The following is a 56,561-nucleotide window of genomic DNA, read 5'->3' as shown; positions in this document are numbered from 1 at the left end:
CCCGGTAGTGCAGCGCAGTTCTACCTTCGGTTCGGAGCAATCCAGCTTGCGAAAGGAAAAGGCGCTTTGTATCACCGTATGATGCAAAGAGGTCAAACCTACCACCAGATGGGCCTTACAGGGCTACAGACGATGGAAGGAATCCAACAGCGCAAGGATGTCAAAGTGCTTAGCGATGCTAAGTACAAAGATCTGGTGAAGCGAAAAATCAAGGGAAGACTGGCAACGGTACGCTGGTGGGTCAACTTGCACTTAACGTTCAAGTACCATCTGCACCACCGTACTCCGACGGGGTTGTTCATCGAGAAGCAACTTGACCAGGAAGCAATGGAAGAACAGAAACGGCATCAGGAGCGATGGTTTAACTACGTGACTGACGCGATGCTTTGTTACTCCAGCGCATTCTGTATGAGCGTCATGGAAGGGCGAGAGGGGAGCGGAAACGCCAACATTCGTCGTTACATGGCCGCGACCAGAAGGAAGGCTTATACGGCCCTCTGCGAGCTCTTGGACAATACTGACGCCCAGTGGGTGAATGATGTGGTCCAGAGTGCCGTAGGGCAGTATGAGGCGATACAGGCAGCCCTAACCGAAGGTTCCGCGCTTGCTATCTATCTCGACTGGATCAACCTACTGTCAAAACGCCATCCAGCCTCTTTGGAGCGACATGTCAGAACGATGATCAAGGCGGTTCAACGCTTACATCGCCGCGACGACACAGAGTTGCAAAGAGGACAGCAAGGCTTGTCCTTGGCCGCATAAAAAGCCCTCCTTCGGGAGGGCTTTTTCTTTTGCACCCCAAAAGGGCAATTACAGCGTTTTACCCTTTTAGGTGGCTGTCATACTCTTTGTTCATTGTCAGCGCTTGCTGGCTATAACGGTAGCTGGCCCAAAACAGCAATAACCTAACCCCTCGGGAGGAAACCCCTCCTGGGTTCTCTCCCACAAACAAAGGAGAGAAGCATGAGCCTAGACAAGTTAAGTCGGCTGGTGGACCAACAACGAAAGACCCAGGATGAAATCGACAATGAAATCATTCTGGCCGTCAAAGAGGTGTTGGCTACAAACTCAGTCGGTTTAGCCCGTGAGCTTGTTGGGGGTGTCCCGCAAGATCATCCATTCCATCCGTTTTTACTCGCTATAGCTAAGCAGCTTGACCCGAGATAACTAAGTAACCCAACCGGGTACACCAAGGCCCGGTCGGCTTTGGTGTACCTCCAACCAATTTTGGAGGCACTATGTCTAATTCAAATTTCGGCTTTCTAGCTCTGGCCTTGCGCCAACGCCTGATCAAACGCTGGTCACTGATGCACTCTGTTCAACCGGAGTCTGTGTTGGAACACAGCGCTGTTGTTACCCTGCTTTCCTACCTGGCTGGCAATATTGCCATTCAGCAAGGGAAGTCGGTGGATCTGGCAGTCATGCTTGCTCATGCTTCGTTGCATGATGCAGCCGAGGTTCTCTGTTCGGATGTTGTAACACCGGTCAAGAAAGCAAACGCTGTTTTGCAGCGTGAGTTTGAACGACTGGAAAAGGCCGCAGAGGACAAACTCATCCAGACTCTTCCCGAAGAACTCCAGGATGCAGTCGCCATAGCCTTCGCTCCCGGTGGCTATGAACAATCACTGGTTAAGGCCTGTGATACCTACTCCGCTTACATCAAGTGCAAACTTGAGGTGGCCGCAGGTAATGGCCTTGAGTTCCAGGATGCTCTCAGCAAAATGGAACGTGTTGTTGCTCAGGTGAAATCGGACTTCCCGGAAATCGACGCTCTGGACAAATGGTTTGGTAACGGACTCGGCCATTCAGTAGATAAACTGCTGGCAGGGGGTAACGATGACTAATCCAATCCCTGGCGACATCAAGATTAAGGACTTTGGCCGCGACCGGAAATTCCGTTCGGTTGATGAGCTTCAAAGCACTTTGTCAGAACAGTACAAAGGTCAGCATGTCAGCATCGTTTACCCTGCAAAGCCCAGCGGTTTACTCCGCACGGTTTTTGTCAGTGTCGATGATGCTGGTGGCGTGAATCGAACCTATGGGGACCAGTCTCCTGTCGATTTTTCTGCCATCAAAGATGACCTGTATGTACCAAGTGACCTGTAGGAGAGCACTAGCTATGGTGGTGATCATCGTAAACACAGGACACTATGAGTTTATCGGCCTTGGTGAGACCCACGGACAAGCCACAGAAGGGCTTTTGAAACGCTGGGACGAACACTGCGAACGTAATCCGGATGCTGAGTCTGGTTACATGCAGGAGCTGATAGAAGAAGGAAGCGCACAAGTTGTCGAGATGGAGCCCGGCTCCGCCGTAATTTACGGACTTGACGGCTAAGCCTTCTCAACTAACCCACTCGGGCGCATCATCCCGAGAGGGTGTGGTGCGTCCTAACCAAAAGGAATGCACTATGTCTAACTTTGAACAAGCTCTGGAGCGTACTGACGGTAAAACACTGATTCTCAGCAATGGGAGTAAGTGGGCAGGCCAAGACCCGGACAGCATTCAGACTTTACTGGATGTCCTGGGTGACAACGTTCTTGACCCGATGTTTGAGCAGTATCACTGTTATCGCCCATACCCGTTTGAACCAATGGTGAGGACGGGGCGAAATGGCGAAATGTTCCAGCCTTGGCTTGGGGCAGCCTGCTTCTTTGGGAACTTCCTGACCGTCTCTCATGTTTTCAACATCATCACGAAAGATGACGGTGTTGTTGAGGCCTTAACAGAGGCGATCCGGAAGAATATGGCGACTGAACAGTACCAGCAGAATGCCTATGAGCGTTATGCCGGTTGGTTCTACGCTGAAACCAGCGAAGGGTTAAGGCTAGTCTCTCCAAGTGAGGCTGCCGACATCCGAGCTGGCGCAGTTTCAAAGCTGCGTTACCCAAGAAACTTCGAGGTTATGAAAACTGCGGTTCTCAAAGGTCCTCGATTTGATACTGAATTAAGCCGCAAGGCTTCTTAACCCAAACATTAACCCCACGGGGGACATCGGTCCCTGAGGGGATGGTGTCTCCCTCTGAAATTAAGGAGATACCAATGATTAAACAGCATTTTCAAAACGAACTGGTTAAGTGTGGATACCCGGATGATCTGACGATTGAGTACAGTCTCGGATACTGCCAGGGGGATGGCGTAGCCTTCTACGGGGATTTGAGCGTTGATGACGTCAAAGCTCTCATGAATCGCCTATTCAGCACTGAGCCCGGCCAAGTGGATGCTGTCAGCCGCGTGAAGAACCTGATGGCACAGAAAGACATTGAGAATATGCTTTCTGTCCTCCGCGAATATGGTTCCTGTGACCTGTCCATTACTCGGAATAGTCACGGGCATCACTACAGCCATTGGAACTGCATGAACATCGACGACAACGTGGACTTCACAGGGATCTTCCCTGATGATGATTCCATGATTGGCACCGGCATTGAAGGGATTAACCAGGATATGGTCGAGCGCTGGCAAGACCTCTGGGAACGCTTTGTGCTGGAGCTGGCGGATGATGTAAAAAGTCTTTCCAAGAAGCTCGAAGCGGACGGGTACTCGCTGATCGAGGCCTCTCCATGCGAAGATGAAGTGGTTTGGGAACGGGCCACTGAAAACTACCTGGTGCGTGTTACTGAACTCCCTGAGCGGGATTTCGATATGGGCCACTGGGATGACGAAGTAAGAGACCAAACAATTTGTTCTATCCTGGAAGGGAAAGAGCGAGTGCTTGGCCTACGTGTTGAGGTACTCTCTCGTGAAAACGAGATTGTCCTGGGTGAAGAGAGTCTGCACGGCTTGACCGTTGCCAGTGATGACAAGAGCTACGCTGGCTACAGACGAGAACTTCTCCGGGGCGCTATCCAGCAAACCAGGGACTTTTTCTCTCGCCACCTCAAAGCGGCATAACAAGGCAGGGGGAAACCCCTGCTTTACTTCCCAAGTCTTCTTACTCATGGTTAAGCCATCAGTAAGCAGATTTTGTCCTCCCTGAGGGCGAAAGCGTGCGATAGCTGGTCGCCAAAAACAAACAGCAAATTAACGTTAATTTATTAATCCCTGCGGGAGTCTATCTCCTGCTGGAGATACCTCCCGTTATTTCTGGAGGTATCCATGAACAAATTCCAAGACTTTAAGTTGGTTTATCGTCAAGGTGGTCGTCGCTTAGAGCGTGTCTTTAAGGACACTCTTTACGCGAATGTGAAGCGTGTCGCTGACTCGTTTCCTCCGACCGTTCTTTGGCGCATTCAGCCAGCGTAAAACTCGGAACCTTAAAGCTCGGCTTTGGCCGTGACCTTTCAATAACCCATGCGGGTACACTTCCCCGCACGGGGTAGGTGTACCCATTAACTTTGGAGTACACCTTATGAACCAAGTAGCTAAATTGGACCTCGCCCAAATCCGTCAACAAGCCATCAATGATGGTCTGCTGGTGGACCAATCTTCCATCGGTAAACAAGCTGGTTTCCTGACCAATGTGGCAGTGACCCCGGCAATTGTCGATGGAGTATTTGGTGCAGATGGTAAGCACTCGGTAGAAGACTTCCTTTTCATGTTTTTGCAGCTTTGTGTTGCTCAAACAAAGGTCGCTTTTACCGACAACAAGAATTGGGGAAAGATTCGTCTTTATTACCCCATGCCCACTGTAGATGGCTTTTTCAAACCCACTGAGGTTGTGATTAAGTCAGATCCTGTAACCGCAGATGTCACAATCATGATGGCCTCGGAAGATGGCACTCATTTGTGCTTGTGATATTCACAAAATTCGCCTCCGTTTCGGGGGCGACCTTTTTAAACCCCTCGCCGGGGAGTTCTCCCCGGCTGGGGAGCCTCCTTGGCACATTCTCCCGGTGTCGGGGTTTCCTTAAAACCCTGGCGACGGGGGTTTAAGGAAGCCTCGATGCTGGGGTTCACGCTAAGGAGAAAACCTATGTCTTACTACAAAGCTGACACCGTTCGTGAAGCTGCAAACGGAAACTGGCTATTCATCCTGGCGGCCCTAGCGCCCCATCTTGAACCAGCTCTCCGTAAACCTGGTCGTCATGTTTCTTGTCCTATCCACGGCGGGAAAGATGGCTTCCGACTGTTCAAGGATGCCCACCTGACTGGTGGCGGCGTATGCAATACATGCGGTGCCAATCATGATGGTTTTGAGCTGCTGATGTGGCTCAATAACTGGGACTTTAAACAGTGCCTGAGCGAGGTTGGTGATTATCTGGGCGTTGAGAAAGAGCAACCCCAGTATCAACAAGCCGCTGCACCGACACGAGCTCCTGTCCAGGCCAAAGCGCCTGTTCAGCAAGAGCCTATGAAGGTGAATAACAAGGTTCTCGATTCCAAGAATCGTAAAAAATCCATTGCCGGTACTCTGATTGCCCACGGTAAAGCTCCTTATGAGCATAACGAAGACAACGAGCTCAGCTACTTTGCCTTCATCCGTGACAAGAGCGGTTTGGAACGCACCATCTGGGGCGTGGATCTTGAAAGAGCCATTGGTGAAAGTGAAGCCAAGTATGGGGATGAGATCGTCATGACAAACCTCGGGCGCGAGCCTGTAACTGTCGTCGTTGAAGTTAAGGACGAGCAGGGGAATGTTGTGAGAGAACAACCTATGCAAACGCATCGCAACACCTGGCTGGTGGAACGTCGCGGCGCTACGGTAACGCAGTTCCGCGCTCGCTCGAACGGTGGTGTTGAGCCGGTGAGTCACCATGTTGAGTCGGCCCCTGTGGTCAACCGCACGGTAGAAGCTCCGGCACCGCAAGTACAACATGCGGCCACACAACCGGAAGAGCAAAGCAGCGAAAACAAGCCGAAAGTTGTTCCGATGTTTCGTGAACAACCTAAGCCTTGGCTGCTTGAGCTCCAAGAAGAAATGGAGAAGAGAATGGAGCGCGAACGCGCTTACAGTGCTCGTCTCCGTGAGAAAATCGAGAAGGTATGGAACGAGTGTTTGCCGTTCTCCAGTCATGTGACTGAGCCAATGCGTCTGTACTTCAAAAACCGCGAGCTTCTGTTCAAGGTTGATGAAGTAGAAAAAACAGACTGTCTGCGGTTCAATCCGGCTATGGCCTACTACGACGAAGATGGCAATGAAGTTGGGAAATTCCCGGCTATCGTCTGCGCTATCCGAGATGTGGAAGGCAACCTGGTAACGCTCCACCGCACCTATCTCACCCAAAACGGTAAAAAAGCCAAGGTCGGCAACGCCAAGAAGATGATGCCCATTCCTGACGGTTTGGATGTCAATGGCGCGGCCATCCGCCTCGGTGAACCGACTGAGGGTATCCTGGGTGTTGCAGAAGGGCTGGAAACAGCCCTGTCAGCTTATCGAGTCACTCAAATCCCGGTTTGGTCAACGGTCAATGCGACCCTGATGGAGTCCTTCGAGGTTCCAGAAGGTGTTCACACCGTACTGATCTGGGCTGACAAAGATAAGTCTGTGACTGGTGAGAAGTCAGCGAACGTGCTGAAAGCCAAGCTGGAGAAGCGCGGCATTCGTGTGTACGTCCTGCTGCCTAAACTCCCGATCCCGCCCAGAGCGAAAGGGATTGACTGGAACGATGTCCTGATGAGTCAGGGAAGCCTCGGTTTCCCGAATGCTCGCTACCTGCGCGATTTCATTGCGAGAAGGAGAGCTGAGTATGGCCGTCATTGATGTCTCGAAGGTTGATACAACGCCTGGTAACGACGCGGTGTGCCCCTTTTCTCCCCCTGAGGGGTGGGAGGGGGACTCTGCGGCCTACGTTGAGCTTATGCGGTCTCGGTATCGTCATCTGATGCACGGCCAGAGAATGATGGTGACAGCCTCCTTCGCAAGAAGGGAGCCTATCCAAGTTACTGGCCCGTTTGCTGATGAAGCGACGAAGATCATTAACTCAATGAAGATGAACAAGGCGAAGCCAACAGCTTTGTCTGCCTAAAACTTTAACCCTGAGGGGGTGTTCATGCCCTCTCGGGCATGATTCGCCTCCTCTTCAACTATGGAGGTAATCATGAAAAAGTTTTTGCGTATTAAGACGTGGTTTGTGCGTCTTTTCTCTCCTGACAAGAAGACTCTGGGAGCTATCGGTGAAGACCTGCGTAAGGTCGCCGTAACAGCCATCGGTGTCGGTATTGTAGGATTGGCTGTATCTGGGGACACTATAACCGTCAAAGAAGCCGGTTTGGTGTTGGTCATTGGGGTTATCCTGTGGATCTATGGTATAATCTTAACCAAGGTCAGCAATTCCTAAGGGGGTCAAATGGACGCTTTCACATTAGGCATGTTGGGGTTGCTCATTTTTTTCACTGTCGTCACTGGCGGCAGTCTGTATCTCTACCATGAGAAACAGAAGGAAAAAAAGCATCACAACGCCTAAAGAGTAACTGCGATAATGAACGTAAAGGCCAGCAATAGCTGGCCTTTTTTTATACTTGCAGTTTGAAGTGTTACATGTCACGATGAAGTTGGTGTGACATGTAACGGTAAAGGTGTTTTTTTGAAAGTATCCAATGAAGATGCTCAGGCTACGGCGATCTATCTCCTCAGAGCTGCTTCGCGCCCAGCTTTCTGGCGTGACGTCCCATTCGATAAGAAACTTGAAGCCGTGGACAGCCTGAACAGCATGGGGCGATCACCATCAGAACTCACTGAATGGATTAATAAATATCTGACAGCAGAGCAAATCAATAAACTCGGGACATCAATTAGGCAACGTCGCAGAAGGGGATATGGTGTTGGTAAAAGCATAACTATAAGCGATAAAGCCCACAGGATTTTGAAGCGGTTGGCAGAAGTCGATGGTTGCAATTTGTCAGAAGTGATAGAGAAACGCCTAGCCCGAGCTTATAAAAATACTTGGGACCACAAATAGAGTGGCACTAGGGGTTGCATTTTTAAAACCCGTGGTAGCATCTAAATGAACCCTAACGAATAGGGGTGCTGGCGGCGATGCCGACCATTATCCCGATAATGGAGAAATAGACCATGATGACACTGACTACTGTCTCGAAGAAAACTTCTAATAATTCAGCCCTTGTATTCTGGCGCGTTGGTACAAAACGGAAAGGCATCCTTGATGTTCGTATTGATTTTGACAACGAGGAGGCAGATCTTTTGGCTGAGCTCGTAGCCATTCGCTATCTGGCGCTGGACAAACAGGTTTTTTGCAGAGAGCCAGGTGCTGGTGCTGGTTACAAGCTGGTGGTATCCAAAGGTGCGATTAAAAAGCTGGCGCTGGGCAAATCCACCAAGGAGTTTGCATTCAAGTTTGCGGCTTGCCTCACTGGACGTTTAAAGGGCGCTACTATTGAAGTTTCGCAGAGCATGGAGTTTATGGATGAGCCGGGTGAGGGCAACGTTGAGCTCCTCGATGTGGACAAGCAAGCCTATACTCAAACCCATGACGAAATCTCTACACCGGCCATTGGTCCCGTCCTTGTTACTCAACATGCCATCGATCAGTATCAGGCCCGGATAACCTCTGGAGACCCTAAAAAACCGTGGGCCTCACTCGTTGGTCGCCTCCAGCATCCAGAGTTACAGGTTCAACCCTTTGACGAGAAAGTGGCTCGCCATAAAGCCAGAAAGTATGGCCGCGTAGATAACGTGGAAGTCTGGGGCCATAGAGATTCCAAGTTCAAGTACCTGATGGTGATCAACGACGACAACCAAAAACGTGTTCTTGTCACAGTGTTTGAGCGAAATGAGTAACCTGCTTCTCATTTGTTCTGAATACACAACCTCTCCAAATCACGTATTCATACCCTAAAAGGGCAAAAACGCAGTCGTTGATAACGACTCTCCCACCTGAAAATAGCTCCAGCATAAAAACTGGAGCTGTAAATGAGATCGAGACCTTCCCTTTTACTGATGCGAAACCTGCGGTCATTGGCCGTTGTGGTGCTCGCAACTTTGCCATGCGTTGCTTTTGCACAATGGCGGGTTGTAGCCGTGAGCACCGAAGTAGACAAAATGCGCTTCAACACCATCATAGACGCGCATTCCTTCATGAAGAATTATCGCTCTGGTGAGGAGCAAGGGAAGGGAACGCCAGTTGGGGATGCGCTTTATCCGGTTGCCAGTTATGGTGATGGCCGTTATGTCTCCAGGATCTGTTTTAAGTATCTAGGTGCTACTGGCGATTATGACCCCACTACCTGCACTGGCGACCCAGCTACGGTCTACTGGCGCTCAACCTATGTTCTGCCGGGTGAGATGGATAAAACACCGTTCCTGGACAGGGATCTCGGCTTACCAACAACGACCATGTGTGTAGGGAACCCTATCCATCTTGGCACCGGCAACAAGTTCCAGGCTGAACTGGATTATCAAAGCGGAGGCTCCGACCCTTTCACATTCACCAGATACTACAATAGCCACCTTCCTGATGAAGAGCTCGGCGGCTGGCGGCATACCTACTCGCGGAGCGTCGAGGTCAACGCCTCGAAGTACGGTGAGAACATGGTTGTCCTGCACCGGCCAGAAGGGCAACAACTCGCGTTCTACAACTCGTCCTCTGTCTGGGTGCCAACATGGAAAACCGATGATACCTTGACGAAGGATGCTACCGGCTGGCGTTACACTCAATCTGACGGGGTAGTCGAGGCCTATGATGAAACCGGACGACTGACCGGCATCGAGAAGCCCAACGGCAATCACATCACCCTGAGCTATCTGAACGGAGAGCTATCCTCGATCACTGACGGCTTTGGCCGCAACATCCAGTTCCAGCATCAAGATGGCCGCATGGTCAGTGTCACCGATCCTGCTGGTGGCAGTATTCAGTACCAGTACAACAGCGCTGGCAAGCTGGCGGAAGTGATCTACCAGGACAATACGAGCCGCAGCTATCTCTACGATGACCCGAATGCACCGGGTTTGCTCTCTGGGCTGGTGGACGAGAACGGCAACCGTTTCGCCACATGGGGATATGATGCTCAGGGGATGGCAGTTCTAAGTGAACACGCCGGGGGCGCAGAGAAGACTCAGGTAAGCTACAACGCTGACGGAAGCGTCTCTGTCACCAACGCCCTCGGCCACGTTCAGCGATATACCTACAGCCGTCACAACGGGATGCTCAAGCCTGATGTTGTTGAGGGTGCGCCGTGTACCGGCTTTGTGGGAGGCAAGGAAACCTACGTCTACGACAGCAAAGGCCTCGTCTCCAGCATTACAGATCGTGCTGGACAGAAGCGCACGTTCACCCATAACGACCGGGGATTGGAAACCACCCAGATAGACCAGGATGGGGGCAAGGTTACGACCGACTGGCTTCCTTCCAAGTCGCTCCCTGCAAAAATCACGGAACCAACCAGGATCACTGAGCTTACCTACGACACTCATCTCCGGGTGATAAGCCGCAAGGTCACAGATCGCAGCTCGGGCGCTTCCCGGACATGGACCTACACCTATGCCCCTGTTGGTACAGGAAAGCCGAGCCTGTTGGCCTCGGTTGATGGTCCGCGCACCGACGTCAGCGATGTTACGACATTTGACTACGATGACCAGGGCAACCTGATCCGGACAACAAACGCGCTGGGGCAGGTGATGCAGTTTGGTGACTACGACGCGAACGGTCGCGCCGGGACCATTCAGGGCGTCAACGGTGTAACCCAAACCCTCACCTATGACGCCAGAGGAAGACTTGTCAGCTCCACTGGACCAGAAGGAACCACGGCCTACAACTATGATGCTGTGGGCCTCCTGAGCTCGCTGACTAAGCCAAATGGTGCAACCGTCAGCTATGAGTACGACGCTGCACATCGGCTGGTGGCGGAAACAGATGCACAGGGCAACCGGCGCGAGCTTGAGCTCAATGACCTCGGGAACCCAGTAGAAGAGCGACTGCTCGATGCGCTGGGCCAGACCCGTTGGATAGAGCGCCGGATCTTCAACGAAATCGGCTGGCTCTCCAGTGTCTCCGACGCCTATAGCAATCAGTCATCGTTTTCCTACGATGTGGTGGCAAACCTGATACAGGAGACCAGTCCCTCTGGTAACACACACTCCTACAAGTACGACGGCTTCCATCACCGGACACAAACGACCGATCCACTCGGGAAGGTCACGCAGGTGCTCTACAAGGATACCGGCGATGTTTACCGTGTCTCCGACCCTCGTTCGCGCCTGACCTACTACAGCTACAACGGCTTTGGCGAAGTGACTCAGGTCCGGAGCCCGGACACCGGCACCACCGACATTACCTATGACGAAGCCGGTAACGTGGCAACGCGCAAGACGGCCAAGGGACAAACCACAAGCTACAGCTACGACGCGCTGAACCGGATCATCGAGGCATCCAGCGGTGTCGCTGGCGAATCGCCAATTCTGTACGGGTACGACGAAGCAACCTCACCATACGGCATGGGCCGCTTGACCTCAGTCGATGATGGCAACGGTGTCCGGAGATATGGCTATACACCCGAAGGATGGTTGGCTTACGAGACCTGGGAAACCCACGGGCAGAGCCTTACTACCCAGTACCAATACGATGGTGCAGGCCTCATCACGAAGATCACGTATCCCAGTGGTCGTGAGGTTTCCTACACCCGTGATTTAGCCGGTGACGTCATCGAGGTGGCAACGACACAAGCAGGCACCACAACAAGCCTGGCAAGCCAGATCGAGCGAGCGCCCTTTGGCCCCGTCACCAGTATGGTCAGATGGAACGGCATTTCAGAAAGTCGCTCTTTGGATCTCAATTACCGAGTCACCGGCATCGACGCTACTAGAGTGCATTCGCTGGTCTATCGGTACACGCCAGACTCGTTGATTTCAGCCATAGACGACAATCTGGGGTCGTCTCAGAAAACGGAATCTATGGTCACTCCCGTTTTTGCAACACCGATTTTGACGATAAGTTGGCTTGCTTGAATCTATCCGGCGTCTGAATGGGATTTTATTCCCGCGCCTCGATGAGTTCCGCGCCTGATGAACCTCCAGAAAATATACGGCTTCAGCGAGCCTTTCCGTTTTACAGGTTCCTCAACAGGCCGGTGGGCCGTTTGTATCATCAATATCAGTATTCGCAAAACCAGATGAATGATTGTTTAAACTGGTGTATTTCTGCCTTTATGCTTCGTAAGTTTGCTGTCGCGCCGTCAGTGCCCAGGCTATTCTGGCCAGCTTGTTTGCCAGAGCACAGGTGACGACAAAGTTGCTTTTCCGACACAACAACTCCCTGACCCAGTCGGCCAACTTGCCAGACTGGTGTTCCAGTTTTTGTATGAATACCCTGGCACACTGAACCAACAAAGTTCGGATCTTTTTGTTGCCCCGCTTGCTAATCCCTAACAATGTCGTCCGACCTCCCGTGCTGTACTGTCGGGGTACCAGCCCTGTTGCCGCCGCAAAGTCACGGCTGCTGGCGTACTGCTTCCCGTCGCCAATCTCAGTTGAAATAGTACTGGCAGTCAGCGTTCCAACGCAGGGAATACTCAGCAAGCGCTGTCCAACCTCATCTTCGTCCAACTTTCGTTTCAACTGAGATTCCAGATCTTTAATCTGCTCAACAAGATAGTGATAATGCTGTTGTAATTTCAGCAGTAACTGGCTGAGATAAAGAGGCAAACTACTGTCCTCAAGAAGGGTACTCAGTCGACTAATAACGGCAGCACCTCGCGGAACGCTGATACCAAATTCCAGCAGAAAAGCATGCATCTGATTAGTTGTTTTCACCTTATCCTGAACCAGGGATTCACGGACACGATGCAGAGCTCGCATTGCCTGCTGAGATTCGGTTCTGGGCTGCACGAAACGCATAGATGGACGTGATGCTGCTTCACAGATAGCTTCAGCATCAACGAAGTCATTTTTGTTGCTTTTAACGAATGGGCGGACAAATTGCGGTGATATCAGCTTTGGAAAATGCCCTAACTCTGCCAGCTTGCGTGCCATAAAGTGAGAACCGCCACAGGCTTCCATCGCGATGGTTGTTGCCGGGCATGTCGCCAGAAATTCGATTAGCTTTAGTCGGGTGAATTTTTTACGGTAAACGGCCTTCCCACGATGATCCTGACAATGAATATGGAAAGAGTTCTTACCCAGATCGATACCAATAAGCGCAATGTTTTCCATGATGGTTCTCCGAATGAAAGCCTGTCCTCAGCATAATACCGGGAAGGAGGGAGTGACCATCTCATTAAATAAAGCACGCTAAGCCGGTGGCAGCGGTCGCAATGGCCTAAACTTCCCCGCACCGACCTTGGCGCTGCTGCGCCATAGGTAATCGCCGGTCAGGTTGATGTGCTCCCACCCCAGCGGCGACAGATATTGCAACAATGTGTCGTCCAGCGCCGTGCCGTTGCCACGCAAAGCACTGGTGGCACGCTCCAGATATACCGTGTTCCACAACACGATGGCCGCCGTCACCAGATTGAGGCCGCTGGCCCGGTAGCGCTGCTGCTCAAAACTGCGGTCGCGGATTTCACCCAATCGGTAGAAGAAGACCGCCCTGGCCAGCGCGTTGCGCGCCTCGCCCTTATTCAGCCCCGCATGGACGCGGCGGCGCAGCTCCACGCTTTGCAGCCAATCCAAAATGAACAGCGTGCGCTCGATGCGCCCCAGCTCGCGCAACGCCACGGCCAAGCCGTTCTGGCGCGGGTAGCTGCCGAGTTTGCGCAGCATCAGCGAAGCCGTTACCGTGCCTTGCTTGATGGAGGTGGCCAGCCGCAGAATTTCATCCCAATGGGCGCGTATTTGCTTGATGTTCAGCCTGTCGCTGCTAATCATCGGCTTGAGCGCGTCATAGGCGGCATCGCCCTTGGGGATGAATAGCTTGGTTTCGCCCAAGTCACGGATACGCGGCGCGAAGCGAAATCCCAGCAAATGCATCAAGCCAAACACGTGATCGGTGAAGCCTGCCGTGTCGGTGTAGTGTTCCTCGATGCGCAAGTCCGACTCGTGGTACAGCAGGCCATCAAGCACGTAAGTTGAATCACGAATGCCCACGTTGACCACCTTGGCACTGAAGGGCGCGTACTGGTCGGAGATATGGGTGTAGAAAGTCCGTCCTGGACTGCTTCCATACTTCGGGTTGATATGACCAGTGCTTTCTGCTTTGCTGCCGGTTCTGAAGTTCTGGCCGTCCGACGATGACGTGGTGCCGTCACCCCAGTTGCCGGCGAAGGGTTGCCGAAACTGCGCATTCACCAGCTCGGCCAGCGCCGTCGAATAGGTTTCATCGCGGATGTGCCAGGCTTGCAGCCAAGACAGCTTGGCGTAGGTGGTGCCAGGGCAGGACTCGGCCATTTTGGTCAGACCCAGGTTGATCGCGTCGGCCAGGATCGTCGTCAACAGCAAGGTTTTGTCCTTGGCCGTGTCGCTGGTCTTCAGGTGTGTGAAGTGGCGGGTGAAGCCCGTCCATTCATCGACCTCCATCAGCAACTCGGTGATTTTGAGGTGCGGCAGCAGCATAGCTGTCTGGTCGATCATGGCTTGCGCGGCGTCTGGTACTGCCGCGTCCAGCGGCGTGATCTTCAGGCCTGACGCGGTGGTGATGATGGCATCCGGTAAGTCGTTGGCCGCAGCCATGCGGTTGACTGTGGCGAGTTGCGCCTCCAACAATTCCAACCGGTCATGCAGGTATTGGTCGCAGTCGGTGGCCACTGCCAGCGGCAATTCGCTGGCCAGCTTCAAAGTGGCGAACTTCTCGACCGGCACCAGGTATTCGTCGAAGTCCTTGAACTGGCGAGAACCCTGCACCCAGACATCACCGGAGCGCAGCGCGTTCTTCAGCTCCGACAGGGCGCATAACTCGTAGTAACGCCGGTCGATGCCGTCGTCGGTCAGAACCAGCTTTGCCCAGCGCGGCTTGATGAATGCGGTTGGCGCATCGGCGGGCACCTTGCGCGCGCTGTCGCTGTTCATGCCGCGCAGCATGTCGATGGCATCGAGCACACCCTTGGCGGCGGGCGCAGCCCGCAATTTGAGCACGCCCAGGAACTGCGGCGCGTAGCGGCGTAGCGTGGCATAGCTTTCACCGATGTGGTGCAGGAAATCAAAGTCGGCAGGCCGCGCCAATGTTTGCGCTTCGGTGACGCTGGCGGCGAAGGTGTCCCAGGGCATAACGGCCTCGATGGCGGCGAACGGATCGCTGCCGCTTTGCTTGGCCTCAATCAACGCTTGACCGATGCGCCCATACATCCGCACCTTGTCGTTGATCGCCTTGCCGGAAGCCTGGAACTGCTGCTGATGCTTGTTCTTGGCCGCGTTGAACAGCTTGCCGATGATGCGATCGTGAAGGTCGATGATTTCATCGGTGACGGTGGCCATGCCTTCGATGGCCAGCGCTACCAGCGTGGCATAGCGTCGTTGCACCTCGAACTTTGCCAGATCAGCAGGCGTCATCTGGCCACCTTCACGAGCGATTTTGAGCAGGCGGTTCTGGTGAACCTGCCGCTCGATGCCTGCGGGCAGATCAAGTGCTTGCCAGGATTTCAGGCGCTCAATATGTTCGAGCATGTGGCGAGAGTTCGGTTTGGCAGGCGACTGGCGCAGCCATGCCAGCCACGTCACTTTACTGCCGTCCTTGCGCTTGAGAAGTTCGTCCAGGCGCTGACGGTGGGGTGATAACAAAGAATCGGTCAGCGCCGCGTAAATGCGTCGGTTGGCACGGGTGATGGCCTCGGCGCTTGCGCGCTCGATGGCATTCATGGCGGGCAGGATAATGCTCTGCCGCCGCAGATTCTCGACAAGTGCGCTCGCCAGCACGATGCCTTTGTCGGTCTGCAAGGCCAGCTCGGTCAATGTATGCACGGCTTGCCGATAGTGGCTCATGGTGAAGGGCTTGAACCCAAAAACCGTTTGCAGCTCGACCAAGTGCTCCCGCCGTGTCTGTTCGCGCTGGCCGTACTCGCTCCAACTTTCCACTGGCATCTTGAGTTGCGCGGCCACCATGCGCAACAGGGGCGGAAACGGAGGCTCATCGACGCCCAAAAAGGTGCCAGGGAATCGCAAGTAGCAAAGCTGCACAGCGAAGCCCAATCGATTCGCGGCGCCGCGACGCTGACGGATCACCGACAGGTCGGTTTCGTTGAACGTGTAGTGCCGTATCAGTTCGTCTTTGGCATCTGGCAGTGCCAGCAGGCTTTCGCGCTCGGTGGCGGACAGGATTGAGCGGCGTGGCATGGTCAGTCTTCCCGCAGGTACTGGTACAAGGTTTCGCGGCTGATGCCGAAGTCACGGGCCACCAAGGTTTTTTGGTCGCCTGCCGCAACTCGCCGTTTCAACTCGGCAATTTGTTCGCTGTTCAGCGATTTCTTTCGTCCCCGGTAGGCACCGCGCTGCTTGGCCAGCACGATTCCCTCGCGCTGACGTTCGCGGATCAGGGCGCGCTCGAACTCAGCGAAGGCTCCCATGACCGACAGCATCAGATTGGCCATCGGTGAGTCCTCGCCGGTGAACTTCAGCCCTTCTTTGACGAACTCCATGCGCACGCCCCGTTGTGTCAGCCCTTGGACGATGCGGCGCAGGTCATCAAGGTTGCGTGCCAGCCTGTCCATGCTATGCACCACCACGGTGTCGCCCTCGCGGACGAAGGCCAGCAGCCTTTCCAGCTCGGGACGCTGGGTGTCCTTGCCAGAAGCCTTGTCGGTGAACACCCGCGCCACCTGAACACCCTCCAATTGCCGTTCCGGGTTCTGGTCGAAGCTGCTGACGCGGACATAGCCGATGCGTTGACCTTGCAAGATGCCTCCAAAGGCAAAAGTGTCAGGATGAAATCTATTACCTTTGACGGAATATGTCAATCAATAGGAAATTTAACTCTATTCTGACATCGTTTGCACATGGTGTCGTTTTCAGAAGACGGCTGCACTGAACGTCAGAAGCCGACTGCACTATAGCAGCGGAGGGGTTGGATCCATCAGGCAACGACGGGCTGCTGCCGGCCATCAGCGGACGCAGGGAGGACTTTCCGCAACCGGCCGTTCGATGCGGCACCGATGGCCTTCGCGCAGGGGTAGTGAATCCGCCAGGATTGACTTGCGCTGCCCTACCTCTCACTAGTGAGGGGCGGCAGCGCATCAAGCGGTGAGCGCACTCCGGCACCGCCAACTTTCAGCACATGCGTGTAAATCATCGTCGTAGAGACGTCGGAATGGCCGAGCAGATCCTGCACGGTTCGAATGTCGTAACCGCTGCGGAGCAAGGCCGTCGCGAACGAGTGGCGGAGGGTGTGCGGTGTGGCGGGCTTCGTGATGCCTGCTTGTTCTACGGCACGTTTGAAGGCGCGCTGAAAGGTCTGGTCATACATGTGATGGCGACGCACGACACCGCTCCGTGGATCGGTCGAATGCGTGTGCTGCGCAAAAACCCAGAACCACGGCCAGGAATGCCCGGCGCGCGGATACTTCCGCTCAAGGGCGTCGGGAAGCGCAACGCCGCTGCGGCCCTCGGCCTGGTCCTTCAGCCACCATGCCCGTGCACGCGACAGCTGCTCGCGCAGGCTGGGTGCCAAGCTCTCGGGTAACATCAAGGCCCGATCCTTGGAGCCCTTGCCCTCCCGCACGATGATCGTGCCGTGATCGAAATCCAGATCCTTGACCCGCAGTTGCAAACCCTCACTGATCCGCATGCCCGTTCCATACAGAAGCTGGGCGAACAAACGATGCTCGCCTTCCAGAAAACCGAGGATGCGAACCACTTCATCCGGGGTCAGCACCACCGGCAAGCGCCGCGACGGCCGAGGTCTTCCGATCTCCTGAAGCCAGGGCAGATCCGTGCACAGCACCTTGCCGTAGAAGAACAGCAAGGCCGCCAATGCCTGACGATGCGTGGAGACCGAAACCTTGCGCTCGTTCGCCAGCCAGGACAGAAATGCCTCGACTTCGCTGCTGCCCAAGGTTGCCGGGTGACGCACACCGTGGAAACGGATGAAGGCACGAACCCAGTGGACATAAGCCTGTTCGGTTGGTAAGCTGTAATGCAAGTAGCGTATGCGCTCACGCAACTGGTCCAGAACCTTGACCGAACGCAGCGGTGGTAACGGCGCAGTGGCGGTTTTCATGGCTTGTTATGACTGTTTTTTTGTACAGTCTATGCCTCGGGCATCCAAGCAGCAAGCGCGTTACGCCGTGGGTCGATGTTTGATGTTATGGAGCAGCAACGATGTTACGCAGCAGGGCAGTCGCCCTAAAACAAAGTTAGCCATATTATGGAGCCTCATGCTTTTATATAAAATGTGTGACAATCAAAATTATGGGGTTACTTACATGAAGTTTTTATTGGCATTTTCGCTTTTAATACCATCCGTGGTTTTTGCAAGTAGTTCAAAGTTTCAGCAAGTTGAACAAGACGTTAAGGCAATTGAAGTTTCTCTTTCTGCTCGTATAGGTGTTTCCGTTCTTGATACTCAAAATGGAGAATATTGGGATTACAATGGCAATCAGCGCTTCCCGTTAACAAGTACTTTTAAAACAATAGCTTGCGCTAAATTACTATATGATGCTGAGCAAGGAAAAGTTAATCCCAATAGTACAGTCGAGATTAAGAAAGCAGATCTTGTGACCTATTCCCCTGTAATAGAAAAGCAAGTAGGGCAGGCAATCACACTCGATGATGCGTGCTTCGCAACTATGACTACAAGTGATAATACTGCGGCAAATATCATCCTAAGTGCTGTAGGTGGCCCCAAAGGCGTTACTGATTTTTTAAGACAAATTGGGGACAAAGAGACTCGTCTAGACCGTATTGAGCCTGATTTAAATGAAGGTAAGCTCGGTGATTTGAGGGATACGACAACTCCTAAGGCAATAGCCAGTACTTTGAATAAATTTTTATTTGGTTCCGCGCTATCTGAAATGAACCAGAAAAAATTAGAGTCTTGGATGGTGAACAATCAAGTCACTGGTAATTTACTACGTTCAGTATTGCCGGCGGGATGGAACATTGCGGATCGCTCAGGTGCTGGCGGATTTGGTGCTCGGAGTATTACAGCAGTTGTGTGGAGTGAGCATCAAGCCCCAATTATTGTGAGCATCTATCTAGCTCAAACACAGGCTTCAATGGCAGAGCGAAATGATGCGATTGTTAAAATTGGTCATTCAATTTTTGACGTTTATACATCACAGTCGCGCTGATAAGGCTAACAAGGCCATCAAGTTGACGGCTTTTCCGTCGCTTGTTTTGTGGTTTAACGCTACGCTACCACAAAACAATCAACTCCAAAGCCGCAACTTATGGCGGCGTTAGACATCATGAGGGTAGCGGTGACCATCGAAATTTCGAACCAACTATCAGAGGTGCTAAGCGTCATTGAGCGCCATCTGGAATCAACGTTGCTGGCCGTGCATTTGTACGGCTCCGCAGTGGATGGCGGCCTGAAGCCATACAGCGATATTGATTTGTTGGTTACTGTGGCCGTAAAGCTTGATGAAACGACGCGGCGAGCATTGCTCAATGACCTTATGGAGGCTTCGGCTTTCCCTGGCGAGAGCGAGACGCTCCGCGCTATAGAAGTCACCCTTGTCGTGCATGACGACATCATCCCGTGGCGTTATCCGGCTAAGCGCGAGCTGCAATTTGGAGAATGGCAGCGCAATGACATTCTTGCGGGTATCTTCGAGCCAGCCATGATCGACATTGATCTAGCTATCCTGCTTACAAAAGCAAGAGAACATAGCGTTGCCTTGGTAGGTCCGGCAGCGGAGGAATTCTTTGACCCGGTTCCTGAACAGGATCTATTCGAGGCGCTGAGGGAAACCTTGAAGCTATGGAACTCGCAGCCCGACTGGGCCGGCGATGAGCGAAATGTAGTGCTTACGTTGTCCCGCATTTGGTACAGCGCAATAACCGGCAAAATCGCGCCGAAGGATGTCGCTGCCGACTGGGCAATAAAACGCCTACCTGCCCAGTATCAGCCCGTCTTACTTGAAGCTAAGCAAGCTTATCTGGGACAAAAAGAAGATCACTTGGCCTCACGCGCAGATCACTTGGAAGAATTTATTCGCTTTGTGAAAGGCGAGATCATCAAGTCAGTTGGTAAATGATGTCTAACAATTCGTTCAAGCCGACCGCGCTACGCGCGGCGGCTTAACTCCGGCGTTGGGCGCACAATAAGGCTCCTTGCAGAGTTGCTTGAAAGTTGTTACGATTCAAATTCAATCATGAGATAGTCAGCAGATGAGCACTTCCAAGAACGCAGACAAGTAAGCCGCAGCAACCTTCATTTTTCGGTTGTTGCGGCGTTCTCATGAATCCTTTTGCTCTACGGGAGCGCCGCCAAATCCTTTGTTCAAGGAGATGGTTTCGTGCGCTCAAAAAACTTTAGTTGGCGGTACTCCCTTGCCGCCACGGTGTTGTTGTTATCACCGTTCGATTTATTGGCATCACTCGGCATGGACATGTACTTGCCAGCAGTGCCGTTTATGCCAAACGCGCTTGGTACGACAGCGAGCACAATTCAGCTTACGCTGACAACGTACTTGGTCATGATTGGTGCCGGTCAGCTCTTGTTTGGACCGCTATCGGACCGACTGGGGCGCCGCCCCGTTCTACTGGGAGGTGGCCTCGCCTACGTTGTGGCGTCAATGGGCCTCGCTCTTACGTCATCGGCTGAAGTCTTTCTGGGGCTTCGGATTCTTCAGGCTTGTGGTGCCTCGGCGTGCCTTGTTTCCACATTTGCAACAGTACGTGACATTTACGCAGGTCGCGAGGAAAGTAATGTCATTTACGGCATACTCGGATCCATGCTGGCCATGGTCCCGGCGGTAGGCCCATTGCTCGGAGCGCTCGTCGACATGTGGCTTGGGTGGCGGGCTATCTTTGCGTTTCTAGGTTTGGGCATGATCGCTGCATCTGCAGCAGCGTGGCGATTCTGGCCTGAAACCCGGGTGCAACGAGTTGCGGGCTTGCAATGGTCGCAGCTGCTACTCCCCGTTAAGTGCCTGAACTTCTGGTTGTACACGTTGTGTTACGCCGCTGGAATGGGTAGCTTCTTCGTCTTTTTCTCCATTGCGCCCGGACTAATGATGGGCAGGCAAGGTGTGTCTCAGCTTGGCTTCAGCCTGCTGTTCGCCACAGTGGCAATTGCCATGGTGTTTACGGCTCGTTTTATGGGGCGTGTGATACCCAAGTGGGGCAGCCCAAGTGTCTTGCGAATGGGAATGGGATGCCTGATAGCTGGAGCAGTATTGCTTGCCATCACCGAAATATGGGCTTTGCAGTCCGTGTTAGGCTTTATTGCTCCAATGTGGCTAGTGGGTATTGGTGTCGCCACAGCGGTATCTGTGGCGCCCAATGGCGCTCTTCGAGGATTCGACCATGTTGCTGGAACGGTCACGGCAGTCTACTTCTGCTTGGGCGGTGTACTGCTAGGAAGCATCGGAACGTTGATCATTTCGCTGTTGCCGCGCAACACGGCTTGGCCGGTTGTCGTGTACTGTTTGACCCTTGCAACAGTCGTGCTCGGTCTGTCTTGTGTTTCCCGAGTGAAGGGCTCTCGCGGCCAGGGGGAGCATGATGTGGTCGCGCTACAAAGTGCGGAAAGTACATCAAATCCCAATCGTTGAGAGAATGTGGCAAGCTATCGCCCAATCGGGTAGCCGGAGGTATCTAGCCTCCAGCCCCCACACCACCCTGCATGCGGCTCCGCACAGGGCGGTTCATTTAGAACTCCTAACCTGTTATTTGGCTAGGATAATGAACTGCAATCCATCCATCTCTTAGTGAATACAATCCAGCTTTCTCTAGGTACTCGTTACTCAGCGCTTGCTGTATGCCTGGCGTTTTCGAACTACGCCAAGGGCCTTTACTTGTGAGTCCACAAGCAACGGCAGCTTGGATCCTGACACCTCGTTTAAGTAGGTTCTGCACCTTAGTCCGTGGTTTTCGCCACTGACGCCAGTAGCACATACGCACTCGGCGACGGATCCAGTGGTCTAAATCGACGCAACCTTGATAAGCGTTGGCTATGCCAAAGTAATTGATCCAACCTTGCATATATTGCCGCAGTTTAAACAGTTGATAGCTCATGCTGACTCCCCAATTGCGGTTCGTCAGTCGTCGTATCTTTTGTTTGAAAACGTGCAACGTGTTGGCATGCCATTGGATCTTTCCTCGGTTAAAGGTGAAGCCAAGGAACTTGCTTTGACCTACCTTAACTACTTGGCTTTTATGCTCGTTAACGATCAGTTTTAGCTTCGTACCAAGATAATGAGTAATACTCTTGAGAACACGTTCTCCCGCCCGTTGAGACTTCACCAAGATGATAAAGTCATCAGCGTAGCGGGCGAAGTGATGTCCTCGGCTTTCCAATTCTTTATCCAAACTATCCAGCATGATGTTTGATAATAAGGGTGAGAGTGGGCCGCCCTGAGGTACACCTTCGAAGCTTGCTTCAAATTGGTCGTTGACCATGACGCCCGCTCGCAGGTATTTGCCAATAAGCGCTAGCAGACGCTTATCCTGCACCTTACTCCTTAACTGAGTCATCAACAGATCGTGGTTGACGCGGTCAAAGAACTTGGACAGATCAACATCAACGGCAAATTTGCGCTTCTGTTTGATGATATTCCTGACTTGTAGTACCGCCTGCTGGGCGTTTCTGTTCGGCCTAAAGCCGAAGCTATTGACTGAAAAGTAGGGGTCAAACAACGGCGTGAGTATCTGAGCAATTGCTTGTTGTATCACACGATCAATCACGGTGGGGATCCCCAATTTGCGTTTACCGCCATCGGGTTTATCGATCTCCACGCGCCTGACCGCTGAGGGTTGATATTCTCCTCGCTCAAGTTGAGATTTACACTGTTGCCAGCCGCCTTGTTGCATCCAGCGCGGGAAGGCTTCGATGGTCATGCCATCGATACCCGACGCGCCTTTATTGGCTTTCACTTGTCGCCAAGCTCGGTGTAGATTCTCAGGTTCGAGTAGTTGCGGAAATAGATTGCTGCTGAAGGCTGGTTGCGGGCTAATACGCTGTTGATAGTAATCGTCTGACGACGTAGTGAGTACCGACAAGTTTGGCAAGACTCCTCCTTCTTCTAAATGTTCAGGCCTTCACCATATCCCATCCATTACGATAGGCGTTGGGCTACTATGCCGTCTGCTGACTTCTGCTTAATCACATGCCGAGTTGCCCCGTCATGCGCTATCGGTTTTCATCTAATTCGCTCTTTCCAGTTGATGAAATTGAAAAGCCAAGACACTTGTAGACCAGAGCCTTACTGGTTAATGACCGATCGCATGCTAAGCAGATCTCCCCAGATAAGGACATGAACTTTCTTTGCACTGCTGCATCATTTACGGTGGCCGTTAGATCACGTGGTTTCGTCGTCTTGTGCCAACTCACCTTCAGCCTACGCCTCATATGATGTTCTTGTTCATCAGCTCGCAAATTTGCTAGCGGCTTCCTTCAGACCGCCCCTCACGGGTAAGCCCTTGCCATTCGCTAGTAGTTAACGTTTAATAACAGCATGTTATCGAACGGTGACCTTCCTACAGAGGACTTTCACCTCATTAGTTCATGCCCATGCTGGGCGTACACAAATCGCTGCAGCCGACCCAAAACCGCTACGCGGTTTCGGTCGGCTGAGCTCAGGCGTTAGGCAACGGTGTTGTTGCAGATTTTTGGTGTGGAATTATATGAAGAACTATTTTGAGAGCCCGTTTAAGGGAAAACCTCTCGTCGAACAGGTAAAGAACCCAAATATCAAGGTGGGCCGTTATAGCTATTATTCAGGCTATTACCACGGGCATTCATTTGATGATTGCGCTCGCTACCTCCTGCCTGATCGTGATGACGTTGATAAATTGATAATTGGAAGCTTTTGCTCCATAGGGACGGGTGCATCTTTTATCATGGCTGGAAATCAAGGTCACCGATATGATTGGGTTACATCATTCCCTTTTTTCTATATGAATGAGGAACCGGCATTTTCGGAATCAGTTGATGCTTTCCAGGCGGCAGGTAATACCGTCATAGGAAGCGACGTGTGGATTGGCTCTGAAGCAATGATTATGCCTGGAGTAAAGGTTGGCCATGGAGCGGTAATTGGCAGCCGGGCTTTGGTTACCAAAGATATAGAGCCATACACAATTGTTGGTGGCAACCCTGCAAAAGAGATAAAGAAGCGCTTTTCAGAACAGGAAATTTCAATGTTGCTAGATATGAAGTGGTGGGATTGGCCGTTGGAGCAAATTAAAGAAGCAATGCCTCTTTTGTGCTCGTCTGATATTGCAGGCTTGTACCATTTTTGGCAGCGTTCAAGTGCCTAACAAACGGCTGTTGTCGCCCCTTCGGGGCTGGGACGGCCTTTCCGCCGCTTTGCGGCTACAAGTCCGCCCCAAAGCCGGGCGTTAGATGCACTAAGCACATAATTGCTCACAGCCAAACTATCAGGTCAAGTCTGCTTTTATTATTTTTAAGCGTGCATAATAAGCCCTACACAAATTGGGAGATATATCATGAAAGGCTGGCTTTTTCTTGTTATCGCAATAGTTGGCGAAGTAATCGCAACATCCGCATTAAAATCTAGCGAGGGCTTTACTAAGCTTGCCCCTTCCGCCGTTGTCATAATCGGTTATGGCATCGCATTTTATTTTCTTTCTCTGGTTCTGAAATCCATCCCTGTCGGTGTTGCTTATGCAGTCTGGTCGGGACTCGGCGTCGTCATAATTACAGCCATTGCCTGGTTGCTTCATGGGCAAAAGCTTGATGCGTGGGGCTTTGTAGGTATGGGGCTCATAATTGCTGCCTTTTTGCTCGCCCGATCCCCATCGTGGAAGTCGCTGCGGAGGCCGACGCCATGGTGACGGTGTTCGGCATTCTGAATCTCACCGAGGACTCCTTCTTCGATGAGAGCCGGCGGCTAGACCCCGCCGGCGCTGTCACCGCGGCGATCGAAATGCTGCGAGTCGGATCAGACGTCGTGGATGTCGGACCGGCCGCCAGCCATCCGGACGCGAGGCCTGTATCGCCGGCCGATGAGATCAGACGTATTGCGCCGCTCTTAGACGCCCTGTCCGATCAGATGCACCGTGTTTCAATCGACAGCTTCCAACCGGAAACCCAGCGCTATGCGCTCAAGCGCGGCGTGGGCTACCTGAACGATATCCAAGGATTTCCTGACCCTGCGCTCTATCCCGATATTGCTGAGGCGGACTGCAGGCTGGTGGTTATGCACTCAGCGCAGCGGGATGGCATCGCCACCCGCACCGGTCACCTTCGACCCGAAGACGCGCTCGACGAGATTGTGCGGTTCTTCGAGGCGCGGGTTTCCGCCTTGCGACGGAGCGGGGTCGCTGCCGACCGGCTCATCCTCGATCCGGGGATGGGATTTTTCTTGAGCCCCGCACCGGAAACATCGCTGCACGTGCTGTCGAACCTTCAAAAGCTGAAGTCGGCGTTGGGGCTTCCGCTATTGGTCTCGGTGTCGCGGAAATCCTTCTTGGGCGCCACCGTTGGCCTTCCTGTAAAGGATCTGGGTCCAGCGAGCCTTGCGGCGGAACTTCACGCGATCGGCAATGGCGCTGACTACGTCCGCACCCACGCGCCTGGAGATCTGCGAAGCGCAATCACCTTCTCGGAAACCCTCGCGAAATTTCGCAGTCGCGACGCCAGAGACCGAGGGTTAGATCATGCCTAGCATTCACCTTCCGGCCGCCCGCTAAATATCTCCTTTTGGGTTGTTAATAAAACATCCAATAAGTTGACTGTGCGTGAAAAAGAAAGTTTTGTGTGATGGCGTTGAAGATCGCACCGTTAAGCTCTTATGTGGGATGGTGCAGAGCTCGACGACTACCGATAAAACGCAACCGCCGCAAACAGACAAGAAAAAGCCCCAACTGATAACAGTTGGGGCTTCAGTATTGTGATTGGTGGAGCAATAGCACCCTGAACCCAAAACCTTCTCGCTCAACCGGTAGTGGCTGATAACAACTCGTGAGGGCTATTGCGGGTTAAGCATTTAGCGATGTCTAGGGCCAGACTGGACGTCTGAACGCAAGCCGCTGATACTGTACATAACCACAGTATCAGCGGAGGATACCCATGTCGCTGGCAAGGAACGCCACGGCGAGTCAATCGCCCACTCAAACAAACGGTTACGAACGCCACCAACCCGACCAGACGCTGCTCTACCAGCTGGTTGAGCAGCACTACCCAGCCTTCAAAGCCTCACTCGAAGCCCAAGGTCAACACCTGCCTCGCTACATCCAACAAGAATTCAACGACCTCCTCCAATGTGGCCGTCTGGAGTATGGTTTCATGCGGGTTCGCTGCGAGGATTGTCATCACGAGCGTCTGGTCGCCTTCAGCTGTAAACGACGCGGCTTTTGCCCTAGCTGCGGTGCCCGCCGGATGGCCGAGAGTGCGGCGCTGCTGATAGACGAAGTCTTCCCCAAGGAGCCCATTCGCCAGTGGGTGCTCAGCTTTCCTTTCCAGCTACGCTTTTTGCTGGCTCGCCATCCCCAGCTGATGGGCCAGGTCTTGAGTATCGTCTATCGTACACTCTCAACTCATCTGATCAAAAAAGCCGGTTACACCAAAGCCTCTGCACAAACTGGCTCAGTGACTCTTATCCAACGCTTTGGCTCCGCGCTAAATCTCAATGTCCACTACCACATGCTGTTTCTCGATGGTGTCTATGCCGAAGATGACTATGGCAAGCAACGCTTCCATCGTGTCAAGGCACCCACTTACGATGAGCTGAATACGCTCGCTCACACCCTCAGCCATCGCATCGCTCGCTGCATGGAAAAGCGTGGGATTTTGGAGCGTGATGCCGAGAATACGTGGTTGACACTGGAAGAGGGCGAAGACGATACGCTGACTCAATTACATGGTGCTTCGGTTACGTATCGCATTGCCGTCGGCCCCCAGCAAGGGCGCAAAGTCTTCACCCTGCAAACCTTGCCAGGGCGTGAGGATAAAGCCGACTCAAGCAGTCGAGTAGCCAACCATGCTGGTTTCTCGCTACACGCCGGTGTGATGGCCGAAGCGCATCAGCGGGATAAGCTTGAGCGCTTGTGTCGCTACATTAGTCGGCCAGCGGTTTCAGAAAAACGTCTGGCATTAACCGCCAATGGGCAGGTGCGTTACGAGCTCAAAACTCCGTACCGCAATGGCACCACCCATGTGATCTTCGAGCCGCTGGACTTCATCGCCAAACTCGCTGCGTTGGTACCTAAGCCGCGAGTCAACCTCACACGCTTCCACGGCGTCTTTGCACCGAACAGCAAACACCGAGTTCAAGTAACACCCGCCAAGCGGGGCAAGAAGCCCGACAAATCGGAAGGTCTCGATACTAACTGGCGTGACAAGAGTCCTGCAGAGCGCCACCGCGCCATGACCTGGATGCAACGCCTCAAGCGAGTCTTCAATATTGATATTGAAGTCTGCGAACACTGCGGCGGTCACGTCAAAGTGATTGCCAGCATCGAAGATCCGAAGGTCATTGAGCAGATTCTCAAGCATCTGAAACAGAAAACAGCCAAGGCGAATGCCGCCAAGCAGCGTGAGCTGCCACCAGAACGAGCGCCGCCACTGACTCCCAGCCTGTTCGATCCATCACAGAGTCGTCTCTTTGACTGACGACCCCAAATCCAACACTGCTCAACACTGCCAACTTTTAAACGGGGCGGTGGGGCAGTTTGTATCTCTCGAGCTATCAGGCTAGAGATTTTACCGCCAAATCGAACCTTATTAGAGCGGTTTAGGCTGGACCGGCAGTTAAAATTGGGGCTTGAGCGGTAAACGAGTGAGGGAATTTCAGGTAAGATACTTCGGATGAGGAGCAAAAAGGTGGTTTATACTTCCTATACCCCTGCAAAGGTTGTTGGGAAGGCGCGAACCAACCCCATGTTTGCCTGCCTAGGCAAAGCTCGCCGAAAGAGTTAGCACCCTCCCTGATTAAAGGAAGCCGTATGGATATTATTGATAAAGTTTTTCAGCAAGAGGATTTCTCACGCCAGGATTTGAGTGACAGCCGTTTTCGCCGCTGCCGCTTTTATCAGTGTGACTTCAGCCACTGTCAGCTGCAGGATGCCAGTTTCGAGGATTGCAGTTTCATTGAAAGCGGCGCCGTTGAAGGGTGTCACTTCAGCTATGCCGATCTGCGCGATGCCAGTTTCAAGGCCTGCCGTCTGTCTTTGGCCAACTTCAGCGGTGCCAACTGCTTTGGCATAGAGTTCAGGGAGTGCGATCTCAAGGGCGCCAACTTTTCCCGGGCCCGCTTCTACAATCAAGTCAGCCATAAGATGTACTTCTGCTCGGCTTATATCTCAGGTTGCAACCTGGCCTATACCAACTTGAGTGGCCAATGCCTGGAAAAATGCGAGCTGTTTGAAAACAACTGGAGCAATGCCAATCTCAGCGGCGCTTCCTTGATGGGCTCAGATCTCAGCCGCGGCACCTTCTCCCGCGACTGTTGGCAACAGGTCAATCTGCGGGGCTGTGACCTAACCTTTGCCGATCTGGATGGGCTCGACCCCAGACGGGTCAACCTCGAAGGAGTCAAGATCTGTGCCTGGCAACAGGAGCAACTGCTGGAACCCTTGGGAGTAATAGTGCTGCCGGATTAGCTCTGGTTCTGAAATCCATCCCTGTCGGTGTTGCTTATGCAGTCTGGTCGGGACTCGGCGTCGTCATAATTACAGCCATTGCCTGGTTGCTTCATGGGCAAAAGCTTGATGCGTGGGGCTTTGTAGGTATGGGGCTCATAATTGCTGCCTTTTTGCTCGCCCGATCCCCATCGTGGAAGTCGCTGCGGAGGCCGACGCCATGGTGACGGTGTTCGGCATTCTGAATCTCACCGAGGACTCCTTCTTCGATGAGAGCCGGCGGCTAGACCCCGCCGGCGCTGTCACCGCGGCGATCGAAATGCTGCGAGTCGGATCAGACGTCGTGGATGTCGGACCGGCCGCCAGCCATCCGGACGCGAGGCCTGTATCGCCGGCCGATGAGATCAGACGTATTGCGCCGCTCTTAGACGCCCTGTCCGATCAGATGCACCGTGTTTCAATCGACAGCTTCCAACCGGAAACCCAGCGCTATGCGCTCAAGCGCGGCGTGGGCTACCTGAACGATATCCAAGGATTTCCTGACCCTGCGCTCTATCCCGATATTGCTGAGGCGGACTGCAGGCTGGTGGTTATGCACTCAGCGCAGCGGGATGGCATCGCCACCCGCACCGGTCACCTTCGACCCGAAGACGCGCTCGACGAGATTGTGCGGTTCTTCGAGGCGCGGGTTTCCGCCTTGCGACGGAGCGGGGTCGCTGCCGACCGGCTCATCCTCGATCCGGGGATGGGATTTTTCTTGAGCCCCGCACCGGAAACATCGCTGCACGTGCTGTCGAACCTTCAAAAGCTGAAGTCGGCGTTGGGGCTTCCGCTATTGGTCTCGGTGTCGCGGAAATCCTTCTTGGGCGCCACCGTTGGCCTTCCTGTAAAGGATCTGGGTCCAGCGAGCCTTGCGGCGGAACTTCACGCGATCGGCAATGGCGCTGACTACGTCCGCACCCACGCGCCTGGAGATCTGCGAAGCGCAATCACCTTCTCGGAAACCCTCGCGAAATTTCGCAGTCGCGACGCCAGAGACCGAGGGTTAGATCATGCCTAGCATTCACCTTCCGGCCGCCCGCTAAATATCTCCTTTTGGGTTGTTAATAAAACATCCAATAAGTTGACTGTGCGTGAAAAAGAAAGTTTTGTGTGATGGCGTTGAAGATCGCACCGTTAAGCTCTTATGTGGGATGGTGCAGAGCTCGACGACTACCGATAAAACGCAACCGCCGCAAACAGACAAGAAAAAGCCCCAACTGATAACAGTTGGGGCTTCAGTATTGTGATTGGTGGAGCAATAGCACCCTGAACCCAAAACCTTCTCGCTCAACCGGTAGTGGCTGATAACAACTCGTGAGGGCTATTGCGGGTTAAGCATTTAGCGATGTCTAGGGCCAGACTGGACGTCTGAACGCAAGCCGCTGATACTGTACATAACCACAGTATCAGCGGAGGATACCCATGTCGCTGGCAAGGAACGCCACGGCGAGTCAATCGCCCACTCAAACAAACGGTTACGAACGCCACCAACCCGACCAGACGCTGCTCTACCAGCTGGTTGAGCAGCACTACCCAGCCTTCAAAGCCTCACTCGAAGCCCAAGGTCAACACCTGCCTCGCTACATCCAACAAGAATTCAACGACCTCCTCCAATGTGGCCGTCTGGAGTATGGTTTCATGCGGGTTCGCTGCGAGGATTGTCATCACGAGCGTCTGGTCGCCTTCAGCTGTAAACGACGCGGCTTTTGCCCTAGCTGCGGTGCCCGCCGGATGGCCGAGAGTGCGGCGCTGCTGATAGACGAAGTCTTCCCCAAGGAGCCCATTCGCCAGTGGGTGCTCAGCTTTCCTTTCCAGCTACGCTTTTTGCTGGCTCGCCATCCCCAGCTGATGGGCCAGGTCTTGAGTATCGTCTATCGTACACTCTCAACTCATCTGATCAAAAAAGCCGGTTACACCAAAGCCTCTGCACAAACTGGCTCAGTGACTCTTATCCAACGCTTTGGCTCCGCGCTAAATCTCAATGTCCACTACCACATGCTGTTTCTCGATGGTGTCTATGCCGAAGATGACTATGGCAAGCAACGCTTCCATCGTGTCAAGGCACCCACTTACGATGAGCTGAATACGCTCGCTCACACCCTCAGCCATCGCATCGCTCGCTGCATGGAAAAGCGTGGGATTTTGGAGCGTGATGCCGAGAATACGTGGTTGACACTGGAAGAGGGCGAAGACGATACGCTGACTCAATTACATGGTGCTTCGGTTACGTATCGCATTGCCGTCGGCCCCCAGCAAGGGCGCAAAGTCTTCACCCTGCAAACCTTGCCAGGGCGTGAGGATAAAGCCGACTCAAGCAGTCGAGTAGCCAACCATGCTGGTTTCTCGCTACACGCCGGTGTGATGGCCGAAGCGCATCAGCGGGATAAGCTTGAGCGCTTGTGTCGCTACATTAGTCGGCCAGCGGTTTCAGAAAAACGTCTGGCATTAACCGCCAATGGGCAGGTGCGTTACGAGCTCAAAACTCCGTACCGCAATGGCACCACCCATGTGATCTTCGAGCCGCTGGACTTCATCGCCAAACTCGCTGCGTTGGTACCTAAGCCGCGAGTCAACCTCACACGCTTCCACGGCGTCTTTGCACCGAACAGCAAACACCGAGTTCAAGTAACACCCGCCAAGCGGGGCAAGAAGCCCGACAAATCGGAAGGTCTCGATACTAACTGGCGTGACAAGAGTCCTGCAGAGCGCCACCGCGCCATGACCTGGATGCAACGCCTCAAGCGAGTCTTCAATATTGATATTGAAGTCTGCGAACACTGCGGCGGTCACGTCAAAGTGATTGCCAGCATCGAAGATCCGAAGGTCATTGAGCAGATTCTCAAGCATCTGAAACAGAAAACAGCCAAGGCGAATGCCGCCAAGCAGCGTGAGCTGCCACCAGAACGAGCGCCGCCACTGACTCCCAGCCTGTTCGATCCATCACAGAGTCGTCTCTTTGACTGACGACCCCAAATCCAACACTGCTCAACACTGCCAACTTTTAAACGGGGCGGTGGGGCAGTTTGTATCTCTCGAGCTATCAGGCTAGAGATTTTACCGCCAAATCGAACCTTATTAGAGCGGTTTAGGCTGGACCGGCAGTTAAAATTGGGGCTTGAGCGGTAAACGAGTGAGGGAATTTCAGGTAAGATACTTCGGATGAGGAGCAAAAAGGTGGTTTATACTTCCTATACCCAGTAGTGTTCCCCTGTCGGTTTGGTTGGGGTCGATGCCCCACTTTGGGCGCGGCGTTGGGCGCCGCAAGATGAAAGCTCTGTGTGAAGGCTTGGATATTAAGACCTTGGATGATTTCAATGCCATCACCGAAGAGCAGATCGTTAGCGTCGACAAATTCAGCTACAAAACTGCCGCAAAAGTGCTTGCAGGTATGGCTGAACATGCCGAGCTATTCAACAAGATTCAATCAATCATCGGGTTCAAACAGCAGGTCACTTCGGGGGATCGTTTTACCGGTGAGAAGATCGTGATCACCGGTTTTCGTGACGCGGCCTTGGAGAAGCTGATTGAAGCTGAGGGTGGTGAAGTGCAATCATCAGTCTCGTCGAAGACCACCATGGTGATCGCGGCATCCACTTCCGGATCTTCCGGCAAATTGAAGAAAGTGCACGATCTCAACAACAGCGGAAAGGCAAATATCAAACTGATTGATCTGGCCACCTTCCGTAAGCAATATCTGGAACAACCAGCATCGACTGGTTTGGAGTTTTAATGAGTCACCCACAACTTGAGCTAATAGTCGCTGTGGATTCTAAGTTGGGATTCGGGAAAGGCGGCAAGATTCCATGGAAATGCAAAGAAGACATGGCGCGATTTACGCGGATTTCTAAAGAGATCCGCGTGTGCGTTATGGGGAAACACACGTATACTGACATGCGTGACATGCAGTTAGAAAAGGATGGCGCCGAGGAGCGAATCAAGGAGAAAGGAATTCTCCCCGAACGCGAATCGTTCGTGATCTCCTCGACGTTAAAACAAGAAGATGTCATAGGCGCTACTGTCGTTCCTGATCTTCGTGCTGTGATCAACCTGTATGAGAATACCGATCAACGCATTGCTGTCATTGGTGGGGAGAAGTTGTACATTCAAGCTCTTTCATCAGCAACGAAACTGCACATGACCATAATTCCAAGAGAGTTCGACTGTGATCGATTTATTCCTGTTGATCCGATCCAGAACAATTTTCACATTGATTCCAGTGCCAGCGAGACTGTGGAGGCAACCGTTGATGAGACTCAAGAGCGCATTCACTTTGCTACTTACGTGCGTAACAATCAGTAACGCGCTGGCAGTGGAAGAACAAGAACCAGAAACGAAGCAGACGGTGTTGGCCGTCTGCTTCGAAACATCATTATTGGCTCGAGAACTGATCGAGAATACCATTCTTGCGGACGACATCCAAAACAATACAGAAAAGATAGCTTTGCAGTTGTCGGAGCCCCTCCCCCCAACTTATAATGGGATTATTGCTGGGCTAAACAATGCTGTCGCCATGCGTGGGACAGCAAACGTTGAATCGCCATCAAGAGCATCCACAGATTTACGTGCAGCCGTCATCGGTTTATGGTGTATAAATGACACCATAGCCGCCCTGAATCAGACTGATAATGCAGTCTTACAGGACGGCGAGTTGCAACAAACACTTGTCGATTATTACAACAACTTATTGGCTGACATCGTTTGTCGTTTTCAGAAGACGGCTGCACTGAACGTCAGAAGCCGACTGCACTATAGCAGCGGAGGGGTTGGATCCATCAGGCAACGACGGGCTGCTGCCGGCCATCAGCGGACGCAGGGAGGACTTTCCGCAACCGGCCGTTCGATGCGGCACCGATGGCCTTCGCGCAGGGGTAGTGAATCCGCCAGGATTGACTTGCGCTGCCCTACCTCTCACTAGTGAGGGGCGGCAGCGCATCAAGCGGTGAGCGCACTCCGGCACCGCCAACTTTCAGCACATGCGTGTAAATCATCGTCGTAGAGACGTCGGAATGGCCGAGCAGATCCTGCACGGTTCGAATGTCGTAACCGCTGCGGAGCAAGGCCGTCGCGAACGAGTGGCGGAGGGTGTGCGGTGTGGCGGGCTTCGTGATGCCTGCTTGTTCTACGGCACGTTTGAAGGCGCGCTGAAAGGTCTGGTCATACATGTGATGGCGACGCACGACACCGCTCCGTGGATCGGTCGAATGCGTGTGCTGCGCAAAAACCCAGAACCACGGCCAGGAATGCCCGGCGCGCGGATACTTCCGCTCAAGGGCGTCGGGAAGCGCAACGCCGCTGCGGCCCTCGGCCTGGTCCTTCAGCCACCATGCCCGTGCACGCGACAGCTGCTCGCGCAGGCTGGGTGCCAAGCTCTCGGGTAACATCAAGGCCCGATCCTTGGAGCCCTTGCCCTCCCGCACGATGATCGTGCCGTGATCGAAATCCAGATCCTTGACCCGCAGTTGCAAACCCTCACTGATCCGCATGCCCGTTCCATACAGAAGCTGGGCGAACAAACGATGCTCGCCTTCCAGAAAACCGAGGATGCGAACCACTTCATCCGGGGTCAGCACCACCGGCAAGCGCCGCGACGGCCGAGGTCTTCCGATCTCCTGAAGCCAGGGCAGATCCGTGCACAGCACCTTGCCGTAGAAGAACAGCAAGGCCGCCAATGCCTGACGATGCGTGGAGACCGAAACCTTGCGCTCGTTCGCCAGCCAGGACAGAAATGCCTCGACTTCGCTGCTGCCCAAGGTTGCCGGGTGACGCACACCGTGGAAACGGATGAAGGCACGAACCCAGTGGACATAAGCCTGTTCGGTTGGTAAGCTGTAATGCAAGTAGCGTATGCGCTCACGCAACTGGTCCAGAACCTTGACCGAACGCAGCGGTGGTAACGGCGCAGTGGCGGTTTTCATGGCTTGTTATGACTGTTTTTTTGTACAGTCTATGCCTCGGGCATCCAAGCAGCAAGCGCGTTACGCCGTGGGTCGATGTTTGATGTTATGGAGCAGCAACGATGTTACGCAGCAGGGCAGTCGCCCTAAAACAAAGTTAGGCCGCATGGACACAACGCAGGTCACATTGATACACAAAATTCTAGCTGCGGCAGATGAGCGAAATCTGCCGCTCTGGATCGGTGGGGGCTGGGCGATCGATGCACGGCTAGGGCGTGTAACACGCAAGCACGATGATATTGATCTGACGTTTCCCGGCGAGAGGCGCGGCGAGCTCGAGGCAATAGTTGAAATGCTCGGCGGGCGCGTCATGGAGGAGTTGGACTATGGATTCTTAGCGGAGATCGGGGATGAGTTACTTGACTGCGAACCTGCTTGGTGGGCAGACGAAGCGTATGAAATCGCGGAGGCTCCGCAGGGCTCGTGCCCAGAGGCGGCTGAGGGCGTCATCGCCGGGCGGCCAGTCCGTTGTAACAGCTGGGAGGCGATCATCTGGGATTACTTTTACTATGCCGATGAAGTACCACCAGTGGACTGGCCTACAAAGCACATAGAGTCCTACAGGCTCGCATGCACCTCACTCGGGGCGGAAAAGGTTGAGGTCTTGCGTGCCGCTTTCAGGTCGCGATATGCGGCCTAACAATTCGTCCAAGCCGACGCCGCTTCGCGGCGCGGCTTAACTCAGGTGTTAGACGGCAAAGTCACAGACCGCGGGATCTCTTATGACCAACTACTTTGATAGCCCCTTCAAAGGCAAGCTGCTTTCTGAGCAAGTGAAGAACCCCAATATCAAAGTTGGGCGGTACAGCTATTACTCTGGCTACTATCATGGGCACTCATTCGATGACTGCGCACGGTATCTGTTTCCGGACCGTGATGACGTTGATAAGTTGATCATCGGTAGTTTCTGCTCTATCGGGAGTGGGGCTTCCTTTATCATGGCTGGCAATCAGGGGCATCGGTACGACTGGGCATCATCTTTCCCGTTCTTTTATATGCAGGAAGAACCTGCATTCTCAAGCGCACTCGATGCCTTCCAAAAAGCAGGTAATACTGTCATTGGCAATGACGTTTGGATCGGCTCTGAGGCAATGGTCATGCCCGGAATCAAGATCGGGCACGGTGCGGTGATAGGCAGCCGCTCGTTGGTGACAAAAGATGTGGAGCCTTACGCTATCGTTGGCGGCAATCCCGCTAAGAAGATTAAGAAACGCTTCACCGATGAGGAAATTTCATTGCTTCTGGAGATGGAGTGGTGGAATTGGTCACTGGAGAAGATCAAAGCGGCAATGCCCATGCTGTGCTCGTCTAATATTGTTGGCCTGCACAAGTATTGGCTCGAGTTTGCCGTCTAACAATTCAATCAAGCCGATGCCGCTTCGCGGCACGGCTTATTTCAGGCGTTAGATGCACTAAGCACATAATTGCTCACAGCCAAACTATCAGGTCAAGTCTGCTTTTATTATTTTTAAGCGTGCATAATAAGCCCTACACAAATTGGGAGATATATCATGAAAGGCTGGCTTTTTCTTGTTATCGCAATAGTTGGCGAAGTAATCGCAACATCCGCATTAAAATCTAGCGAGGGCTTTACTAAGCTTGCCCCTTCCGCCGTTGTCATAATCGGTTATGGCATCGCATTTTATTTTCTTTCTCTGGTTCTGAAATCCATCCCTGTCGGTGTTGCTTATGCAGTCTGGTCGGGACTCGGCGTCGTCATAATTACAGCCATTGCCTGGTTGCTTCATGGGCAAAAGCTTGATGCGTGGGGCTTTGTAGGTATGGGGCTCATAATTGCTGCCTTTTTGCTCGCCCGATCCCCATCGTGGAAGTCGCTGCGGAGGCCGACGCCATGGTGACGGTGTTCGGCATTCTGAATCTCACCGAGGACTCCTTCTTCGATGAGAGCCGGCGGCTAGACCCCGCCGGCGCTGTCACCGCGGCGATCGAAATGCTGCGAGTCGGATCAGACGTCGTGGATGTCGGACCGGCCGCCAGCCATCCGGACGCGAGGCCTGTATCGCCGGCCGATGAGATCAGACGTATTGCGCCGCTCTTAGACGCCCTGTCCGATCAGATGCACCGTGTTTCAATCGACAGCTTCCAACCGGAAACCCAGCGCTATGCGCTCAAGCGCGGCGTGGGCTACCTGAACGATATCCAAGGATTTCCTGACCCTGCGCTCTATCCCGATATTGCTGAGGCGGACTGCAGGCTGGTGGTTATGCACTCAGCGCAGCGGGATGGCATCGCCACCCGCACCGGTCACCTTCGACCCGAAGACGCGCTCGACGAGATTGTGCGGTTCTTCGAGGCGCGGGTTTCCGCCTTGCGACGGAGCGGGGTCGCTGCCGACCGGCTCATCCTCGATCCGGGGATGGGATTTTTCTTGAGCCCCGCACCGGAAACATCGCTGCACGTGCTGTCGAACCTTCAAAAGCTGAAGTCGGCGTTGGGGCTTCCGCTATTGGTCTCGGTGTCGCGGAAATCCTTCTTGGGCGCCACCGTTGGCCTTCCTGTAAAGGATCTGGGTCCAGCGAGCCTTGCGGCGGAACTTCACGCGATCGGCAATGGCGCTGACTACGTCCGCACCCACGCGCCTGGAGATCTGCGAAGCGCAATCACCATCTCGGAAACCCTCGCGAAATTTCGCAGTCGCGACGCCAGAGACCGAGGGTTAGATCATGCCTAGCATTCACCTTCCGGCCGCCCGCTAGCGGACCCTGGTCAGGTTCCGCGAAGGTGGGCGCAGACATGCTGGGCTCGTCAGGATCAAACTGCACTATGAGGCGGCGGTTCATACCGGGCTCTGTTGCAAAAATCGTGAAGCTTGAGCATGCTTGGCGGAGATTGGACGGACGGAACGATGACGGATTTCAAGTGGCGCCATTTCCAGGGTGATGTGATCCTGTGGGCGGTGCGCTGGTATTGTCGCTATCCGATCAGCTATCGCGACCTTGAGGAAATGCTGGCGGAACGCGGCATTTCGGTCGACCATACGACGATCTATCGCTGGGTCCAGTGCTACGCCCCGGAGATGGAGAAGCGGCTGCGCTGGTTCTGGCGGCGTGGCTTTGATCCGAGCTGGCGCCTGGATGAAACCTACGTCAAGGTGCGGGGCAAGTGGACCTACCTGTACCGGGCAGTCGACAAGCGGGGCGACACGATCGATTTCTACCTGTCGCCGACCCGCAGCGCCAAGGCAGCGAAGCGGTTCCTGGGCAAGGCCCTGCGAGGCCTGAAGCACTGGGAAAAGCCTGCCACGCTCAATACCGACAAAGCGCCGAGCTATGGTGCAGCGATCACCGAATTGAAGCGCGAAGGAAAGCTGGACCGGGAGACGGCCCACCGGCAGGTGAAGTATCTCAATAACGTGATCGAGGCCGATCACGGAAAGCTCAAGATACTGATCAAGCCGGTGCGCGGTTTCAAATCGATCCCCACGGCCTATGCCACGATCAAGGGATTCGAAGTCATGCGAGCCCTGCGCAAAGGACAGGCTCGCCCCTGGTGCCTGCAGCCCGGCATCAGGGGCGAGGTGCGCCTTGTGGAGAGAGCTTTTGGCATTGGGCCCTCGGCGCTGACGGAGGCCATGGGCATGCTCAACCACCATTTCGCAGCAGCCGCCTGATCGGCGCAGAGCGACAGCCTACCTCTGACTGCCGCCAATCTTTGCAACAGAGCCTCCGTCGCCATGCTCACCTCGCTTTGGTGCACACGAGTATTGAGCATAGTCGAGATTGGGGCACTGTTGCAAATAGTCGGTGGTGATAAACTTATCATCCCCTTTTGCTGATGGAGCTGCACATGAACCCATTCAAAGGCCGGCATTTTCAGCGTGACATCATTCTGTGGGCCGTACGCTGGTACTGCAAATACGGCATCAGTTACCGTGAGCTGCAGGAGATGCTGGCTGAACGCGGAGTGAATGTCGATCACTCCACGATTTACCGCTGGGTTCAGCGTTATGCGCCTGAAATGGAAAAACGGCTGCGCTGGTACTGGCGTAACCCTTCCGATCTTTGCCCGTGGCACATGGATGAAACCTACGTGAAGGTCAATGGCCGCTGGGCGTATCTGTACCGGGCCGTCGACAGCCGGGGCCGCACTGTCGATTTTTATCTCTCCTCCCGTCGTAACAGCAAAGCTGCATACCGGTTTCTGGGTAAAATCCTCAACAACGTGAAGAAGTGGCAGATCCCGCGATTCATCAACACGGATAAAGCGCCCGCCTATGGTCGCGCGCTTGCTCTGCTCAAACGCGAAGGCCGGTGCCCGTCTGACGTTGAACACCGACAGATTAAGTACCGGAACAACGTGATTGAATGCGATCATGGCAAACTGAAACGGATAATCGGCGCCACGCTGGGATTTAAATCCATGAAGACGGCTTACGCCACCATCAAAGGTATTGAGGTGATGCGTGCACTACGCAAAGGCCAGGCCTCAGCATTTTATTATGGTGATCCCCTGGGCGAAATGCGCCTGGTAAGCAGAGTTTTTGAAATGTAAGGCCTTTGAATAAGACAAAAGGCTGCCTCATCGCTAACTTTGCAACAGTGCCTAAAATAAGCCTTATATCCAAGCATAAAACAAGGTTGTCTAGACTTCTTTTAACAGTAAAGTTATCATAAAACTGAATTTTATTTTTTAGGTAAGTTTATGCATTCTATCCGCATTCGTTAAGACACAACTATTTGCATAGTGACACTATTTTATAATGGTGGGCTTTTGTTGTGTCTTTAAGAATATATGCGGATATATAAAGTAAAAGTATGCTTAATTTATAAGTATGCTTTTAGTGCATAGTTTCCAGTTATAACTTAATTGACTAGCTATTTGTCCACCCTGTGGATGAATAGCTTTTTTTTTGGGAGGACACTGTGATGCTAGCTTTTGTTTTCACCTAAATCCTGTTTGCTGCATAAAAAATTTCAAGAGCTAAACAGGAGTAAATAAAAATGAGTTTAATTATTAAAGCGAGAAACATACGCTTGGATTATGCTGGGCGTGATGTTTTGGATATTGATGAATTGGAAATTCACTCTTATGACCGTATTGGTCTTGTGGGTGATAACGGAGCAGGAAAGAGTAGTTTACTCAAAGTACTTAATGGCGAAATTGTTTTAGCCGAAGCGACATTACAGCGTTTTGGTGATTTTGCACATATCAGCCAACTGGGCGGAATCGAAATAGAAACGGTCGAAGACCGGGCAATGTTATCTCGCCTTGGTGTTTCCAATGTACAAAACGACACAATGAGTGGCGGAGAGGAAACTCGTGCAAAAATTGCTGCCGCATTTTCCCAACAAGTACATGGCATTCTAGCGGATGAACCAACCAGCCACCTTGATCTCAATGGAATAGATCTACTTATTGGTCAACTTAAAGCATTTGATGGAGCATTACTTGTTATCAGTCATGACCGATATTTTCTTGATATGGTTGTAGACAAGATATGGGAGTTAAAAGACGGTAAAATTACGGAATATTGGGGTGGTTACTCGGATTACTTGCGTCAAAAAGAAGAAGAGCGACAACACCAAGCCGTAGAATATGAGCTGATGATGAAGGAACGGGAGCGATTAGAATCTGCTGTGCAAGAAAAACGCCAGCAAGCTAATCGATTAGACAATAAGAAAAAAGGAGAAAAATCCAAAAACTCTACCGAAAGTGCTGGACGACTTGGGCATGCAAAAATGACTGGCACCAAGCAAAGAAAACTGTATCAGGCAGCTAAGAGTATGGAAAAGCGTTTGGCTGCATTAGAAGATATTCAAGCACCAGAGCATTTGCGTTCTATTCGTTTTCGTCAAAGTTCAGCCCTAGAACTGCACAATAAGTTCCCGATTACGGCAGATGGTCTGAGCTTAAAATTTGGTAGCCGTACTATCTTTGATGACGCTAACTTTATAATACCGCTTGGCGCTAAAGTCGCTATAACTGGATCGAATGGAACAGGGAAAACGTCCTTGTTAAAAATGATATCAGAACGTGCTGATGGATTAACCATATCTCCAAAAGCTGAAATTGGCTACTTTACACAAACAGGATATAAATTTAACACGCATAAATCTGTGCTCTCCTTTATGCAGGAAGAGTGCGAGTACACAGTTGCGGAAATTCGTGCAGTATTGGCTTCAATGGGGATCGGAGCGAATGATATTCAAAAAAACTTATCCGACTTATCGGGAGGTGAAATCATCAAACTGCTTTTATCCAAAATGCTTTTAGGAAAATATAATATTTTGCTTATGGATGAACCAGGAAACTATCTTGACCTAAAAAGTGTTGCCGCATTAGAAACAATGATGAAGTCCTATGCAGGAACTATTATCTTCGTATCTCATGACAAGCAATTGGTCGATAATATTGCTGACATTATCTACGAGATCAAAGACCACAAAATCATCAAGACTTTTGAGAGAGATTGTTAATGATAGCCAATCTAATCCGAACATTAATTATTGAACTCTTTAAAGGAAATTAAAAATGACAATTCAAGATATTCAATCACTTGCTGAAGCACACGGCTTGTTGCTTACGGACAAAATGAATTTCAATGAAATGGGCATTGATTTTAAGGTCGTTTTTGCTCTTGATACAAAGGGGCAACAATGGTTGCTGCGTATTCCTCGTCGTGATGGCATGAGGGAACAAATCAAGAAAGAAAAACGCATTTTAGAATTGGTAAAAAAACATCTTTCTGTAGAGGTTCCTGATTGGAGAATTTCATCTACAGAATTAGTGGCTTATCCCATACTTAAAGATAATCCTGTTTTAAATTTGGATGCTGAAACCTATGAAATAATTTGGAATATGGACAAAGATAGCCCGAAATACATAACATCTTTGGCAAAAACCTTATTTGAAATCCATAGTATTCCTGAAAAAGAAGTTCGGGAAAATGATTTGAAAATTATGAAACCTTCAGATTTAAGACCTGAAATAGCAAACAATTTGCAGTTAGTAAAATCTGAAATTGGTATAAGTGAGCAATTGGAAACCCGCTACAGAAAATGGTTGGATAATGATGTTCTATGGGCAGATTTCACCCAATTTATACATGGCGATTTATATGCTGGGCATGTACTAGCTTCAAAGGATGGAGCTGTTTCAGGCGTTATTGATTGGTCAACAGCCCATATAGATGACCCAGCGATTGATTTTGCTGGGCATGTAACTTTGTTTGGAGAAGAAAGCCTCAAAACTCTAATCATCGAGTATGAAAAACTAGGGGGTAAAGTTTGGAATAAACTATATGAACAGACTTTAGAAAGAGCAGCGGCCTCTCCTTTGATGTATGGTTTATTTGCCTTAGAAACTCAAAATGAAAGCCTTATCGTTGGAGCAAAAGCTCAGTTGGGAGTTATATAATTTAAAAATATGATTGCTGAGGCACTGTTGCAAATAGTCGGTGGTGATAAACTTATCATCCCCTTTTGCTGATGGAGCTGCACATGAACCCATTCAAAGGCCGGCATTTTCAGCGTGACATCATTCTGTGGGCCGTACGCTGGTACTGCAAATACGGCATCAGTTACCGTGAGCTGCAGGAGATGCTGGCTGAACGCGGAGTGAATGTCGATCACTCCACGATTTACCGCTGGGTTCAGCGTTATGCGCCTGAAATGGAAAAACGGCTGCGCTGGTACTGGCGTAACCCTTCCGATCTTTGCCCGTGGCACATGGATGAAACCTACGTGAAGGTCAATGGCCGCTGGGCGTATCTGTACCGGGCCGTCGACAGCCGGGGCCGCACTGTCGATTTTTATCTCTCCTCCCGTCGTAACAGCAAAGCTGCATACCGGTTTCTGGGTAAAATCCTCAACAACGTGAAGAAGTGGCAGATCCCGCGATTCATCAACACGGATAAAGCGCCCGCCTATGGTCGCGCGCTTGCTCTGCTCAAACGCGAAGGCCGGTGCCCGTCTGACGTTGAACACCGACAGATTAAGTACCGGAACAACGTGATTGAATGCGATCATGGCAAACTGAAACGGATAATCGGCGCCACGCTGGGATTTAAATCCATGAAGACGGCTTACGCCACCATCAAAGGTATTGAGGTGATGCGTGCACTACGCAAAGGCCAGGCCTCAGCATTTTATTATGGTGATCCCCTGGGCGAAATGCGCCTGGTAAGCAGAGTTTTTGAAATGTAAGGCCTTTGAATAAGACAAAAGGCTGCCTCATCGCTAACTTTGCAACAGTGCCTTCTACGGCACGTTTGAAGGCGCGCTGAAAGGTCTGGTCATACATGTGATGGCGACGCACGACACCGCTCCGTGGATCGGTCGAATGCGTGTGCTGCGCAAAAACCCAGAACCACGGCCAGGAATGCCCGGCGCGCGGATACTTCCGCTCAAGGGCGTCGGGAAGCGCAACGCCGCTGCGGCCCTCGGCCTGGTCCTTCAGCCACCATGCCCGTGCACGCGACAGCTGCTCGCGCAGGCTGGGTGCCAAGCTCTCGGGTAACATCAAGGCCCGATCCTTGGAGCCCTTGCCCTCCCGCACGATGATCGTGCCGTGATCGAAATCCAGATCCTTGACCCGCAGTTGCAAACCCTCACTGATCCGCATGCCCGTTCCATACAGAAGCTGGGCGAACAAACGATGCTCGCCTTCCAGAAAACCGAGGATGCGAACCACTTCATCCGGGGTCAGCACCACCGGCAAGCGCCGCGACGGCCGAGGTCTTCCGATCTCCTGAAGCCAGGGCAGATCCGTGCACAGCACCTTGCCGTAGAAGAACAGCAAGGCCGCCAATGCCTGACGATGCGTGGAGACCGAAACCTTGCGCTCGTTCGCCAGCCAGGACAGAAATGCCTCGACTTCGCTGCTGCCCAAGGTTGCCGGGTGACGCACACCGTGGAAACGGATGAAGGCACGAACCCAGTGGACATAAGCCTGTTCGGTTGGTAAGCTGTAATGCAAGTAGCGTATGCGCTCACGCAACTGGTCCAGAACCTTGACCGAACGCAGCGGTGGTAACGGCGCAGTGGCGGTTTTCATGGCTTGTTATGACTGTTTTTTTGTACAGTCTATGCCTCGGGCATCCAAGCAGCAAGCGCGTTACGCCGTGGGTCGATGTTTGATGTTATGGAGCAGCAACGATGTTACGCAGCAGGGTGACGGTGTTCGGCATTCTGAATCTCACCGAGGACTCCTTCTTCGATGAGAGCCGGCGGCTAGACCCCGCCGGCGCTGTCACCGCGGCGATCGAAATGCTGCGAGTCGGATCAGACGTCGTGGATGTCGGACCGGCCGCCAGCCATCCGGACGCGAGGCCTGTATCGCCGGCCGATGAGATCAGACGTATTGCGCCGCTCTTAGACGCCCTGTCCGATCAGATGCACCGTGTTTCAATCGACAGCTTCCAACCGGAAACCCAGCGCTATGCGCTCAAGCGCGGCGTGGGCTACCTGAACGATATCCAAGGATTTCCTGACCCTGCGCTCTATCCCGATATTGCTGAGGCGGACTGCAGGCTGGTGGTTATGCACTCAGCGCAGCGGGATGGCATCGCCACCCGCACCGGTCACCTTCGACCCGAAGACGCGCTCGACGAGATTGTGCGGTTCTTCGAGGCGCGGGTTTCCGCCTTGCGACGGAGCGGGGTCGCTGCCGACCGGCTCATCCTCGATCCGGGGATGGGATTTTTCTTGAGCCCCGCACCGGAAACATCGCTGCACGTGCTGTCGAACCTTCAAAAGCTGAAGTCGGCGTTGGGGCTTCCGCTATTGGTCTCGGTGTCGCGGAAATCCTTCTTGGGCGCCACCGTTGGCCTTCCTGTAAAGGATCTGGGTCCAGCGAGCCTTGCGGCGGAACTTCACGCGATCGGCAATGGCGCTGACTACGTCCGCACCCACGCGCCTGGAGATCTGCGAAGCGCAATCACCTTCTCGGAAACCCTCGCGAAATTTCGCAGTCGCGACGCCAGAGACCGAGGGTTAGATCATGCCTAGCATTCACCTTCCGGCCGCCCGCTAGCGGACCCTGGTCAGGTTCCGCGAAGGTGGGCGCAGACATGCTGGGCTCGTCAGGATCAAACTGCACTATGAGGCGGCGGTTCATACCGCGCCAGGGGAGCGAATGGACAGCGAGGAGCCTCCGAACGTTCGGGTCGCCTGCTCGGGTGATATCGACGAGGTTGTGCGGCTGATGCACGACGCTGCGGCGTGGATGTCCGCCAAGGGAACGCCCGCCTGGGACGTCGCGCGGATCGACCGGACATTCGCGGAGACCTTCGTCCTGAGATCCGAGCTCCTAGTCGCGAGTTGCAGCGACGGCATCGTCGGCTGTTGCACCTTGTCGGCCGAGGATCCCGAGTTCTGGCCCGACGCCCTCAAGGGGGAGGCCGCATATCTGCACAAGCTCGCGGTGCGACGGACACATGCGGGCCGGGGTGTCAGCTCCGCGCTGATCGAGGCTTGCCGCCATGCCGCGCGAACGCAGGGGTGCGCCAAGCTGCGGCTCGACTGCCACCCGAACCTGCGTGGCCTATACGAGCGGCTCGGATTCACCCACGTCGACACTTTCAATCCCGGCTGGGATCCAACCTTCATCGCAGAACGCCTAGAACTCGAAATCTAACGTCCGTTCGGGCATCGAGGTCCATGTCGGGGTGGGACGGGCCCGTGGCTTCAAGATCACTTGCAGTCCGACCGCGATGTCTTGGTTGCGCGAGAGGTTGTCGATATCTGTTGATTTGCACCCAAATTTGACCCGGGATTTGCATTGAATTTTGACCCACCCCTTGTTGTCAGAATTATGTCTCGATTTTCAGTTTGCGGGTCTGTTTTTCCTCCTGCTTATTCTGAGTTGAACTGTGTTTGAAGCGGTAACTTTCATTGCCGGTTTCCAGGATGTGGCAGTGGTGGGTTAGTCGGTCCAACAACGCTGTTGTCATCTTTTCATCGCCAAACACTCGGCTCCATTCCGAGAAGCTCAAGTTGGTGGTCAGTATCACGCTGGTTTTTTCGTACAGCTTTGAGAGCAGGTGAAACAGCAGTGCCCCACCGGTTTGGCTAAAAGGCAAATATCCCAGCTCATCCAGAATCACCAAATCGGCATACAACAGACGGTTTGCGATTTGTCCCTGACGCCCAGATGATTTCTCTTGCTCCAGTGCATTGACCAAATCCACGGTGGAGAAGAAACGCACCCGTCGGTTCAAGTGCATCACTGCTTGTGTACCAATGGCTGTGGCCAGGTGAGTCTTGCCTGTGCCTGGCCCACCAATCAGCACCACGTTCTGGGCTTGTTCCATGAAGTCGCACCGGTGCAATTGTTTGACCGTGGCCTCATTAACCAGGCTTTGACTGAAGTCAAAGCCCACCAAGTCCCGATACACGGGGAACTTGGCCACCCGCAATTGATAGTTCACCGAACGTACTTCACGCTCTGCCACTTCAGCTTTAATCAAGCTGTCCAGCATGGGCAAGGCTTGATTAAATGCTGGTGAATTCTGATTGCCCAACTCCTCAATGGCGTGTGCCATGCCAAAGAGTTTCAAGGATTTGAGGATTCTCACATGGCCTTCATGCTGCATCATGGGCTCTCCTTAAACTGTCATAGCGGTTCACGTTGGCCTGTGGTTCCAATGTCAGCCTTAACCCCTTGGGAATTGGAATCGGTTTGGGTGGAGGTTCTTCGGTCAAACGTCCCAACAGATTAAGCACATGCTCCTTCGATGGCTTGCCACACTCCAATGCCAATTCCACAGCACTGAGTACCGCACCTTCATCGTGGTGCAATACAAGGGCCAGAATTTCCACCATGTCACGGTCACCGCCGGGGCGTTGCAGCAAGATGGATTGAAGCTTCTTGAACGCGGGTGGCAATTCAGCAAATGGCGCACCATTGCGCAACGCCCCAGGTTTCTTCTGAAGCACAGACAAGTAATGGTGCCAGTCGTATTGTGTGTGGCCACGCCGAGCGTGGCCACTGCCAAACAATCTTGGATGCTCGGCAATGTGTTGGCCTTCGGCAGCCATCACCAGCTTGTCTGCATAAATCCGAAGGCTGATGGCCCTGTTGGCGTAACTGGCAGGAACGCTGTAGCGATTGCCCTCGTGGTGAACAAGGCAGGTTGAAGTGACTCGCTTGGTTTGCTCCACGAATGCATCAAAGGCATTGGGTAGCGCCATCAACTCGCCTTGTTCATCGGCAAAGGCCTCTTGCACGGTTTGGTCCAATTCGGGGTGGCGCAGCTCAGACCACAGCGCTTTGCAGCGATGCTCAAGCCACACATTCAAATCAGCAAGGCTTTGAAAGTCTGGTGCCCCTTGCCACAGGCGTTGGCGGGAATCCTGCACGTTCTTCTCAATCTGGCCTTTCTCCCAACCCGATGCTGGATTACAGAACTGCGCATCAAACAGGTAGTGGCTGACCATGGCAGTGAACCGCTGATTGACCCTGCGCTCTTTGCCACGCCCCACCGAATCCACAGCGGTCTTCATGTTGTCGTAGATGCCGCGCTTGGGAATGCCACCGAAGATTTGAAAGGCATGCCAGTGGGCATCAAACAGCATTTCATGTTTTTGCTGGTAGTAAGCCCGAAGCACAAAGGCCCGGCTGTGGGCCAACTTAAACTGGGCAATCTGAAGTTTGACCTGTTTGCCCGCTATGCGGGCAAAGTCCTCACTCCAATCGAATTGGAAGGCTTCGCCACAAGCAAAGCGCAAGGGGATGAAACAACCCTTGCCCGAGGTTTGCGCCTTGAACTGTTCGGAATCTTTCCACTGTCGGGCAAAGGCACACACTCGGTCATAAGACCCGGTAAAGCCCAAAGCGACCAAATCCCGGTACATGCTGCGCAGGTTTCTGCGCAGCTTCTTTGTCTTTTTGTGCTCGGTGGAGAGCCACTGCCTTAACTTGGGCTCAAAAGGACTTAACTTGCCAACGCTGTCTCGCGCTGGGTACTGCGGTTCAACCACCTTGCTTTGCAAATACTTGCGAACGGTGTTCCTGGACAGGCCGCTTCGTCGGGCTATTTCCCGAATCGACGCACCATCGCGAAAATGCCAGCGTCGAATTGCGCTCAATATCGCCACGTTTATCACTCCTTGATTTCTCCCGCCATATCCAGACGGGAAACAGTGTCATACGTGGGTCAAATTTCGACGCAAATCTTTACCCTAAGTTGGGGTGCGGACAAAATCTTGGACTACTTTAGGAGTAGTTCATGTATTCGTATGAAGATCGCCTTCGAGCCGTGAGGTTGTACCTGAAGCTTGGGCGCCGGATGAGCGCCACACTACGGCAGCTGGGATACCCCACCAAGAACTCGCTGAAGGCCTGGTTGGCAGAATTCGAACGGAATCAGGATCTTCGCCGAGGCTATCAACGGATAAAACGGCAGTACACCGATGAGCAAAAGCAACGGGCAGTAGATCACTATATCGAACAAGGCTACTGCCTGAGTCACACAATCCGAAGCCTGGGCTACCCAAGCCGCGAGGCCTTGCGTGCCTGGATCCGTGATTTACGCCCTGAATTCGCTAGGACGGTCGTCGGCAGCAGCGCTCCCACAGTCGCCCGCTCTCGCCTCGAGAAGCAGCAAGCCGTCATTGCACTGAACCTGCGCGTAGGTTCGGCAAAGGATGTGGCCGACACTGTCGGTGTATCGCGACCAACGTTGTATAACTGGCAGCATCGATTACTTGGCAAAGTGCCCCTAAAACCCATGACAAAGAAGAAAGGTGACACCTCGCTCGAGCAGCGGCATGAGGCACTACTCAGGGAACTGGCCGAACTGGAGAGCCAGAACCAGCGGCTTCGCATGGAGAATGCAATTCTGGAGAAGGCGAGTGAATTGATAAAAAAAGACATGGGCATCAACCCCCTCGAACTGACAAGCCGAGAAAAAACGAAGGTGGTTGATGCCCTCAGAGTCACGTTTCCATTAGCCAATCTGTTGTGCGGCCTGAAGCTGGCGCGCAGCACATACTTCTATCAACGCCTGCGGCAGACGCGGCCCGACAAGTACACGCAGGTGCGTGAGGTCATTCGGACTATCTTCGAGGACAACTACCGCTGCTATGGCTATCGACGCATTGATAGTGCCTTGCGCCTTGGTGGCATGCGTGTGTCCGAGAAGGTCGTGCGTCGCTTGATGGCGCAAGAGCGTCTGGTCGTGAGAACACCGCGCCGCCGGCGCTTCTCGGCGTATGCTGGCGACCCGACACCAGCGGTCCCGAATCTGCTGAATCGCGACTTTCACGCGTCGGCGCCGAATACGAAATGGTTGACCGATCTGACGGAAATACACATTCCGGCAGGGAAGGTCTACGTCTCGCCGATCGTCGATTGCTTCGATGGGCTGGTGGTGGCCTGGAATATCGGCACCAGCCCGGATGCGAACCTGGTCAATACCATGCTGGATCACGCGGTACGGACACTGCGACCCGGTGAGCATCCGGTTATCCATTCGGACAGGGGCTCGCATTATCGCTGGCCTGCGTGGATCCGCCGCACTGAAAATGCCCAATTAACGCGGTCGATGTCCAAAAAGGGCTGCTCGCCAGACAATGCTGCATGCGAGGGCTTTTTCGGACGATTGAAGACCGAACTAATCTACCCGAGGAATTGGCAGCACGTGACGCTGAAAGACCTCATGACGCGAATCGATGCCTATATCCACTGGTACAACGAGCGCCGCATCAAAGTGTCGCTTGGCGGGCGTAGTCCCATCGAGTATCGTCATGCGGTCGGATTGATGTCCGTATAAACCGTCCAAGAAATCGTCCGCACCCCCAGTGGGTCAATTTTAGATGCAACTCAACAGGCCATGCTGAGTGTGCGATGGTTGATCGCTTCCTCGCCGCTCTCCACGGCGACGATGGCCGCCGCCATCAGCAAGTGCGCCAGTTCCCCTATGGTGCCCTCGCTGCGTGTGAGCAGGTAGCGAGCCATGTCCAGCGTGGCAATTGGGGAAGGCCGGCGCAGCGGGAGCGAAGCGGCGAAGCTGGCCAGCAGTGAGCAGCAATCGTCGTTGGCCTCCCATACCGGCAGCATCATCGGCTCGAAGCGATTTTCCAACTGGTCATCGGAGCGGATGGCTAGGTAGGCGTCGCGCGTGCCTACCCCAACCAACGGGATGCGCAGTTCGTTGCCGAGGAAGCGCAGCAGGTTGAGGAATTCCCGGCGGTTGACGCTGTTGCCGGCCAGCACGTTGTGCAGCTCGTCGATCACCAGCATGCGCACGCCGACCTTGCGCAGCAGTGCCAGAGCCAGTTGCTCCATTTCCGGCAACCGTGGGCGTGGGCGCAGCGGCGCGCCCATCGCGGCGAGCAGCGCGACGTAGAAGCGGATCACGGACGGCTCGGACGGCATCTGCACGACCAACACCGGGATGTGCTCCTGGTCGGCGTCGGAGCTGGCCGGGTGGGTGCGGCGGAACTTCTCGACGATCATCGACTTGCCATTGTTGGTCGGGCCAACCAGCAGCAGGTTGGGCATGCGTTGCTTGTTTGGCCACGCATAAAGGGCTTCCAGCCGGTTCAGCGCCTCGACTGCGCGCGGATAGCCGATCCAGCGGTCGGCGCGAAGGCGCTGGATGCGCTCGTCCGCCGGAAGACGGGCCAAGCCCTGGGCCGCCGGCAGCAGGTGGGACAGGTCGATGATGGGATATTCGTCCACGGCTACCACTCCTCAATCTGGTCGAACGGTTTGGCGGGTGGCAAGTTGTCTGCCTGCGGGTCGGCAATATCCGTATCCGGCGGAACGGGCTTGTCCGGCCGAGCTGATGTCTTGAGGTGCTGGCGGCGATCCGCGTCACGCCGCGCCTTGCGTGTGGCCTTCTGCGCGCTGGTCACAATCTCACGCATCTGGCCGATCATGCGGAACAGCGCCGACTCATCCACCTGTTCGCGCCCTTGCTGCCGCAGTTTCGCCAGCGCCTGCCGTTGTTCCCAGAGGGTGACAGCCGGATGCGACAAGGTACGGTAGGGAATTTCCAGGTAATGCTGTCCCTCCGGTTCCAGGACCCAGATACGGCTGATGTCGCGCGGATCGCGCCGGATCAGAAAGGACGGCCAGCGTTCACGCCGCGCAATCCACGGCTTGAGCGCATCGGCGTAGTAGTGGATGTGGTCGATGACAAAGCCGGTGCGGGTCAGCGTGCGCCGGAGGATCGGCAGAAAATCGACCAGGAACGAAGTAGCGCGTGTGACGACGGCCGGTACGCCGACACGCGCCACGGCCTCGGCCCAGCGCGCGGCCGGCGGTTGGAGCAGGCCGTTGTGCACCGAACCGTGGTAGGTGCCGACCGCCAATGTGAGCCAGCGCTCTAGCTCGCGCAGCGTCAGGGCGGCCTTGTTTTCGGAATCGTAGTCGCCGCGCTGGTCAGGGTTGGAGAAGGTCGTTCCCGGCAGTTCGTCGTGAATCATCTGCATCGCCGTGCCGATGATCCGTTCCACGATGCCGCCATAGTGCGGCTGTCCCAGCGGGCGATAGTCCAGCCGGATGCCATGCTGCTCGCAACCCCGGCGCAGGGCCTCGCTCTTGAACTCGGCCGCGTTGTCTAGGTAGAGCAGCAAGGGCTTGCCGCTCATCTGCCAATCCATTTCCACGTTCAGTCCTTCCAGCCAAGGGCGCTTGTCGCAGGCGACATGCACGAGGCACAGGCCAACCGAAACGGCAGACGGCGCTTCCAGCGTGACGACCATGCCGAGCACGCAGCGGGTGAACACGTCGATGGCGAGGGTCAGGTACGGGCGGCCAATAGGTTGCCGGTCGCGGTCATCGACCACGATCAGGTCGATGACCGTATGGTCTATCTGCACCTGCTCCAGCGGCGCGGTCACGGCAGGAGGCTCGCCGCCCACACCTTGTAGGTCACGAGCGGCATCCTGGCCTTCCCGCCGGCGGATGACCTTGCGCGGGTCAAGGCTAGCGATCCGTAAGGCCACGGTATTGCGCGCCGGCACTCGCAGTTTTTGAGCCTTGCACACCTGAGTGACTTCGCGGTGAAAGGCCGCTAGGCTGCGCTTCTGCTTGGTCAGGAACCGCTTTTGCAGTAGCTCGTGGATGACGCGCTCGACCGGTTCCGGCAAGCGCCCCTTACCTTTACCTCCACCGGACTGGCCGGGCACCAGATCCGTCACGAGGCCGCTGCCTTGCCGGGCACGCCGGATCAGAACGTATACCTGGCGCCGAGACAAGCCCAGCGCCTGAGCCGCCATATCGGCCGCTTCGTGCCCGACCGTCTCCGACTGCGCCAACGGACTGATGATCTCCGCACGACGGCGCGCACGCTCCCAAGCCTCATCAGGCAGAGTGGCCACGCCTTGTTCTGGAATCCGTGGGGTGTCCGTCGCCATGCTCACCTCGCTTTGGTGCACACGAGTATTGAGCATAGTCGAGATTGGTGCAGATCACTTCTGATATTGAACTGTCAGGAGCTGGCTGCACAACAGCCATTACGCCCAATCAACTGGTGCAGTCGTCTTCTGAAAATGACATCCATGCCCAGCCCGTGCGCGAGCTGGATCACCGCCCGCACGATAGTTTGGTCACGGGCATCATCCGGGAGCCTGGCGACAAAGGATTGGTCGATTTTCAATGTGGTGATGGGGCAGCATTTCAGATGTTGCAGGCAGGAATAGCCGGTGCCGAAGTCGTCGGCGGCGAAGCGCACGCCGATGGCGCGCAAGGCGTCGAAACTGGCGAACAGGGCTGGATTGCCGAATGCGACCGATTCGGTCAGTTCGATCTCCAGAAGCTCGGCGGGCAGGGCCATATCGGCCAGCACCCGCTTTACCTCGTCGTCGAACGTTGGCCCAACCTGGCTGGCGGACACATTGATGGCAAGACGGAACGGTTGCCATGCCGGTCCTTGCCACTTGTGCATCTGGCGACAGGCCTCGCCCAGCACCCACGCGCCTATTTCCGGCATCAGGCCGAACGACTCGGCCAGCGGCAGGAACTGGCCGGGCGGCAACAGGCCAAGCCTCGGATGCCGCCAGCGCATCAACGCTTCCGCGCCAGCGATCCGGTGATCGCGCAGATCGACCAGCGGCTGGTAATGCAGGTCAAGCTGTCCGCGCGCCGCCGCCTGCGCCAACTCGGCCGCCGTCCATCCGGCGGGCTGCGAACTCGTCATGATCCGCCCCGGAAGGCGCGCAGCAGCCGCGTTACGGCCAGAACGAACAAGCCGGTCAGCGCGAGCGCGGCAACACCCCAATGCTCGCCAAGGAAGGCACCGGCGGTCGTCCCGGCCAGCACGGCGGCGAGAATCGGCAGATGGCAGGGGCAGGTCAACACGGCCAGCGCACCCCACAGGTAGCCGGAAACGGGTTGGCGCGTCTCGGGCGGCAGTTTGTCAGGGGCGTTCACGGCAATGCCTCCTCGTGCGCCCGCTCGGCTGGCATGGAGGCCAGTTGCGCGTCCAGATGGGCCAACGCCGCGCGCCGCCGCTCGACCAACTGGCGCAGCACGGCAAGCTGCGCTGCGGCTTGTGCGCCGTCCGCTGCGTCGAGCGCACGGCACAGCCGCGCCAGGGCATCCAGGCCGATACCCGCCTCGAAGGCCGCGCGCACGAAGCACAGCCGTTGCAAGGCCGCATCGTCGAACACGCCGTAGCCGCCCGTGGTGCAGGCCACCGGCCGTAACAAGCCGCGCACCAGGTAGTCGCGCACGATATGTACGCTCACCCCAGCGTTATGGGCCAGTTGCGATACCGTGTAGGCGCTCATCGCACACCTCCTTGTCCTCACCCGGCGCAGCAGGAAAGCTGCTTCACATCCTTGTTGAAGGTCTGCGCCGCGAGCTTCAACCCTTCGACCATCGTCAGGTAGGGGAACAACTGGTCGGCCAGTTCCTGCACCGTCATCCGGTTGCGAATCGCCAGTGCGGCCGTCTGGATCAGTTCGCCCGCTTCCGGGGCCACTGCCTGCACGCCGATCAGTCGTCCGCTGCCTTCTTCAACCACCAGTTTGATGAAGCCGCGCGTGTCGAAGTTGGCGAGCGCGCGCGGCACGTTGTCCAGCGTTAGCGTGCGACTATCAGTTTTGATGCCGTCATGGTGCGCTTCCGCCTCGCTGTAGCCTACGGTCGCCACTTGCGGGTCGGTGAACACCACGGCCGGCATCGCGGTCAGGTTCAGGGCCGCGTCACCGCCGGTCATGTTGATCGCGGCGCGAGTGCCGGCCGCTGCCGCCACATAGACGAACTGCGGCTGGTCGGTGCAGTCGCCTGCGGCGTAGATGTGTTCCACGCTTGTACGCATGCCGGGGTCGATGACGATAGCGCCTTGCGGGGTGAGCGTGACGCCCGTCGCATCCAGTGCCAGCTTGCGTGTGTTGGGCGCGCGGCCGGTGGCGACCAGCAGCTTGTCGGCGCGCAGTTCGCCGTGCGCCGTGGTGAGCACGAATTCGCCGTCCCCTTCACCATTGATATACGCGACCTGGCTGGCCTGGGTGTGTTCCCTCACCTCGATGCCCTCCATGCGGAATGCGGCCGTGACGGCTTCGCCTATAGCTGGGTCTTCGCGGAAGAACAGCGTGCTGCGAGCCAGGATCGTCACCTTCGCTCCGAGTCGGGCGAACGCCTGCGCCAGCTCCAGCGCCACCACTGATGAGCCAATCACGGCCAGGCGCTTAGGAATCGTCTCGCTGACCAGCGCTTCAGTGGAAGTCCAGTACGGAGTGTCTTTCAGGCCGGGAATCGGCGGCACGGCCGGGCTCGCGCCGGTGGCGATCAGGCAGCGGTCGAATGCCACCACGCGCTCGCCGCCGTCGTTGAGTTGCACGATCAGGTTGCGATTGTCCTTAAAGCGGGCGGAGCCGTGCAGCACAGTGATCGCCGGATTGCCCTCCAAGATGCCTTCGTACTTGGCGTGGCGCAGTTCATCGACGCGGGCCTGCTGCTGGGCCAGCAGCGCCGTGCGCTGGATGGTCGGCGTGGTAGCGGCGATGCCGCCATCGAACGGGCTTTCCCGGCGCAGATGGGCGATATGGGCGGCGCGGATCATGATCTTGGACGGCACACAACCGACATTGACGCAGGTGCCGCCGATGGTGCCGCGCTCGATCAGCGTGACACGTGCGCCTTGCTCGACGGCCTTCAGCGCCGCTGCCATCGCGGCCCCGCCGCTGCCGATGACGGCGATATGCAATGCGCCGCTGCTACCCGTCTTGTCGTTTCTGCCCAGCAGATCGCGCATCTTGTCGAGCAGGCCGGCGCGGTTGTCCGTCGGTGGCGCATCGGCAAGCGTTGCCTCGTAGCCCAGTCCGGCCACGGCGGTAGTCAGCGCATCCGATGACGTGCCCGCCTCAATGGCGAGTTGCGCTGTGCCCTTCGGATAGGACACCAGCGCCGATTGCACGCCGGGCACTTTCTCCAAGGCTTCCTTGACGTGAGCCGCGCACGAGTCGCAGGTCATCCCGGTGATTTTCAGGGTGGTCATGTATTTTTCCTTTTCTGTGGTGGCTACGGCTGTTGCCGTCAGCCACGTTGTTCTGGCAATTCACAGCTGTCCGGCCCGCAGCGGCGATGTGCTGGCGAGATGAAATCCCAGACCGACACCCCAACCATCAAGGCCAGGCCGACATAGAGCAGTCCACCGCTCTGCCAGCCGTAAGCCCGCATTAAAAACACCGCTGCCAGCACCAAGATCGGGCCTATCGTGCCGAGCGCCGTGCGTCGCCACTGTCGATGATTGAGCCAAGCGATAGCATTGGCGAGTAACGCGATGCCGGCGAACATCGGCAGCAGGATGCCAATGAATAGCCCCTCGTACTGGCTCAAGAAGCCCAGTCCGATGGCCGCGCCAAAGCTGGCGATGGCAGGAAAACAGGCGGCGCAGCCCATCGCGGAAACGACGCTGCCGAGCGCGCCGGTTTTGCCAGCGATGCGCGTGATGAGTCCCATGTGTCGCTCCCGAGTTCGGTTAACGGATCAGCGTTTGAGGCTGGACGGATAGCCCGCGTCCTCGGTCGCCTTGGTCAACTTCTGGACGTTGGTCTTGGCATCGTCGAAGGTGACGACGGCCTGGCGCTTGTCGAAACTTACGTCGGTCTTGCTCACGCCCTCAACCTTGGAAAGCGCGTGCTTGACAGTGATCGGGCAAGAGGCGCAGGTCATGCCAGGCACGGACAGCGTGACGGTCTGGGTGGCGGCCCACACGGGGGCAACAACGGCAGCGAGGGCGAGGGCGGCAAACAGTTTTTTCATGATGAACTCCTGTGATTAATAGAAAAATGGCATGACGTAGGGAAATCCGAGCGAGACCAGGACCAGCGCGGCCACGATCCAGAAAATGAGCTTGTAAGTAGCTCGCACTTGGGGAATCGCGCAGACCTCACCCGGTTTGCAGGCTTGCGCCGGGCGGTAGATGCGCCGCCAGGCGAAAAACAGCGCGACCAGCGCTGCGCCGATGAAGATCGGGCGATAGGGTTCCAGCACCGTCAGGTTGCCGATCCATGCCCCGCTGAACCCCAAGGCGATCAAAACCAGCGGCCCCAGGCAGCAGGCCGACGCAAGAATGGCGGCCAGCCCACCGGCGAAGAGCGCGCCGCGCCCGTTTTGTGGTTCAGACTTTTGTGGTTCAGACATACGCTTGTCCTTTCAAATTTGGTTTGGATAGCTTAAGCTTACTTCCGTAGTTATGTACGGAGTCAAGCGATATGCAAATTAATTTTGAGAATCTGACCATTGGCGTTTTTGCCAAGGCGGCCGGGGTCAATGTGGAGACCATCCGGTTCTACCAGCGCAAGGGCCTGCTGCCGGAGCCAGACAAGCCCTATGGCAGCATTCGCCGCTATGGCGAGGCGGATGTAACACGAGTGCGGTTCGTGAAATCGGCCCAGCGGCTGGGCTTTAGCCTGGACGAAATCGCCGAGCTACTGCGGCTGGAGGATGGCACCCATTGCGAGGAAGCCAGCGGCCTGGCCGAGCACAAGCTCAAGGATGTGCGCGAGAAGATGGCCGACTTGGCACGCATGGAGGCCGTGCTGTCTGAACTGGTGTGCGCCTGCCATGCGCGGAAAGGGAACGTTTCCTGCCCGCTGATTGCGTCACTGCAAGACGGAACGAAGCTCGCTGCATCGGCGCGGGGGAGTCACGGGGTGACTACGCCTTAGCGTGCTTTATT

The 56,561-nt window shown here is 54.5% G+C and carries 57 protein-coding genes and 3 pseudogenes (1 of these 60 only partly in view); 42 read left to right on the top strand and 18 right to left on the bottom strand.

The window, feature by feature from the left end:
• From C2U41_RS27320 to C2U41_RS27255, 15 genes and pseudogenes are all read left to right on the top strand, one after another.
• Positions 1-762: the end of a phosphoadenosine phosphosulfate reductase gene (locus tag C2U41_RS27320; protein ID WP_001187970.1), read on the top strand. The gene continues 1,692 nt to the left of window position 1, outside the view; the window shows 762 of its 2,454 coding nt (coding positions 1,693-2,454); its start codon lies off the left edge, out of view; the stop codon is at positions 760-762.
• A gap of 201 nt (positions 763-963) precedes the next feature.
• The gene (locus C2U41_RS27315) at positions 964-1,167 is read left to right on the top strand and encodes a hypothetical protein (protein WP_000050848.1); all 204 of its coding nucleotides are present in this window, start codon (positions 964-966) and stop codon (positions 1,165-1,167) included.
• A 71-nt stretch (positions 1,168-1,238) separates the two neighbouring features.
• The gene (gene yfbR, locus C2U41_RS27310) at positions 1,239-1,844 is read left to right on the top strand and encodes a 5'-deoxynucleotidase (RefSeq protein WP_000071870.1); all 606 of its coding nucleotides are present in this window, start codon (positions 1,239-1,241) and stop codon (positions 1,842-1,844) included.
• Complete coding sequence (locus tag C2U41_RS27305) at positions 1,837-2,106, top strand: hypothetical protein (protein WP_000184110.1); 270 nt, start codon at positions 1,837-1,839, stop codon at positions 2,104-2,106. The genes yfbR and C2U41_RS27305 overlap by 8 nt, the downstream gene beginning before the upstream one ends.
• A gap of 13 nt (positions 2,107-2,119) precedes the next feature.
• Positions 2,120-2,338 (top strand): hypothetical protein, encoded by a 219-nt coding sequence (locus C2U41_RS27300; RefSeq protein ID WP_000260293.1) that lies wholly within the window; start codon positions 2,120-2,122, stop codon positions 2,336-2,338.
• A 73-nt stretch (positions 2,339-2,411) separates the two neighbouring features.
• Entirely contained in the window at positions 2,412-2,969 is a 558-nt protein-coding gene (locus C2U41_RS27295) for a hypothetical protein (RefSeq protein WP_000064432.1), read from the top strand.
• A 74-nt stretch (positions 2,970-3,043) separates the two neighbouring features.
• Positions 3,044-3,895 carry a hypothetical protein gene (locus tag C2U41_RS27290; RefSeq protein ID WP_000595210.1) on the top strand — a complete coding sequence of 284 codons (852 nt, stop codon included), beginning with the start codon at positions 3,044-3,046 and terminating at the stop codon, positions 3,893-3,895.
• A 457-nt stretch (positions 3,896-4,352) separates the two neighbouring features.
• A complete protein-coding gene (locus C2U41_RS27285) occupies positions 4,353-4,739 on the top strand; it encodes a hypothetical protein (RefSeq protein ID WP_001077335.1) in 387 nt (128 codons plus the stop codon).
• A 177-nt stretch (positions 4,740-4,916) separates the two neighbouring features.
• Positions 4,917-6,644 carry a DUF7146 domain-containing protein gene (locus C2U41_RS27280; RefSeq protein WP_000122923.1) on the top strand — a complete coding sequence of 576 codons (1,728 nt, stop codon included), beginning with the start codon at positions 4,917-4,919 and terminating at the stop codon, positions 6,642-6,644.
• Positions 6,631-6,909 carry a hypothetical protein gene (locus tag C2U41_RS27275; RefSeq protein ID WP_000268337.1) on the top strand — a complete coding sequence of 93 codons (279 nt, stop codon included), beginning with the start codon at positions 6,631-6,633 and terminating at the stop codon, positions 6,907-6,909. The genes C2U41_RS27280 and C2U41_RS27275 overlap by 14 nt, the downstream gene beginning before the upstream one ends.
• 72 nt (positions 6,910-6,981) lie before the next feature.
• Positions 6,982-7,221, top strand: coding sequence for a permease (locus C2U41_RS27270; protein WP_000714162.1), 240 nt, complete (start codon positions 6,982-6,984; stop codon positions 7,219-7,221).
• A 9-nt stretch (positions 7,222-7,230) separates the two neighbouring features.
• A complete protein-coding gene (locus C2U41_RS29570) occupies positions 7,231-7,347 on the top strand; it encodes a hypothetical protein (protein WP_000338626.1) in 117 nt (38 codons plus the stop codon).
• Positions 7,348-7,467: 120 nt separating this feature from the next.
• Positions 7,468-7,842 carry a hypothetical protein gene (locus tag C2U41_RS27265; RefSeq protein ID WP_000868821.1) on the top strand — a complete coding sequence of 125 codons (375 nt, stop codon included), beginning with the start codon at positions 7,468-7,470 and terminating at the stop codon, positions 7,840-7,842.
• Between the two features lie 113 nt (positions 7,843-7,955).
• Positions 7,956-8,681, top strand: a complete 726-nt coding sequence (locus tag C2U41_RS27260; protein WP_000988732.1) for a hypothetical protein — start codon at positions 7,956-7,958, stop codon at positions 8,679-8,681.
• A gap of 240 nt (positions 8,682-8,921) precedes the next feature.
• A pseudogene (locus C2U41_RS27255) lies at positions 8,922-11,774 on the top strand (DUF6531 domain-containing protein); the annotation flags it as partial.
• Positions 11,775-12,041: 267 nt separating this feature from the next.
• On the opposite strand, the gene C2U41_RS27250 reads toward C2U41_RS27255, so the two are convergent.
• The 4 genes from C2U41_RS27250 to intI1 (C2U41_RS27230) all read right to left on the bottom strand — a co-directional run bounded on the left by C2U41_RS27250 (position 12,042) and on the right by intI1 (C2U41_RS27230) (position 17,976).
• The gene (locus C2U41_RS27250; protein ID WP_048226988.1) at positions 12,042-13,046 is read right to left on the bottom strand and encodes an IS110-like element IS5075 family transposase; all 1,005 of its coding nucleotides are present in this window, start codon (positions 13,044-13,046) and stop codon (positions 12,042-12,044) included.
• A 78-nt stretch (positions 13,047-13,124) separates the two neighbouring features.
• Entirely contained in the window at positions 13,125-16,097 is a 2,973-nt protein-coding gene (locus tag C2U41_RS27245) for a Tn3 family transposase (RefSeq protein WP_001138073.1), read from the bottom strand.
• A 2-nt stretch (positions 16,098-16,099) separates the two neighbouring features.
• Positions 16,100-16,657: a recombinase family protein gene (locus C2U41_RS27240; RefSeq protein WP_001162012.1), complete on the bottom strand. Its 558-nt coding sequence runs from the start codon at positions 16,655-16,657 to the stop codon at positions 16,100-16,102.
• Positions 16,658-16,962: 305 nt separating this feature from the next.
• Entirely contained in the window at positions 16,963-17,976 is a 1,014-nt protein-coding gene (intI1, locus tag C2U41_RS27230; RefSeq protein WP_000845039.1) for a class 1 integron integrase IntI1, read from the bottom strand.
• A 205-nt stretch (positions 17,977-18,181) separates the two neighbouring features.
• On the opposite strand from intI1 (C2U41_RS27230), the gene C2U41_RS27225 reads away from it, so the two are divergent.
• The 3 genes from C2U41_RS27225 (at position 18,182) to C2U41_RS27215 (ending at position 21,478) form a co-directional block, all read left to right on the top strand.
• Positions 18,182-19,048, top strand: a complete 867-nt coding sequence (locus tag C2U41_RS27225; protein ID WP_001931474.1) for a PSE family carbenicillin-hydrolyzing class A beta-lactamase CARB-2 — start codon at positions 18,182-18,184, stop codon at positions 19,046-19,048.
• Between the two features lie 117 nt (positions 19,049-19,165).
• Entirely contained in the window at positions 19,166-19,957 is a 792-nt protein-coding gene (locus tag C2U41_RS27220) for an ANT(3'')-Ia family aminoglycoside nucleotidyltransferase AadA2 (protein ID WP_001261740.1), read from the top strand.
• Between the two features lie 261 nt (positions 19,958-20,218).
• Positions 20,219-21,478 carry a CmlA family chloramphenicol efflux MFS transporter gene (locus C2U41_RS27215; RefSeq protein WP_001256774.1) on the top strand — a complete coding sequence of 420 codons (1,260 nt, stop codon included), beginning with the start codon at positions 20,219-20,221 and terminating at the stop codon, positions 21,476-21,478.
• A 106-nt stretch (positions 21,479-21,584) separates the two neighbouring features.
• On the opposite strand, the gene ltrA is transcribed toward C2U41_RS27215, so the two are convergent.
• Positions 21,585-22,934: a group II intron reverse transcriptase/maturase gene (ltrA, locus tag C2U41_RS27210; protein ID WP_044067521.1), complete on the bottom strand. Its 1,350-nt coding sequence runs from the start codon at positions 22,932-22,934 to the stop codon at positions 21,585-21,587.
• A 615-nt stretch (positions 22,935-23,549) separates the two neighbouring features.
• Between ltrA and C2U41_RS27205 the strand changes: the two genes are divergently transcribed.
• The 11 genes and pseudogenes from C2U41_RS27205 to C2U41_RS29865 all read left to right on the top strand — a co-directional run bounded on the left by C2U41_RS27205 (position 23,550) and on the right by C2U41_RS29865 (position 33,423).
• Positions 23,550-24,182: a type B-2 chloramphenicol O-acetyltransferase CatB11 gene (locus C2U41_RS27205; RefSeq protein WP_000800689.1), complete on the top strand. Its 633-nt coding sequence runs from the start codon at positions 23,550-23,552 to the stop codon at positions 24,180-24,182.
• 189 nt (positions 24,183-24,371) lie between these two features.
• A complete protein-coding gene (locus tag C2U41_RS27195) occupies positions 24,372-24,719 on the top strand; it encodes a quaternary ammonium compound efflux SMR transporter QacE delta 1 (protein ID WP_000679427.1) in 348 nt (115 codons plus the stop codon).
• On the top strand, positions 24,713-25,552 hold the full coding sequence (sul1, locus tag C2U41_RS27190; RefSeq protein WP_000259031.1) for a sulfonamide-resistant dihydropteroate synthase Sul1: 840 nt from the start codon (positions 24,713-24,715) through the stop codon (positions 25,550-25,552). Before C2U41_RS27195 ends, sul1 (C2U41_RS27190) begins: the two co-directional genes overlap by 7 nt.
• A gap of 404 nt (positions 25,553-25,956) precedes the next feature.
• Entirely contained in the window at positions 25,957-27,498 is a 1,542-nt protein-coding gene (locus C2U41_RS27185; protein ID WP_000050481.1) for an IS91-like element ISCR1 family transposase, read from the top strand.
• A 332-nt stretch (positions 27,499-27,830) separates the two neighbouring features.
• Entirely contained in the window at positions 27,831-28,487 is a 657-nt protein-coding gene (locus C2U41_RS27180) for a quinolone resistance pentapeptide repeat protein QnrA1 (RefSeq protein WP_012579084.1), read from the top strand.
• A pseudogene (locus tag C2U41_RS27175) lies at positions 28,484-28,693 on the top strand (DMT family transporter); the annotation flags it as partial. The gene C2U41_RS27180 and the pseudogene C2U41_RS27175, both read left to right, overlap by 4 nt.
• A complete protein-coding gene (gene sul1, locus C2U41_RS27170; protein ID WP_000259031.1) occupies positions 28,687-29,526 on the top strand; it encodes a sulfonamide-resistant dihydropteroate synthase Sul1 in 840 nt (279 codons plus the stop codon). The pseudogene C2U41_RS27175 and the gene sul1 (C2U41_RS27170), both read left to right, overlap by 7 nt.
• 404 nt (positions 29,527-29,930) lie before the next feature.
• Positions 29,931-31,472 (top strand): IS91-like element ISCR1 family transposase, encoded by a 1,542-nt coding sequence (locus C2U41_RS27165; RefSeq protein ID WP_000050481.1) that lies wholly within the window; start codon positions 29,931-29,933, stop codon positions 31,470-31,472.
• Positions 31,473-31,773: 301 nt separating this feature from the next.
• Positions 31,774-32,238 carry a BRCT domain-containing protein gene (locus C2U41_RS27160; RefSeq protein WP_000645230.1) on the top strand — a complete coding sequence of 155 codons (465 nt, stop codon included), beginning with the start codon at positions 31,774-31,776 and terminating at the stop codon, positions 32,236-32,238.
• Positions 32,238-32,807, top strand: coding sequence for a trimethoprim-resistant dihydrofolate reductase DfrA19 (gene dfrA19 / locus C2U41_RS27155; protein WP_000019304.1), 570 nt, complete (start codon positions 32,238-32,240; stop codon positions 32,805-32,807). Before C2U41_RS27160 ends, dfrA19 begins: the two co-directional genes overlap by 1 nt.
• A gap of 10 nt (positions 32,808-32,817) precedes the next feature.
• Entirely contained in the window at positions 32,818-33,423 is a 606-nt protein-coding gene (locus C2U41_RS29865; protein WP_048228299.1) for a hypothetical protein, read from the top strand.
• Here the strand turns inward: C2U41_RS29865 and intI1 (C2U41_RS27145) are convergent.
• Positions 33,410-34,423 (bottom strand): class 1 integron integrase IntI1, encoded by a 1,014-nt coding sequence (gene intI1, locus C2U41_RS27145; protein WP_000845039.1) that lies wholly within the window; start codon positions 34,421-34,423, stop codon positions 33,410-33,412. The two genes, C2U41_RS29865 and intI1 (C2U41_RS27145), sit on opposite strands and share 14 nt — an antisense overlap.
• A 145-nt stretch (positions 34,424-34,568) precedes the next feature.
• Here intI1 (C2U41_RS27145) and aadB point away from each other — a divergent pair, with 145 nt between their 5' ends.
• The 9 genes from aadB to C2U41_RS27085 all read left to right on the top strand — a co-directional run bounded on the left by aadB (position 34,569) and on the right by C2U41_RS27085 (position 42,627).
• A complete protein-coding gene (gene aadB / locus C2U41_RS27140) occupies positions 34,569-35,102 on the top strand; it encodes an aminoglycoside nucleotidyltransferase ANT(2'')-Ia (protein WP_000381802.1) in 534 nt (177 codons plus the stop codon).
• An 82-nt stretch (positions 35,103-35,184) separates the two neighbouring features.
• The gene (locus tag C2U41_RS27135) at positions 35,185-35,817 is read left to right on the top strand and encodes a type B-3 chloramphenicol O-acetyltransferase CatB3 (protein WP_000186237.1); all 633 of its coding nucleotides are present in this window, start codon (positions 35,185-35,187) and stop codon (positions 35,815-35,817) included.
• 156 nt (positions 35,818-35,973) lie between these two features.
• Complete coding sequence (locus tag C2U41_RS27130) at positions 35,974-36,321, top strand: quaternary ammonium compound efflux SMR transporter QacE delta 1 (RefSeq protein ID WP_000679427.1); 348 nt, start codon at positions 35,974-35,976, stop codon at positions 36,319-36,321.
• The gene (sul1, locus tag C2U41_RS27125) at positions 36,315-37,154 is read left to right on the top strand and encodes a sulfonamide-resistant dihydropteroate synthase Sul1 (protein ID WP_000259032.1); all 840 of its coding nucleotides are present in this window, start codon (positions 36,315-36,317) and stop codon (positions 37,152-37,154) included. Before C2U41_RS27130 ends, sul1 (C2U41_RS27125) begins: the two co-directional genes overlap by 7 nt.
• Before the next feature lie 174 nt (positions 37,155-37,328).
• The gene (locus tag C2U41_RS27110) at positions 37,329-38,093 is read left to right on the top strand and encodes an IS6-like element IS6100 family transposase (protein ID WP_001389365.1); all 765 of its coding nucleotides are present in this window, start codon (positions 37,329-37,331) and stop codon (positions 38,091-38,093) included.
• A 176-nt stretch (positions 38,094-38,269) separates the two neighbouring features.
• Complete coding sequence (locus C2U41_RS27100; protein ID WP_001067855.1) at positions 38,270-38,974, top strand: IS6-like element IS26 family transposase; 705 nt, start codon at positions 38,270-38,272, stop codon at positions 38,972-38,974.
• A gap of 449 nt (positions 38,975-39,423) precedes the next feature.
• Positions 39,424-40,899 (top strand): ABC-F type ribosomal protection protein Msr(E), encoded by a 1,476-nt coding sequence (gene msr(E) / locus C2U41_RS27095; protein ID WP_103849482.1) that lies wholly within the window; start codon positions 39,424-39,426, stop codon positions 40,897-40,899.
• A gap of 55 nt (positions 40,900-40,954) precedes the next feature.
• Positions 40,955-41,839: an Mph(E) family macrolide 2'-phosphotransferase gene (locus C2U41_RS27090; RefSeq protein ID WP_000155092.1), complete on the top strand. Its 885-nt coding sequence runs from the start codon at positions 40,955-40,957 to the stop codon at positions 41,837-41,839.
• 83 nt (positions 41,840-41,922) lie between these two features.
• A complete protein-coding gene (locus tag C2U41_RS27085; protein ID WP_001067855.1) occupies positions 41,923-42,627 on the top strand; it encodes an IS6-like element IS26 family transposase in 705 nt (234 codons plus the stop codon).
• A 52-nt stretch (positions 42,628-42,679) separates the two neighbouring features.
• Here the strand turns inward: C2U41_RS27085 and intI1 (C2U41_RS27080) are convergent.
• Positions 42,680-43,477, bottom strand: a pseudogene (gene intI1 / locus C2U41_RS27080) (class 1 integron integrase IntI1); the annotation flags it as partial.
• A 101-nt stretch (positions 43,478-43,578) separates the two neighbouring features.
• Here intI1 (C2U41_RS27080) and sul1 (C2U41_RS27075) point away from each other — a divergent pair.
• The gene (sul1, locus tag C2U41_RS27075; RefSeq protein ID WP_000946487.1) at positions 43,579-44,430 is read left to right on the top strand and encodes a sulfonamide-resistant dihydropteroate synthase Sul1; all 852 of its coding nucleotides are present in this window, start codon (positions 43,579-43,581) and stop codon (positions 44,428-44,430) included.
• Between the two features lie 127 nt (positions 44,431-44,557).
• Positions 44,558-45,058 (top strand): GNAT family N-acetyltransferase, encoded by a 501-nt coding sequence (locus tag C2U41_RS27065; protein WP_000376623.1) that lies wholly within the window; start codon positions 44,558-44,560, stop codon positions 45,056-45,058.
• Positions 45,059-45,233: 175 nt separating this feature from the next.
• Here the strand turns inward: C2U41_RS27065 and istB are convergent, their stop codons facing one another.
• Both istB and istA read right to left on the bottom strand, forming a co-directional pair.
• Positions 45,234-46,019 (bottom strand): IS21-like element IS1326 family helper ATPase IstB, encoded by a 786-nt coding sequence (istB, locus tag C2U41_RS27060; RefSeq protein WP_000983249.1) that lies wholly within the window; start codon positions 46,017-46,019, stop codon positions 45,234-45,236.
• A complete protein-coding gene (gene istA / locus C2U41_RS27055; protein WP_001324342.1) occupies positions 46,006-47,529 on the bottom strand; it encodes an IS21-like element IS1326 family transposase in 1,524 nt (507 codons plus the stop codon). The genes istB and istA overlap by 14 nt, the downstream gene beginning before the upstream one ends.
• Before the next feature lie 122 nt (positions 47,530-47,651).
• On the opposite strand from istA, the gene C2U41_RS27050 reads away from it, so the two are divergent.
• On the top strand, positions 47,652-49,196 hold the full coding sequence (locus C2U41_RS27050; RefSeq protein ID WP_000287615.1) for an IS3 family transposase: 1,545 nt from the start codon (positions 47,652-47,654) through the stop codon (positions 49,194-49,196).
• 50 nt (positions 49,197-49,246) lie between these two features.
• Here the strand turns inward: C2U41_RS27050 and C2U41_RS27045 are convergent, their stop codons facing one another.
• From C2U41_RS27045 to merT, 9 genes are all read right to left on the bottom strand, one after another.
• Positions 49,247-50,107: a TniB family NTP-binding protein gene (locus C2U41_RS27045; RefSeq protein WP_000344784.1), complete on the bottom strand. Its 861-nt coding sequence runs from the start codon at positions 50,105-50,107 to the stop codon at positions 49,247-49,249.
• Between the two features lie 2 nt (positions 50,108-50,109).
• A complete protein-coding gene (locus C2U41_RS27040; protein WP_000179844.1) occupies positions 50,110-51,789 on the bottom strand; it encodes a Mu transposase C-terminal domain-containing protein in 1,680 nt (559 codons plus the stop codon).
• Between the two features lie 74 nt (positions 51,790-51,863).
• Positions 51,864-52,532, bottom strand: a complete 669-nt coding sequence (locus C2U41_RS27030; RefSeq protein ID WP_001300294.1) for an EAL domain-containing protein — start codon at positions 52,530-52,532, stop codon at positions 51,864-51,866.
• A gap of 35 nt (positions 52,533-52,567) precedes the next feature.
• The gene (merE, locus tag C2U41_RS27025; RefSeq protein WP_000993386.1) at positions 52,568-52,804 is read right to left on the bottom strand and encodes a broad-spectrum mercury transporter MerE; all 237 of its coding nucleotides are present in this window, start codon (positions 52,802-52,804) and stop codon (positions 52,568-52,570) included.
• Entirely contained in the window at positions 52,801-53,163 is a 363-nt protein-coding gene (merD, locus tag C2U41_RS27020; RefSeq protein ID WP_001277456.1) for a mercury resistance co-regulator MerD, read from the bottom strand. Before merD ends, merE begins: the two co-directional genes overlap by 4 nt.
• Positions 53,164-53,180: 17 nt before the next feature.
• Complete coding sequence (merA, locus tag C2U41_RS27015; RefSeq protein WP_015063453.1) at positions 53,181-54,875, bottom strand: mercury(II) reductase; 1,695 nt, start codon at positions 54,873-54,875, stop codon at positions 53,181-53,183.
• A 38-nt stretch (positions 54,876-54,913) separates the two neighbouring features.
• On the bottom strand, positions 54,914-55,339 hold the full coding sequence (gene merC, locus C2U41_RS27010) for an organomercurial transporter MerC (protein ID WP_000522996.1): 426 nt from the start codon (positions 55,337-55,339) through the stop codon (positions 54,914-54,916).
• A gap of 27 nt (positions 55,340-55,366) precedes the next feature.
• On the bottom strand, positions 55,367-55,642 hold the full coding sequence (gene merP, locus C2U41_RS27005) for a mercury resistance system periplasmic binding protein MerP (RefSeq protein ID WP_000732275.1): 276 nt from the start codon (positions 55,640-55,642) through the stop codon (positions 55,367-55,369).
• Between the two features lie 15 nt (positions 55,643-55,657).
• On the bottom strand, positions 55,658-56,023 hold the full coding sequence (merT, locus tag C2U41_RS27000) for a mercuric ion transporter MerT (RefSeq protein WP_001294656.1): 366 nt from the start codon (positions 56,021-56,023) through the stop codon (positions 55,658-55,660).
• Positions 56,024-56,094: 71 nt separating this feature from the next.
• On the opposite strand from merT, the gene merR reads away from it, so the two are divergent.
• Positions 56,095-56,550 (top strand): Hg(II)-responsive transcriptional regulator, encoded by a 456-nt coding sequence (gene merR, locus C2U41_RS26995; RefSeq protein WP_001166628.1) that lies wholly within the window; start codon positions 56,095-56,097, stop codon positions 56,548-56,550.
• Positions 56,551-56,561: the final 11 nt, after the last annotated feature.

The sequence above is a fragment of the Citrobacter freundii complex sp. CFNIH4 genome (assembly GCF_002934505.1).
Classification (GTDB): domain Bacteria; phylum Pseudomonadota; class Gammaproteobacteria; order Enterobacterales; family Enterobacteriaceae; genus Citrobacter; species Citrobacter freundii.
Note: the sequence above shows the minus strand (reverse complement) of the source record. Positions and strands in the feature narration are given on the sequence as shown.

Excerpts from the sequence above, each read along its gene's own strand:
- intI1 (WP_000845039.1), bottom strand. The coding sequence starts at position 17,976 with ATGAAAACCGCCACTGCGCCGTTACCACCGCTGCGTTCGGTCAAGGTT.
- merT (WP_001294656.1), bottom strand. The coding sequence starts at position 56,023 with ATGTCTGAACCACAAAAGTCTGAACCACAAAACGGGCGCGGCGCGCTC.
- C2U41_RS27050 (WP_000287615.1), top strand. The coding sequence starts at position 47,652 with ATGTATTCGTATGAAGATCGCCTTCGAGCCGTGAGGTTGTACCTGAAG.
- aadB (WP_000381802.1), top strand. The coding sequence starts at position 34,569 with ATGGACACAACGCAGGTCACATTGATACACAAAATTCTAGCTGCGGCA.
- C2U41_RS27295 (WP_000064432.1), top strand. The coding sequence starts at position 2,412 with ATGTCTAACTTTGAACAAGCTCTGGAGCGTACTGACGGTAAAACACTG.
- merR (WP_001166628.1), top strand. The coding sequence starts at position 56,095 with ATGCAAATTAATTTTGAGAATCTGACCATTGGCGTTTTTGCCAAGGCG.
- sul1 (WP_000946487.1), top strand. The coding sequence starts at position 43,579 with ATGTTACGCAGCAGGGTGACGGTGTTCGGCATTCTGAATCTCACCGAG.
- C2U41_RS27165 (WP_000050481.1), top strand. The coding sequence starts at position 29,931 with ATGTCGCTGGCAAGGAACGCCACGGCGAGTCAATCGCCCACTCAAACA.
- C2U41_RS27135 (WP_000186237.1), top strand. The coding sequence starts at position 35,185 with ATGACCAACTACTTTGATAGCCCCTTCAAAGGCAAGCTGCTTTCTGAG.
- C2U41_RS27300 (WP_000260293.1), top strand. The coding sequence starts at position 2,120 with ATGGTGGTGATCATCGTAAACACAGGACACTATGAGTTTATCGGCCTT.
- C2U41_RS27275 (WP_000268337.1), top strand. The coding sequence starts at position 6,631 with ATGGCCGTCATTGATGTCTCGAAGGTTGATACAACGCCTGGTAACGAC.
- C2U41_RS27110 (WP_001389365.1), top strand. The coding sequence starts at position 37,329 with ATGACGGATTTCAAGTGGCGCCATTTCCAGGGTGATGTGATCCTGTGG.
- dfrA19 (WP_000019304.1), top strand. The coding sequence starts at position 32,238 with ATGAGTCACCCACAACTTGAGCTAATAGTCGCTGTGGATTCTAAGTTG.
- C2U41_RS27285 (WP_001077335.1), top strand. The coding sequence starts at position 4,353 with ATGAACCAAGTAGCTAAATTGGACCTCGCCCAAATCCGTCAACAAGCC.
- C2U41_RS27315 (WP_000050848.1), top strand. The coding sequence starts at position 964 with ATGAGCCTAGACAAGTTAAGTCGGCTGGTGGACCAACAACGAAAGACC.
- C2U41_RS27290 (WP_000595210.1), top strand. The coding sequence starts at position 3,044 with ATGATTAAACAGCATTTTCAAAACGAACTGGTTAAGTGTGGATACCCG.
- istB (WP_000983249.1), bottom strand. The coding sequence starts at position 46,019 with ATGATGCAGCATGAAGGCCATGTGAGAATCCTCAAATCCTTGAAACTC.
- merA (WP_015063453.1), bottom strand. The coding sequence starts at position 54,875 with ATGACCACCCTGAAAATCACCGGGATGACCTGCGACTCGTGCGCGGCT.
- C2U41_RS27195 (WP_000679427.1), top strand. The coding sequence starts at position 24,372 with ATGAAAGGCTGGCTTTTTCTTGTTATCGCAATAGTTGGCGAAGTAATC.
- C2U41_RS27260 (WP_000988732.1), top strand. The coding sequence starts at position 7,956 with ATGATGACACTGACTACTGTCTCGAAGAAAACTTCTAATAATTCAGCC.
- C2U41_RS29570 (WP_000338626.1), top strand. The coding sequence starts at position 7,231 with ATGGACGCTTTCACATTAGGCATGTTGGGGTTGCTCATTTTTTTCACT.
- sul1 (WP_000259031.1), top strand. The coding sequence starts at position 24,713 with ATGGTGACGGTGTTCGGCATTCTGAATCTCACCGAGGACTCCTTCTTC.
- C2U41_RS27100 (WP_001067855.1), top strand. The coding sequence starts at position 38,270 with ATGAACCCATTCAAAGGCCGGCATTTTCAGCGTGACATCATTCTGTGG.
- merC (WP_000522996.1), bottom strand. The coding sequence starts at position 55,339 with ATGGGACTCATCACGCGCATCGCTGGCAAAACCGGCGCGCTCGGCAGC.
- C2U41_RS27250 (WP_048226988.1), bottom strand. The coding sequence starts at position 13,046 with ATGGAAAACATTGCGCTTATTGGTATCGATCTGGGTAAGAACTCTTTC.
- C2U41_RS27220 (WP_001261740.1), top strand. The coding sequence starts at position 19,166 with ATGAGGGTAGCGGTGACCATCGAAATTTCGAACCAACTATCAGAGGTG.
- C2U41_RS27085 (WP_001067855.1), top strand. The coding sequence starts at position 41,923 with ATGAACCCATTCAAAGGCCGGCATTTTCAGCGTGACATCATTCTGTGG.
- intI1 (WP_000845039.1), bottom strand. The coding sequence starts at position 34,423 with ATGAAAACCGCCACTGCGCCGTTACCACCGCTGCGTTCGGTCAAGGTT.
- yfbR (WP_000071870.1), top strand. The coding sequence starts at position 1,239 with ATGTCTAATTCAAATTTCGGCTTTCTAGCTCTGGCCTTGCGCCAACGC.
- C2U41_RS27180 (WP_012579084.1), top strand. The coding sequence starts at position 27,831 with ATGGATATTATTGATAAAGTTTTTCAGCAAGAGGATTTCTCACGCCAG.
- C2U41_RS27205 (WP_000800689.1), top strand. The coding sequence starts at position 23,550 with ATGAAGAACTATTTTGAGAGCCCGTTTAAGGGAAAACCTCTCGTCGAA.
- C2U41_RS27040 (WP_000179844.1), bottom strand. The coding sequence starts at position 51,789 with ATGGCGACGGACACCCCACGGATTCCAGAACAAGGCGTGGCCACTCTG.
- C2U41_RS27130 (WP_000679427.1), top strand. The coding sequence starts at position 35,974 with ATGAAAGGCTGGCTTTTTCTTGTTATCGCAATAGTTGGCGAAGTAATC.
- merD (WP_001277456.1), bottom strand. The coding sequence starts at position 53,163 with ATGAGCGCCTACACGGTATCGCAACTGGCCCATAACGCTGGGGTGAGC.
- C2U41_RS27305 (WP_000184110.1), top strand. The coding sequence starts at position 1,837 with ATGACTAATCCAATCCCTGGCGACATCAAGATTAAGGACTTTGGCCGC.
- C2U41_RS27160 (WP_000645230.1), top strand. The coding sequence starts at position 31,774 with ATGAAAGCTCTGTGTGAAGGCTTGGATATTAAGACCTTGGATGATTTC.
- C2U41_RS27065 (WP_000376623.1), top strand. The coding sequence starts at position 44,558 with ATGGACAGCGAGGAGCCTCCGAACGTTCGGGTCGCCTGCTCGGGTGAT.
- C2U41_RS27280 (WP_000122923.1), top strand. The coding sequence starts at position 4,917 with ATGTCTTACTACAAAGCTGACACCGTTCGTGAAGCTGCAAACGGAAAC.
- C2U41_RS27185 (WP_000050481.1), top strand. The coding sequence starts at position 25,957 with ATGTCGCTGGCAAGGAACGCCACGGCGAGTCAATCGCCCACTCAAACA.
- merP (WP_000732275.1), bottom strand. The coding sequence starts at position 55,642 with ATGAAAAAACTGTTTGCCGCCCTCGCCCTCGCTGCCGTTGTTGCCCCC.
- C2U41_RS27090 (WP_000155092.1), top strand. The coding sequence starts at position 40,955 with ATGACAATTCAAGATATTCAATCACTTGCTGAAGCACACGGCTTGTTG.
- C2U41_RS27225 (WP_001931474.1), top strand. The coding sequence starts at position 18,182 with ATGAAGTTTTTATTGGCATTTTCGCTTTTAATACCATCCGTGGTTTTT.
- C2U41_RS27270 (WP_000714162.1), top strand. The coding sequence starts at position 6,982 with ATGAAAAAGTTTTTGCGTATTAAGACGTGGTTTGTGCGTCTTTTCTCT.
- C2U41_RS27245 (WP_001138073.1), bottom strand. The coding sequence starts at position 16,097 with ATGCCACGCCGCTCAATCCTGTCCGCCACCGAGCGCGAAAGCCTGCTG.
- sul1 (WP_000259031.1), top strand. The coding sequence starts at position 28,687 with ATGGTGACGGTGTTCGGCATTCTGAATCTCACCGAGGACTCCTTCTTC.
- sul1 (WP_000259032.1), top strand. The coding sequence starts at position 36,315 with ATGGTGACGGTGTTCGGCATTCTGAATCTCACCGAGGACTCCTTCTTC.